The organism is Psychrobacter piscatorii, assembly GCF_043641605.1.
GTDB lineage: Bacteria > Pseudomonadota > Gammaproteobacteria > Pseudomonadales > Moraxellaceae > Psychrobacter > Psychrobacter piscatorii_C.
Genome location: NZ_JBHZRK010000014.1, coordinates 1 through 57,671, shown reverse-complemented (window position 1 = coordinate 57,671; position 57,671 = coordinate 1). Strand labels below are relative to the sequence as shown.

Below are 57,671 nucleotides of genomic sequence, written 5' to 3'. Positions count from 1 at the left end.
ATTGCTGAGCAAATCGAAGCAGGTGCCGTGGGGCTAAAGTTACATGAAGATTGGGGTACAACGCCGCAAGCTATTGATAACTGCTTGAGCGTCGCTGACGACTATGATGTGCAAGTCGCTATTCATACCGATACTTTGAATGAAAGTGGCTATCTTGAGAGCACACTAGGCGCATTTAAAAACCGCTGTATTCATACTTTCCATACGGAAGGCGCGGGCGGTGGTCATGCACCCGATATTCTAAAGGCTATTGGCGAGTCTCACGTATTGCCATCCTCGACTAACCCCACGCGCCCATACACCGTCAATACTATTGATGAGCATCTCGATATGCTGATGGTTTGTCATCATCTGAGTCCTGCTATTGCTGAAGATGTGGCCTTTGCTGAAAGCCGTATTCGTCAAGAAACCATCGCCGCAGAAGACATCTTGCATGATTTGGGTGCTATCTCGATGATGAGTAGTGACTCACAAGCGATGGGGCGAGTGGGTGAGGTGGTCATTCGTACTTGGCAAACCGCGCACAAAATGAAAGTTCAACGTGGCCATCTAGCGCCAGATGCAACGGCCATCATTGAAGATGAGCAACAGTACATTACTTTGACAGACTATGACCAAAGCGCGGACAACGACAACTTCCGTATCAAGCGCTATATCGCAAAATATACAATAAACCCTGCGATTACTCACGGTATTAGCGATATGGTCGGCTCAATCGAAGTGGGTAAATGGGCAGATATGGTGCTATGGTCGCCCAAATTTTTTGGGGTAAAACCTGAGTGCATTATCAAAGGTGGACTCATCGCTGCGGTACCGATGGGCGATATTAATGCCTCTATTCCTACTCCTCAGCCTGTGCATTATCGTCCTATGTTCGCGTCTTATCCAAAATCGGTTGCCCAAACCAGCATTACCTTTATGTCGCAAGCAGCTATCGATAAGCAAGTAGATAACCAGCTTGGGTTGACCAAAGTCATTCAGCCAGTACACGGTATTCGTAAAATTCGTAAAAGCGATATGCGCTTTAATAGCTACTGCCCAGATATGGACATCAATCCTGAGACCTATGAAGTACGCGCTGATGGTAAAACACTCACCTGTGAGCCAGCCGATGTACTACCCATGGCACAGCGTTACTTCTTATTTTAGAGCTTATGATGCACGTTTATAGGTTCTCTAGGACAGTGAGCCATAAACCATGTATGCCAATGGTTAGTTGGTTTCTTGAATGATATCGTATCTTTATTCCCAATACTTTTACCATCAATACTATTGACCAATAGTTTGAGCAGCAACAGACAGAGAATAATAATGAAAATATTTAATACCCGTCTAAGTACGCTTAGCGATACCCAAAAAGCGCAATTGGCAGAACAGTATCAAGCCGACGATTACCTGCTATTAGACTTTGATACTCGTCAGCATTCTCGCTTTAGAGCCATCACTGTTTCAGGTGAGGCGGTCGGTATTGACCTGCCGCGTACGGGCGTCTTAAAAGGAGATGACGTGCTTATCAATGCAGCTGATGAGTTGATGCAAGTCATCGCCAAGCCGCAAGCGGTGACTAAGGTGACTGCTGACGATGATTTTCTACTAATGAAAGGCGCTTATCATTTGGGCAATCGTCATGTGCCATTGATGTTTGACCACAGTTTTGCTCAGGGTGAGGCAGGCTATGCGCTGTATTTTGAAAACGATCATGTACTTGCACAAATGTTAGAAAATCTTGGTTTACATATCGAGTCTACCTCAGTGCCATTTGAGCCTGAGACGGGCGCTTATCAAACGGGCCAAGGGCATTCGCATGGCCACTCTCACTCCCATGCACATTCGCATAGTGATTCTCATAGTCATAAGGAGAGTCATGACCATAGCCACAGTCACGGACATCAACATAGCCATAGTCATCATGATGCGCTTGTAGGTCGTTCGAATGATGGTTAATACCAGTGCTCAGCCTACTCAATCTGCCCAACTTGGGCAGCTGTTGATGCTGGCATCGAGCAATTTGCCGATTGGTAGCTATACCTATTCGCAAGGCGTAGAGTCAGCGATTGAGTCAGGGGTTGTCTCTGATGAAGCCAGTACCCTTACATTTATGCAGGACTATCTAGCGTTTGCAGTGGTTGGCTACGAGCTGCCCGTATTAGGACTAATAATGTGCGCGCTTAGCCAAGGTCATGAAGCGCTAGCGGCAAATCTAGCACACGACTATCATGCCGGCCTAGAGAGTAAAGAGTTTGTACTGGAGTCGCAGCAGCTAGCACAGGCGATGGTGTCTTGGCTCAACGAAGTCCTGAGTCTTGGTATACCTTCTGAGATACCTAATGACGGTTACTTACCGCTATTCGCTCACATTGCTCAGCATTGGCAGCTACCATTAGCGCAGTCGATGACTACCTATGGATTTGCTCAATTAGAAAATATGGTGCTCGCTGCTGTTAAGACTGTACCGCTAGGGCAAATGGCAGGTCAGCGTATTTTATGGCAATTGCAAAGCGATTTGGGTGCGCAGGTCGATGCTCTAAGCGATGATGTACAGCAAGCCTTTAATGATTTAATCATGTCATCAGCCGCTACTGACGCTTTAAATGTGAATAAAGAGCAGGGCTGTCAGACGTTGTGCCAAGACCTTTACGAGCGTCTTAGCATCTCTAACAACTTACCCAATTTGGCTATTCTTTCGAGTATGCATGAGGAGCAATACAGCCGGTTGTTCCGCTCATAATTTTACCTTTATTTCTATTTATACTTATTAATATACAAATTGTTTTAGGAAATCAATATGTCTCTAACTCCGCTCAAATCAAAAAATTCTCACGCTGAATCAGACGTACAGACTGATAGTAATAGCCAGAAACCGTCTTCTGCCTTATCGTGTTTACGCCTTGGTATTGGTGGTCCAGTTGGTAGTGGTAAGACGGCCTTAACCTTAAGACTATGCCAAAACCTGCGTGATACGGTCAATATGGCGGTGGTGACCAATGACATCTATACCAAAGAAGATTCAGAGTTTTTAACCCGCAATGATGCCATGCCTGCTGAGCGTATCCGCGGCGTAGAGACAGGCGGCTGTCCGCATACGGCTATCCGCGAAGATGCTTCTATTAATCTGACTGCGATTGCTGAGTTGCAAGCAACTTTTGAAGGTTTAGAGTTGATTATCATTGAGTCAGGTGGCGACAATCTAGCCGCGACATTTAGCCCAGAGTTGTCTGATTTGACTTTGTACGTCATTGATGTCTCTGCAGGCGATAAGATACCTCGTAAAGGTGGCCCTGGTATCACCAAGTCTGATTTGTTGATTATCAATAAGACCGACCTTGCACCAATGGTTGGTGCTTCGCTTGAAGTGATGGAACGCGATGCCAAAAAAATGCGTGGCGACAAGCCCTTTGTATTTAGCAATATGAAAACGGGTGATGGGCTAAATGAGATTATCGCCTTTATTAAAGAACATGGCATGCTGGCTTAGCTAGTCGCCCACACCGACAATTAGAATAGTAATAATAAGGAAAAATCGCATGATAAAGACTTTAAAAAACTCTCACTTTTCACCAGCGCTCTCAGCTCGTCATATCGTGTCTGGTTCGGCTGTGATGATGACATCGCTAATGCTACCATCATTGGCACAAGCACACTCAGGACATATTCACTCGGCTACTATGCAAGCGCCGTCATTTTTGGGCACATTGCAAGCAGGACTGATGCATCCAGTGACTGGTCTTGATCATCTGTTTTTGGCAGTCGGTATGGGCATGTTGTTTTATGGTCTACAAAAGCAGCGCTTAGGTATGATGTCATTGACGGCAGGGTTATCGTTAGGTGCAATATTGGGCACTATTGGTGTGCTGATTGGCGGTGTTGGGTTTGCTGCATCATCTGGATTAATTGAAGTCGTTATATCATTATCGGTGGTCGTATTGGCACTGATTTTGATGAGTGATAAGAGTCGACAAGAAGCATTTTCAGCGCGTACTCAACCAACGCACACGCCAAGTATTCAGCAGCTATCATTGTTTGGTTTTGGTGGTTTAGCAGTCTTTCATGGGTTGGCACATGCGCTGGAAGTACCAGCAAATGCTGGCGTGAGTGGTCAGCTAGGATTTTATGCAGGGATGCTAGTGACGATGCTGGCGCTATATGCCATTGGTACGTTGGTCAGCCAGCAGCTACAGCAGCGCCTAGGTGATAACTTATGGTTACAGCGCGGGCTCGTCGTACTTGGACTGGGTGCAGTGTTTGTTCCTGCTCTCGTCTAGTGAGCTCTTTATAGCATGGCTTTGGCGATAATCTTAGTTGATAGGCTTTGAGTAACGACCATGCTAGCAATTGGTTAGGCAAAAAGCTATCAAGCTTCCATAAAAAATACGGCCCCGATCGATGATCGGAGCCGTATTTTTTGGCGCTTAGAACAAGAGTGCGGCCTAAGTGTTATGGTTTAACACCACACAGCGCTCAGTCTAAATTACATGCCTTGCTGCTGTTGTTGCTGCGCCGCTAGCAAGTCTTGGTAGCTGACTTCTTTGTCAGTCACTTTGCCTTGGCTGATCAAGTAGTCAACCACTTGGTCTTCTAGTACAACAGACTCAATGTTAGCGCGCTGCTGCTTGTCATTGGTGTAGTACTCGATGACCTCGCTTGGATCTTCGTAGTTTTCAGCGGCTTCTTTGATAAAGGTTTCAACACGCTCTTGATCTACTTCTAAGCCTTTAGTGTCGATAACACGGGCAACGATGATGCCAAGACGGGCAGCACGTAGCGCTTGCTCTTCAAATAGCTCATTTGGCAGCATGTCTTTATCGAAGCTATCAGCATTCGCGCCGAACTGCTGAGAAAAACGTTGCATCATCATATTGCGTTGACGCTCGATTTCTTGCTCTAGCATTGCGTTTGGTACGTCAAACTCGTTCTTTTCTAGCAATGCATCAAAAGTCGCTTGCTTAACTTGGCTACGCGCAGCGTTTTTGATTTCGCGTTCCATGTTTTTGCGTACGTCTTCTTTCAACTTCTCAACGCCGCCTTCTTTTACTCCGAATAGCTCAAGGAACTCTTCGTTGATTTCAGGTAGCTTAGATTTTTCAACCAATTTTACGTTGATTTTGAACTGAGCTTCTTTACCAGCTAAGTTCTCAGCTTGGTAATCTTCTGGGAAAGTGACGTCGATGACTTTTTCTTCGCCAGCTTTCATGCCTTTGATACCCGCTTCGAAACCTGGAATCATCTGGTTGCTACCGATAACCAATTTGAAGTCTTCAGCAGAGCCGCCTTCAAATTTTTCGCCGTCGATAGAGCCTTCAAAATCAAAAGTCACTTGGTTGTCTTTCGCCGCCATGCCTTTTTTCTCAACGAATTCTTCACGTTGCTTTTGTAGGTTTTCGATCATGGTGTCAACGTCTTCTTCACTCACTTGTGCAGTGTGACGCTCAACTTCGATCTCGTCGATACCTTGTACGTCTACTTCTGGGAAGATTTCAACAGTGGCTTGATATACCAAGAAATCGTCTTCAAGTTTTACGTCGTCGATGTTAGGCATGCCAACAGCGCGGATGTCTTCAGATTTGATCGCTTCAAAAACCGTATCACGGATCACATCGTTGATAACTTCTTGTTGAATGCCAGCACCGTACTGAGAGCGGATGTGTGACATAGGGACGTTACCTTTACGGAAACCGTCAATCTTGGCAGTTTTCGCCACTTGACGAATACGGCCTTCAACTTTGTTTTGAATTTTTTCAACAGGAACTTTAACCGTTAGCTGAGTTTCTTTATTAGATAGCTTGTTGGTTGTGACTTGTAAATCTGTAGCCATGTTAATTACACCTTTAAGATTAAATAGTACGTTTGATTGAGTAGTACTTAGGGTTAAATAGTAATAGACAAACCGTGCCTCAAATTACGGGCATGTACGACGGCTGCCGTTGGAATAAATAGGGGATAGTGATAATGCTGCAACTTCAAAATCAGCACCAGTAGCAATCGCCGCTGATACCAAAAGGCAAATTTGCCCAAGTTGTTAGTGCTATCAAATATCAATCATAAACCGTTAATGCACCGCATAATAACGCTTTTTGGTGAATTATACAGCCAAATAACGGATTTCAACAAAATTTTAAAAGTAGAACAGTATAATCTATCTGCTTATTAAAGTAAAAATTATCTCTTTGACGGCAGGGTTTCTGAGGTTTTTTGCTATTACAAGCGCACTTATTTTACAAGAGAACCTATAAAGGCAACTGCGCCAATAACTGCTGAATTGCCTGACCACGATGACTGATGCTGTTTTTATCAGCAGCGCTTAGACTAGCCGCACTGGCTTGCAAATCAGGTAACCAAAATAATGGATCATAGCCAAAACCGCCGTCACCATGTAGCGTATCCAAGATTTCGCCATGCCATAATCCTTGGGCGACAATCGGTAGCGGGTCATCGGCATGACGTACCATCGCCAATACGCAAACGAACATGCCTTTAATTGTAGCGTTAGAAGAGTCGGCCTGCTGGTCACGAATAGGCTGCAAGTCAGCAATGAGCTTGGCGTTGTTTTTACCATCGTTGCCGTGTTCGCCCGCATAGCGCGCCGAGTAGATGCCAGGTGCGTTACCTAATATAGGTACACAGAGTCCTGAATCATCAGCAATCGCAGGCAGTCCGCTGATACGGCTGGCATGGCGCGCTTTGATAATGGCGTTTTCGACAAAGCTCAACCCATCTTCTATGGCATCGTCGATATCGAGCTGACCTTGTGGGATGATCGTTACATCCAAATTCGCTTCGGCAAATAGCCGTTTAAACTCAGCCAATTTGCCTTTATTGTTGCTGGCGAGCACCCACTGGTTATCAGAAGTCGATTGGGTAGCGAGTTGTACGGTATCGGTAGTGCTCATAGGGTCGTTCCGTTATATAAAAAATATGAATGAATTAGCCGAGCTTTAACTTTTGGTATTTCTATAAGTGCTATATAGATCGACCTCGACAACGATGTTAGTACTGATGGCATAGGGTTTGACGAGGTAAAAGGTCATCGTTGAATAAATAACCAGTGACGATGCAGAATATACGAGCTATAACATTTGGTAACTGATATTATTGGTTGCTGTTGCTATAATAGATACCAAGCTACAGTGAAATATATCTTATAGCTTGTGAATATTAAGTTAATAAAGGTCTATGCAGTCAAACATTTGACTCGTGGACTAAGAATAACAGCTAGGTTAATTTTGGATTCATAATAATACGTGATACTGTGTTACGCAATAACGTGTATTAAGCGATAACATTCACTTCAAACAATAAACTCAGCCAATTTAGCTCGATACTAAGTGTTTCTATTCATAAGGCGTATCTACTTTTAGATTTGCCTAAGTTTAGAGAGACAGCAGTATGAGTGGCCAAATAAGCAAGGATAAAATAATTATGTCAAACATCACATTGCCAGATCTCCCATATGCAAAAGACGCGCTAGAGCCACATATCAGTGCCGAGACGCTAGAGTATCATCATGACAAGCATCATGCCGCTTATGTAAACAAGCTAAAAGATATGCTGCCAGGTTCTGGTCTAGAAGACAAAACATTGCCAGAAATCATCGTAGCGACTGCTAAAGATGACAGCAAGCAAGGTATGTTCAACCAAGCAGCCCAAGTATGGAACCACACGTTCTACTGGAACTGCATGACGCCAACGAACGGCGGTGGCGAACCTACTGGCGATCTAAAAGCAAAAATCGAAGAAGACTTCGGTAGCTATGATAAGTTCCGTGAAGAGTTCAAAAATGCAGCATTGACTCAGTTCGGTTCAGGTTGGGCATGGCTAGTCGCTGATAAAGTCGGTGGCAAACTATCAATCGCCAAAACTGCTAACGCTGATACCCCACTTGCACACGACCAAGTCGCTGTATTGACTTGTGATGTATGGGAACACGCGTACTATGTAGATTACCGTAACCGTCGTCCTGACTATGTTGACACGTTCCTAGACAAGCTAGTGAACTGGGACTACGCAAACGCAAAATATAAAGGTCAAGATGCTGGCGTTGAAGCGTAATATTCAACTAAGTATTTGATTTGAAAAAAGGACGCCGCGAGGTGTCCTTTTTTTTGGTGTATATTTTAATAAAAACTGATAGGACAATAAAAATACCACGGTAAGATAGCGATGCCTTATATTTACTCTTCTGACTTTGATAAAGCATGACCTAGACAAATAACAAGACCATAATAACGAGATCATAATAATGGCAACTGTACAAACACCGCGCCTAAGCCTGCGCCCCTTTACCGCCGCCGATGCAGCCGACCTACTCGAGTATCTGTCCAGCCCCATACCCAGCTGTTTTGCAGGCGATAAAGTCACCTCGATAGAGGCAGCCGTAGCAAAAATCGCCAAACGACAAAAAGACGAGGGCGACTATCTTGCCGTGTGTCTGAATGAGACGGGCAAAGTGATTGGCGAGATATTCTATGTCAAAGAAGAGCCAGACACTTATTCTGTCGGTTGGAACTTTAATGCGCAGTTTCATGGCAAAGGCTACGCCAGAGAGAGTGCACAGGCATTTATTAATTATTTATTTGACAAAGCCGATGCCAGACGGGTCTATGCTTATGTCGAAGTAGACAATAGCGCCTCACAAAAGCTGTGCGAGCGGTTGGGTATGCGTAAAGAAGGGCACTTTGTGGAGTTTATCTCGTTTATCAAAAATGCAGACGGCACGCCAAAGTATGAAGATACCTTGCAATATGCCATCTTAAAAAAGGAATGGCGGGCAAAGCGTGACGCTGCAAGCTAATTGGTATCGGCAAAAATGACCCCACCAGCGCTATAATACGCACTATCAACCATGAGAATAAAACGAGGGCACGGTGAATAAAGCACGCATCGCAGTACTTGCCATATTGACACTCTTGGTCATCAATTTGTGCTTTGTGATATTTAGCAACTTGGTCGGGATGCAGGCGTTTCCTGATTATTCACCCATGGTAATGACATTATTTAATGTGTTTTTGATTACCCTTGGACTGCTCAGCGTATGGCAGCTGTTTACAGGGATTGACGGTCATGCGATGCGCGGCAAGATACTGTTATTGCTCGCGGTGGAGTTTTTTTTGGTGTATGTGGCAGGCATTACTAATATCTTCCCGCGCTCGGTCGCGCCGATGGGGCAGATGCTATTTACGGCAGAAATATTTGGCGCGGTGCTGGCGGTGCTGCTGTTTGCGAGTGCGAGCTGGTATATGAAGGCGATGTCTGTGCCTGAATCTGTGTGATGGGTGTGGGGTGATGTGAAAAAAGGACACGGTGGGTGTCCTTTTTTGGTTAGATACTATTTTTGGTCTCTAGTCCTAATATGTGCTTGCGTATCTAACGGAATTAAATCTGCATATAGATCTTCTAACTCTTTTGGTTTAGTAATCAGCTCATCTGCAATAAAGTTCAAAATACTAAATAACTTCTCGGCTACTTCTGCATTATCATCTAAGTTTATCTGCCCAGGATGTACTGCGTTATTTCCTACTACTCTTAGTAAGTCTAAAGCTTGCTGTATCTTAGGGCTTAATCCTTCCGTTACTAAGTCCTTTATATCATCATTAATTTTCTTCCCACTCTTACCTATTTGTTTTAAAAGCATTTGAAGAGCTAAGCGCAAAAGAGCGGTAGAACCTTTTGGTGAATCCACTAAGATAGTTGAAGCTTCAATATAAAGAGCTTTTATACTTTCATCTAAGTCTTCATTAGGTGGTGGAACTGTAGTTTTCTTAGGATAGACAATTTCCCCATTCACCCACAAAGTAAAATTGTTACATGAGGCGCAAGTTGCCACTGAGAAGCCATTAGGTATGAAATTATAAAATTTCGACTGGAAGATATTACCCACCTTCCTTAGGAAATTACTAATTTCTTTTTGGGTGTAATCACTCACAGCTGATCTATAGTCCAAGTAAATGTCGTTAAGAATTTCTCTGGAAATATTAGATGCATTGTGAGCTAAAAACCATTGCTGTGTGGCAAAAGTATTACAATGTGGACATTTGAATTTTTTACTTCCATGTTCTGGTAACATTTACTACTCCATAGGCTGTCTATATAAGACAATATATTAAAGGAAAATCAATATTAAAACTTACAACACCTCAAACCCAAACTGACCCAGCGCCTCACGCAAAGTCGCAATATTATAATAACCATGAGAATTAATTATATTTTAAACATTCAATATATGGCGTTACCGATGACCACTCTATTCAGCTAAAATCCAGCCACTATCCCCATCTACCATCGACTCATTAAACACCCGTGCAAAGCCTTCCTGAATCAGCTCAAAACGTGACGGTGTAGGCTCGTTGTCTACTTTGATGACAGGTGCGTCTATCGGCGTGATGGCTTGCCATTGCGTACTTTGATTGGCTTTATCGGCTAACACAAAACTAAAGAAAGCCGTATCACCTGCCATCATACGCAAATCATCAACGACCAGTTGTTCGGTTGCATCGCTAGTAGTAGAAGTGGCGGGTAGCATTTGGGCGCGATACCCTGTCCAGTTACCAGAGAACCAATCAAGACGCTGGGCGTAGGGTCGGCTTTGCGCTGGCAGGTTTGCCCGTAGCGTCTGCGCGTTGTCGTACTGCATCAAGTAGCGATACTCAGGTAAGCGGCTATCTAAGACACTCCCTCTGAGTTCAATCAGTCTATGCTCATTATCTTCGGCAACGGTACGCCACATGAGTATCGTCGGCAGGACAGGCATGGTTTTGAGTTTTATGATAGCAATGCCAGCGGTAGCTAAAGTTTGCTTAGCTTGCGACTGTGCATAGTACTTCAGTCCTAAGCCGAGCAGTAAATAACTACTACTGAGCAGCAGCATCCAAACGGCAATGCGTTGACAATTCATCAGCAATCCTGCCTTGAATACCGTAAGTTTGCACCCTTTGATAAGTCCCACAATCAGGGCGACGAGGAGCGGTAAGGTATAGAGTGGATCAATGATAAAGATGGAGGCAATACTGATTGGGGTTATCTGCAACGGGTCTTGTAGCGGCCAAAATAGCTGCGTGCCGTAGACAGTAAAGCTGTCCAAGATAGGATGGGTAGTCAACACCAACGTCATGGCGAGTGCTAAGCGCCGCGTTGAATAGGGTAGCGGCATATCGCGCCAGTGATGATAGCGACTGATTAGCCAAGCGCCACCGATACCCACTGCGGTCAGGACAAATAATGAATGACTAAAGCTGCGATGGTAGGTCATGTCACTGATGGGATCGGGGTAGCTGATAAGCACATCTAAATCAGGTAGCGTGCCTAGTATCGCCCCGTATAGGTAGGCTTTGCGACCCTGATATTTACCAAGTATCGCCCCTTGGACGCTCGCACCTAAGACGATTTGACTGAGTGAATCCATATGCGCTCTTGTCAATTTAAGGGTTTAGGTTAATTACAATACGTCAAAGTTGTGCGCCGTCAACGCTTCTCTAAGCATCGCAATATTATAATATGCATGCGCGTTGACGGTATTTTGAAAAAAGATATAAAGCGTATCAAAATGCTGACGCTGATTGGCAATCGCTTTCGCCCAGTCCTGCATCTCCACCTCACTATAACGGTAATCATGACGATCAGCCGCGCTCATCGCGTCCCACCAGTTCAGGTTATTGCCATGCATACGCAAATAACCAGTACGTTCAGTAAATATCAGCCGTGATGGTGGTAGCCCGCCGACTTTTGGATAATCGACACTACACCAAATCAGTCCTTGCTGTACAAAACTATCGACCACTTGCGGGGTGTGCCAGCCGTTATGACGAAACTCAATGGCGAGTGGATAGTCTTGAAACCAACTGACGAGATTGGCCAGATAGAGACGATGCTCGCGAGTACGGTCAAAGCCGTGCGGAAATTGGAGCAATAACGGTGCTAAGGCGTCGGCGTCCACCAGCGGGGATAGGGCATTTAAAAATGCTTCGGCGTGTTCAGGCGTGCATTTACGGACATGAGTAAAGTCTTGATGTAGCTTGACGGCGAATTTGAGCTGGCTGTCTGTTTGTACATACGCCTTATCAATCATCCCCGCAAAGGCTTTTTGACCAATGGGTGCGTAGAATGTGCTGTTTATTTCAACTGCACCATATTGCTTGGCATATTCACGTAGGAAGTCGGTCTTTTTGGTGCCTTGTGGGTACAGCGTACCGAGCAAATCGGTATCGCTATAGCCACCAGTACCAAGATAAATACGCGGGGTAGGGGAACTGTCCATGTTGACCACTCACTGCCGTTTGAGGTGATAAAATTTGCTACGATATCTTTTATTATCGCTTATTCGAACAGCTACTTTTTACGCGACCACAGCCATTCAATCAATGCCAGTAGCGCGTCATTATTTTTGCCAATATTATCTTGATTGCTACTAAGCTCACGACTGATAGCCGCGCGTCCGTCATTGAAGAGCGACTGCGCATATTTAGTTGCGTCATCGACACCCATCAGTTTTACATAGGTAGATTTATCTAATTTTTCGTCGCTACCTGCAGGTTTACCAAGCGTATCTGTCGTCATCGTGACGTCCAGTACGTCATCTTGAACTTGAAAGGCAAGACCGATATGTTGGGCGCACTCTTCCAACGCCATGCGCTGTGGGGCCGTTGCGCCTGCACAGATGCCGCCCATGAGCATCGCCGCTTCAATCAACGCCCCTGTTTTATCACGGTGGATGGCTTCTAAATCGTTTTGCACAATATCAGTACTGGCCTCGGCATTCAGATCCAGCATTTGACCAGACACCATGCGTCGTGCGCGAGGGGCAAATATGGCCAATAACTGGCTTGCAATATCTGCATCGAATGGCGCAAAGGTTGGCATCTCTGCGGCCAATACTTCAAACGCGAGCGTCTGCAACACATCCCCTGCCAGCAGCGCAGTCGCTTCATCAAAGGCAATATGAGCAGTCGGCTGACCACGGCGCAGTTCGTCATCATCCATACAAGGCAGATCATCATGCACCAAGGAATAAGTATGCAGTAGCTCTACGGCCAATGCAGCGCGGCGTGACATATCATAGTCCGAGTCATTTTCTAGCAATGAGTCTAGATCAGTATTGAGCGTGTCGATGTCGTCATTGCGCTCGTCTGTACGTTCACTATTACCGCTATTAATACTGGCAAAAGCGCTGGCAACCATCAATGGGCGCACCAATTTACCTTGTCCAGTCATGACATAACGACAGGCATCTACCAGTGGGCTTGGCAGCTTGGCATAAGCAAACAATACCTCGATATCTTGCGCCAGTTGCGCGCGCACAGCACCATGAAATTGCTCAGTGCTTTGAAAAGAAACAGCGTTAAAAGGGGTAAAGCCAGAAGAGATAGCGCTAGAAGTAAGGGAAACCGTCATAATCCAACCATTTATCAGGGATACAATGAAAACTTATTAGGGACAAGGTAAAAACGGTATTAGTGTAGCATGATAGGTCATATTGCTTATGTGAGACACCGTATCAATCGTTTGTTTTTTGCATTTTATGGCTGTCATCTGTTCAAAAATGAAGCAGTACAATCGTAACCTTACAACACGTCTTGGTTACGTATCGCTGATGTCACTTGCTGGTTGAATATGCTTTGATAAAAGCGCAAGCTAAGTAAGTCATATTGATTGGGCTACACCAACGGTTTATCATCCTTGAGGTGGTGGACCATGAATAAAAGCAAGACCGAAGACATTCAAAACAGCAACTCAGTATACAAGCATTCACTAAAACACTTTGCGCATAAGGTAAATGCCTACAGGTGATTTAAGAGTGACTTGCGAGTATGGCATTAGCTTGTGACAGTTAGGGGCATAATCCCCTACACTAATTGACGTGAAAATGGTCTGATGTTGACTGTAATGGGTTTTTACTCAGCGTATTCAGTCATCAATTGTCAGTGTCAGACCATGTCTCAGTCAGTATTTTAATAGCAGTATTTGCAACATATAAATAAAGCGCCGTGTGATGGGGTACAAGAGACGTCAAAATAAGTATCACATCATGAGCGCTGGATAATAAAGACATCTTCACTCGTGCGCCCTCTATGTGTTTGTCTTTACGACATCACAGGCGCACAGTGCTATTACCCATTTTACTAACAGTAACTGGCTATTTATTTTAATTCAAAACGTAGCTTTCGTTATATAGAAAGGAGTTTCAAATGGTATACCAAGGAAATCGCATCACGGTGACAATGCTAGAGGATGGCATCGCCAACATGCACTACAACGCCGAAAATGAGAGCGTGAACAAATTTGATGCCGAAACCAACAAACAGTTTGGTGAAGCCGTTACTGCTTTAGAAAAAGCGGACGACGTCAAAGGTCTTATCGTCACTTCAGGCAAAGGCGTGTTTATCGCTGGTGCTGATATCACAGAGTTTGTGGCTTCTTTCAAAAAATCAGAAAGCGAGATCAAAGATTGGGTCGTTCATGTCAATGACGCTTTCAATCGTTTTGAAGATTTGCCATTCCCAAAAGTTGCGGCAATTAATGGCGCGGCAATGGGCGGCGGCTGTGAAATGACTTTGGTATGTGAATACCGCGTCATGAGTGACAAAGCGATCATCGGTCTGCCAGAAACTCAGCTAGGTATCTTCCCAGGTTTTGGTGGTACGGTTCGTAGTACACGTATCATTGGTATCGATAATGCGCTTGAGCTTATCGCTACTGGCACACCAAAAAAACCACTTGATGCGCTAAAACTCGGCTTGGTTGATGCAACCGTACCGGCTGACGACTTACAAGATGCAGCCATTGATCTGGTTAAAAAATGTATCTCAGGTGAGCTTGATTGGCAAGCAAAACGTGAAGAAAAACTGGCTCCTGTTAAGCTAAACCAGCTTGAGCAAGCTATGGCGTTCAACAGTGCCAAAGGTGCTATTTTCGCTAAAGCCAATCCTAAGCAGTACCCAGCACCAGCCCTCGCTATCGAAGCGATCGAAAAACACGTCAATCTATCGCGTGACGAAGCGATTGAAGTTGAAGCCGCCGGTTTTGCAAAAGCTGCTAAAACCCCGCAAGCAGAGAGCTTGGTTGGTCTTTTCTTAAACGATCAGCTGGTCAAAAAACTGGCCAAAAAACACAGCAAGCTTGCACACGATATTAATGAAGCGGCTGTATTAGGCGCTGGTATCATGGGTGGCGGTATTGCGTATCAGGCAGCCAGCAAAGGCTTGCCAATTATCATGAAAGACATCAAATCTGAGCAATTAGATCTTGGTATGGGCGAAGCCAGCAAACTGCTTGGTAAAATGGTTGAGCGTAAGAAGATGACCCCAGCGAAAATGGGTGAAACCTTAAGCCGTATCCGTCCTACTTTGAACTATGGTGACTTTAGCGAGACTGATATCGTTATCGAAGCCGTCGTAGAAAATCCAAACGTGAAGCGTGCGGTTCTAAAAGAAGTAGAAGGCTTAGTAAAAGACGACTGTATCCTAGCGTCAAACACGTCGACTATCTCTATTACCTATCTTGCTGAGGCGCTTGAGCGTCCAGAAAACTTCGTCGGTATGCATTTCTTTAACCCAGTACATCGCATGCCACTGGTCGAAGTTATCCGCGGCGAAAAATCTTCTGAAGAAGCCATCGCGACTACCGTTGCTCTAGCCTCTAAAATGGGCAAAGTGCCAGTTGTGGTTAACGATTGCCCAGGTTTCTTGGTCAACCGTGTATTGTTCCCATACTTTGGCGCGTTTGATTTATTGCTCAAGCAAGGTGCTGACTTTGCTCATGTTGATAAAGTCATGGAAAAATTCGGCTGGCCTATGGGTCCTGCATACCTAATCGACGTGGTCGGTTTAGATACCGGTGTACATGGCGCAGAAGTCATGGCGGATGGTTTCCCAGATCGCATGAAACCAGACTATAAAGGTGCCATTCAGCATCTGTATGAGAACGAGCGTCTTGGTCAGAAAAACGGCGTAGGTTTCTACAAGTATGAAACTGACAAGCGCGGTAAGCCAAAGAAAGTTGCTGACGAAGCCACTTATGAGTTATTAAAAACCACGACTGACAGTGACAAGCAAGAATTCGACGATCAAGCGATCATTGACCGCACTATGCTGGCTTTCTGCAACGAAACCGTTCGCTGCCTAGAAGACAACATCGTAAGCACGCCAAGCGAGGCCGACATGGCGATGATTATGGGCGTCGGTTTCCCGCCGTTCCGCGGTGGCCCTTGCCGTTATGTCGACCAAATGGGTCTAGATAACTACTTGGCACTATGTGAAAAGTACGCTCATCTTGGCAAAGCTTATGAAGCCCCGCAAAAGATTCGCGATATGGCAGCCGCAGGCGAGACTTTTTACTCAGTTGAGTAATGAACATACCGTATTAGGATAAGTGTGGTACGTCTGCCAGAACAAAGATAGCAATGGATTTATCACTATTTTTTCATGACAGATGTGCTGTTTTCGCTGATTCACGACAGCGTGCTAAATGATACTTAACGTCAACGCATATTGCACATGATGCACAGCGTAAGACCAATAAATCATAACGCTGACGTGAACGGTCTACACTGACAATAAAAATTGAAAAGGAAGATAGTATGACAACTTTAAGTCCAAATGATGTGGTCATCGTGGATGGCGTACGCTCGGCAATGGGCAAAACCAAAAACGGTATGTTCCGTCATGTACGTGCGGACACCATATCCGCTGAATTGGTACGCGCGCTAGTAGAACGTAACGACTTTGATACCAATGACATCGAAGATATTATCTGGGGCTGTGTTAACCAGACCCTAGAGCAAGGCATGAACATCGGTCGTAACATTGGCCTCTTGGCGGGTATTCCAAAAACTGCTGGTGGTCAAACAGTTAACCGTCTGTGCGGCTCATCTATGCAGGCACTACATACCGCAGCTGCACAAATCATGACCAACCAAGGTGATGTGTTTATCATTGGCGGTGTTGAGCACATGGGTCACGTCGGCATGATGCATGGTATTGATCTAAACCCTGCTGCTTCTAAGCACTATGCAAAAGCCTCAAATATGATGGGCTTGACCGCTGAGATGCTAGGCCGTATGAATGGCATTACGCGTGAAGAGCAAGATGCTTTTGGTCTTGAGTCGCATCGCCGTGCATGGGCAGCGACCACTGAGGGTCGTTTTGACAATGAAATCATCGGTATCGAAGGTCATGATGCTGATGGTCGCTTACAACTATGTACTGTAGATGAAGTCATCCGTCCAGACGCGACCATGGAGCAAATGCAAAAACTACGTCCAGCGTTTGATCCAAAAGGCGGTACCGTCACAGCGGCAACGTCATCTGCACTATCTGACGGTGCATCAGCGATGCTAGTGATGAGCGCGCAGAAAGCAAAAGATTTAGGTCTCAAGCCGCGTGCCCGTATCCGTAGTATGGCAGTTGCTGGTTGTGACGCAGCCATCATGGGCTATGGTCCTGTCCCTGCTACCAACAAAGCACTGAAACGTGCTGGCATGAGTATCGGTGACATGCAAACCATCGAGCTAAACGAAGCCTTTGCCGCGCAAGGTTTGTCAGTCCTAAAAGCACTGAACTTGACCGACAAGCAAGACATCGTCAACATCAACGGTGGCGCGATTGCTCTGGGTCATCCACTCGGCTGTTCAGGTGCTCGTATTACAGTAACCTTGCTCAACGCAATGGAGCAGTCAGATACCGAAATCGGTCTAGCAACGATGTGTATCGGTCTTGGCCAAGGGATCGCCACTATTATTGAGCGTGTTTAATTTTAAAATCGGTAGCCAGTTTGTAACATTTGTTGATTAAAAACGCTCTAATAATGACCCCTAGCCGTGATGGCTGGGGGTTTTTTGTGAATATAATGAGCGAGTTAATGCTTGGCGTAGTCAAGAGCATACACGTACTGATGAAAATTATCTCCATTGACGCATTCAAGAAACTGTGCCTAAATAAGGGTGAGCTGAGCTAAGACTATTATTGATGAAAATTCTAATGATGGTCATTTTAAAATAGCTTTTAATAATAAATATCAGCCGTACAAGGAGTGTACTATGTCTACGATGATTACTGATCGTACTTACCGAATTGCTCGTGAAAACACCCAAGCGATGATTATCGATGTACAAGAACGCCTCACGCCACATATCTATGATCACGAAAATATCGTCAAAAAAACAGTGACCATAATCAAAGGACTGCAAGCGCTTGGTATCCCCATCATGCTCAACGAGCAGTATAAAAAAGGATTGGGCGATAGCTTGCCAGAGCTTCGTGATGTGCTAGAGGGCGACAATGCCAAGAGCTTTGAAAAAGTCACATTTAGCGCCTGCGATAACAATGACACATGGCATCATTTAGCGCAGCAAAACCGTAGTACGGTTTTGCTTATCGGAGTTGAGGCGCACGTCTGTGTGTTACAGACCGCGCTTGATTTGCTAGACAATGGGATGCAACCGGTCATTATTGGCGATGCTGTTGGCTCGCGTTTTCCATACGACAAAAAACAAGCCATTCGCCGTATTCGCCGTGCAGGTGGGATAATCTCGACAGTAGAAACCATTTTGTTTGAGTTATGCCGTAGCAGTGAAGACCCTGCCTTCAAAACCATTCTTAATCTGATTAAGTAGATGGTTGTATAATAGGATGACTGAGTCATTTGACCCAATGACTTATAAAAGTTATAAAAGATAGCGCTTGATAACATCAGCGCTATTTTGTTGTTAGCCACACCGTAATGTGTAAAATTCTTAAAAAATCAGAGAGAAATATGTCCTCAAACACACCTGTGTCATTGACCGATCAAAAATCTGCTGCAACTATCGACATAGAGGATGTCACTCATTTCTTACTAGAGCTAGATGCGCTCAAACGCGTAAATCGCCGTAGTTACGTGACTGATACCGATCGCAGAGAAAACTCTGCCGAACACTCTTGGCATTTGGCCATGGCATGCTGGTCGATTGCTGATCTATTTGAGCTAGATGTCAATCATGAAAAACTGCTAAAGATGGCACTGGTACATGATTTGGGTGAGATCGACGCTGGTGATACGTTTTTGTTCGCAAATAGTCGTAGCGAGGCACATATTGAGGAACGTGTTGGCATCGCCCGATTGCAAGCAGAGCGTGGTAACGGCATCGAGGCTTTGAGTGAGGTTTGGGAGGAGCAAGAAACGGGTAGTAGTAAAGAGACTCAACTGCTCAGAGTGGTTGATCGCTTATTGCCATTTTTACTTAATCTCAATACCGAGGGAAAAACGTGGATTGAGTCTCAGGTGACGCGCTCACAAGTGGCAGCGGCGCTTGCTTTTATCAAACACAGCTTTCCTCCTATTCATGATTGGCTCTCACACAATATTGACTATGCGACCGAGCAAGGATGGTTGATCGACGCGTAAATCTATAAAAACGCTAGGCATAAAAAAGCCCAGTTGAGCATTGTGATCTATGCTTCACTGGGCTGATATTCTTGAGCACTTTTACACAGTCATGCTACTCAGCGCTTGCCATTCCCAATAGTTGACCCATTTGTACCACGCTATTGGCATTCATGCTATCTAGCCAATCGGCTTTTGCTGCTTTTGGCAACACTAAGATAGCCGTTGAGCCTAAATAAAAACGACCAAGCTCTTCGCCTGCCGCAAACTGCATATCGTGATCCGCTTCCTGTATATCATCCGTGCGAGCAATCTTACCTGTCGCGACAGTCTCAATACCAGCGACAATCATAGCGCCTACCATGACAACGGCCGCTTTGCCATATTTGGTATCAAACATGCAGACCAAACGCTCATTACGCGCAAACAAGTCCGGCACATTAGCTGCCGTGGTATTGTTGACCGAAAACAGCGTACCAGGGACGTAGCGAGTTTTGGTCAGCGTACCAGTAAATGGCATATGAACACGGTGATAGTTGCTAGGTGCTAGATAGATTGTCGCAAAGCTACCATCGGCAAAATAACTGCCATCTTCGCTATCAGCGAGCAATTGGCCAACGTCATAATGACGACCTTTGGCTTGTAGCATCTTATGATCTTTAATTTGTCCAAGCTGAGAGATGATACCGTCCGCAGGACTTACGATGCCGTTTGCAGTGGTATCGATGGTGCGAGCATCTTCTTTTAGCTCACGGGTAAAAAAGTCATTGAAACTCTCATAAGCGTTGAGGCTCTGGCGCTCATACTCATCTAGGCTGATATTATAAGCTTTGGCAAAACCACGGATAAAGGTACGTTTGACATAAGGATGACGACTGGCGGCCAAACGTCCAGCGACTTTACTGAGCTTTTGCTGCGGCACAAGCTGTTGTAAGGTGGTAAATACATTCATAATAAGGCTACCAAAATAGGATGTGATGTCATTATTGCATAGGCAAGTTAATAGTCATATTTTATCATGGACAGCGTATTATTGTCTGACCATAAACTGTAAGCCATTTATAAATAAAGAAGGTCGTAAATGAAAGCACTGATACAACGAGTGAGCCGTGCCAGCGTCACTATTAATGAGCATTGTGTTGGCAAAATTGGTCATGGGATATTGGCCTATATTGGCTTGGGTCATGATGATGATTTCGCCGCCGCCCAGCGGATGATTGACAAAATATTGACCTATCGCATTTTTGAAAATGATGACGACCCTGCCAAATTTGGTAAACTGGATAAAAACGTTCAGCAAGTCGGCGGCGGATTGTTATTAGTGTCACAATTTACGCTAATGGCAAAAACGGATAAAGGTCGCCGCCCTGACTTTGGTGGCGCGATGGCACCTGATGCGGCACAAGCGCTGTTTGAGCAACTCATCGACTATGCCAAAACCCAGTATTCAAATGTAGCCACTGGTCAGTTTGGCGCTGATATGCAAGTTGAAAGCGTCAATGATGGACCACTCAATTTTCTATTGGAGATCTGACACCAGAGTGTCATCAGGCTGTCATAATTAATCCGTTTAATAGATAGAGACTGGTGAGTATTTATCGCCTTTTTATATGCCAGATTTTGTCCGCTAACACCGAGAATGTCCTATGTATAATGAGAAAATTTTGATTGTTGAAGATGAACCTGCGATTCGTGAAATGGTTGTGATGACGCTAGAAATGGCTGGGTTTGATAGCCTACAAGCGGCTGACGTATCAGAAGCGCATCAGCAAGTGGTCGATCATAGACCGTCATTAATATTATTAGATTGGATGTTGCCCGGAGACAAGAGCGGTGTGGATTTTTGTCGTATGCTCAAAAGCGATGAGATGCTCTCTGAGATACCCGTCATTATGCTAACGGCCAAAAGTGAAGAAGACAGCAAGGTTCACGGCCTCGATGCAGGTGCAGATGATTACATGACCAAGCCTTTTTCGACGCGCGAGCTGATTTCCAGAATCAAAGCGGTCTTGCGCCGTAGTAGTGCGATGAGTAGCGACAAGCCTATCGAAATTGGTCAGTTGAGTCTCGATACCAAAAGCCAGCGCGTGACAGCCGCAGGAAAAGTCATCGAGGTCGGCCCAACAGAATATCGCTTGTTAGCATTTTTTATGAGTCATCCAGAGCGCGCCTACACAAGAACGCAGCTGCTCGATCAGGTTTGGGGCGGTAACGTTTATATCGAAGATCGAACCATTGATGTACATATCAAGCGTCTACGTAAACTATTGCGCCCTTATGATTGTGATACATTGATACAAACGGTGCGCGGTACAGGCTATCGGTTCTCTAGTCTCATTGAGCCGAGCTAATCTTGTATAAGTTGATTTTTTATAACTTGATCTTGTACGAACAATGCCACCATAACAATAAATAAAATAGCAGATAGTGGTAAGGATAAGAAATGAACAAGATAGCGCCAGCAAAAAAGAAAAAAGACCATAACTATAATAATGACCAGCAAGATGCGCCAGCACAAATCGCTAGCCAAAATGCGGCGGAGCAACTGGAGAAAATCAGAAGTGCGCTGCGAGCATTGCGAGATGCGGTCATTTTACTGAACGAAGATGATGGGTTAGAGTGGTGGAATCAGGCAGCGCAGGATCTCTTATCACTGCAGCCAGCTGACAAAGGACAAAGTGTTTTTGACTTTATCACCGTGCCTGAGTTCCGCCAGTACTATCAAAATACTACCCTGCCGAACGATGGTGTCCATATAGAATCGTGGCGCGATCCCAGTCGTTATCTAAAGTGTGAGCTCACGCCTTTTGGTGATGAGAAGCTATTGTTTATTTATGATGTGACCCGCGTACAGCATTTAGAGCAAATGCGCCAAGACTTCGTGGCGAATGTCTCGCACGAGCTACGCACACCACTGACAGTGATGATGGGCTATTTGGAGAACTTCTCTGACCAGCCAGATATGCCGCCGCAGTGGCGTCGCGGTTTTGAGCTGATGACCCAGCAAACAGCCCGTATGAATCGAATCGTAAATGACTTATTACTGCTCTCCAAGATTGAAATCGAAGAGACACATGAGTTTAACGATGTCGATATGACCAAACTCCTCACCAATATCTATGATGATGCGCAGGCATATAACCAAGCGTACAAGCACACCATTCATTTGCACATAGATACCTATGACGGGTTATATGGGTCGGAGGTGTACTTGATCAGCGCCTTGTCCAACCTAGTCATCAATGCGATTAAATATACGCCAAAAGGCGGTAATATTACCATCAGCTGGACGCAGACATCGGATGGGTGCCGATTTGCCGTTGAGGACGATGGGCTTGGTATCGCACCAGAGCATATTGCGCGTTTGACAGAGCGCTTTTATCGTATTGATAAAGGGCGTAGTCGTGCCACAGGTGGTACAGGATTAGGTTTGGCTATCGTGAAGCACGTTTTGCATCAGCACGAGGCGCAGTTACAGATTGACTCAGTAGAGGGAGAGGGGTCGACATTTAGCGTGGTGTTTCCAGCCGCGTATGTGAGGTCGGCTGCGACAAATTAGTACAGGCCTTGCCCCATATTGTTTAGACTCACCATGCGCATTTATTTAGCATGAGTAATTTAGTATACTTACTCTTTTTGCAAAAGCGGGTAAGGGTTGACAGCACTGCCATTGATATAAATACCGTAATGCACATGTGGCGGTGTCCCTTTTGCATTACAGCTATCACCCACATAACCGATAATATCGCCTTGATTGACCCAATCATTGGGCGCAATATCGGCATAGTCTTCTAAATGCGCGTAATAATGACCAGCACCGCCAGGCCCCACCACGACGACCACGCGCCCACCCAAGTTATTCTCACCAACCTTACTCACAATTCCCTGCGTGGTCGATTGTATCGGCGTGCCACGTTCTGCAAAGATATCGATGCCTTCATGTGAGCGCCCTTGACTGCGTGCCGCACCCCAAGTGTCTGTCAGGTTTTTCTCTGGCAGTGGACTGGGGAGACTGTTTTCTGTGGGCAGCTCTTGCTGCAATAGACTCAGCTGTTGCCACTTGGCGACCACAAATGATTGGGTCTGCTCGCTAATGCTGGGTAGCAGCTTATCAAAGACAAATAAGAATCCTATCAATACAACCGCTTTAATCAGTACGCCGAGTACACGACTGACAAAAGAAGGCCTCGGTGGTTGGCTTTTTCCATCTGCTAGCATTGATGTCTCTTATCTGTTTTATATTGTATGAGCTAATATTATAAAAGCCCTATCGGTTAAGGTATGTATAGCATTGTTATCTATGGCTTTTATCCCCATAAATACAGGTGTGGTTAAATATAAGCACAACAAATATAACTTTATCTACTTAACGCTTCGGTTGAGCGATGATGGTGCTATGAATGGTTAACTTTTTATGAATGATGCTTTGAACACCGCTGACATTACAGATACGGCTACTACTGTTGAAACGGCCCTTGTCATCGATACTGAAACCGATCAAGGCCGTGATCCGAGGCCGATTCAAGTGGCGACTATCAACGTGGCAACTGGATTTGAGTGGATGAAGTACTTCAATAGCGGCCGCTCTATATCACCTGTCGTCATCAAGGTGCATGGCATTACTGATGCTGATGTGGCTGGTCTTGAGCGTTTTGAGTTGGATCAGTTTGAGCAACCAGAGTATTTGATTGGTCATAATGTACGTTTTGATTGGCGAGTGATTGGCAGTCCTTCTGCTAAGCTGATTTGTACCGTGAGACTCGCGCGTGCTGCCTTTCCAGAGTGGCATGCTTATGGTCAGTCTAAGTGTATCGAGCAATTATTGGGTAAGGGTGAGGCGAGTGCAATGACGATTGCCGCTCATGATGCGCTAGGGGATGCACGGATGTGTTATCTACTTTATCAAGCCTGCTGCGAGCGTTTAGAGATTGCGCCGACCGACTTTGTAGCGGCACATGCTATCTCAAATAAAGCGACGCCTGTGAGCAAGATGCCATTTGGCAAGCATAAGGGTAAGCCAATCAAAGAAGTGCCTATCAACTATGTCAAATGGATGATAGGCAATATTCATAATATGCAGCCGTCACTGTATTCTGCCCTAAAGAAGCGTATAGAAGCAGAAAAAACAAACAATGCTAAGGAATAAAAGCGCATTTACCGACTTTGTGTATTGATACGAATAAATGATATCAGTCGCTATGGCTTCTTATACTGATGGACGAACAACGCTATTCACCTTTACTAAACCAATCTACTGCTATTTGCCAAAGTTCTGGCGCTTTAGCATTGGTTTTACTGCTAAAGTAGCGCATGTGACCGATATGATTTAATCCGAAATCTTCAGGATTTAAAAACCGCTTTTCGACTGGCATGTTCGTAAATACGCGTATCATGTCATCCATGTTTTCGCTATTGGCAATATCATCATCGCTAAAGCCAAGCCACAATGCTGGCATGCTGAGCGCATTGTAAAAATGGGTGTGTATACTTTTACCAAAAGCAGTTTTGATATAGCCTGCGCCATTACACCATTCACGCCATTGACGAGCCACCCCGCGCGGTAGCGGCTCGCCCATGCCAATCTTGTCTGAAGGCGTATAGCCTAGTGTTAAATTGGTGAATGGGATAAACGCATCCATAAATCCCATGGCTTTGAGCTTATAAGGCATACCCATGTTTTTGATACGGCCTGAAGAGCATGCGACATTGAATACGGAAGTAATCGCCTGATAGTTTGGCATCAAACCGATAAGCTGCCCGCCTGCGCTATGACCAACAAGGTGATAAGACGCCTCAGGAAACTCATCTTGCAGCGCATCAAGTACGGCAGGCATATCGTGGCGACCCCAACTTATCAGTGAAGCATCACATTTTGCCAGATTGGTCGAAAGCGACTCACCAATCCCTTCATTATCAAAAGTCAGTACGCCAAAGCCGCTCTCTGCTAAATATAGGGCAAAACTATGGTAAAAATGGCGCTTAATTCCAGTGGCGGGCGCGATCATGATCGCTGTTGTCGTTCCCTCTTTAGGGCGATAGACAGTGGCTGCCAATGCTTGATTGCGATCGGTCATGATACTCAACGAGTACGTGTTGATATTGGTTGCACCATCAGCAATATTAGGACTAATCAAAGGATTGTTAATAATACTTTCTGCATGCTCTGCGGCAGAAGCAGCGTTGTGATTATCCATCGTGATACCTTCATGTTTTTTATGAATAGATAGTGATTATTAAACTGCGATGAGTCACCAATTCCCATCTTCAAAATGTAGTTGTTGCGTAGTGATAAATCGTTGTGACTATGTGGTAGCATTGCTTATGTTAAGATAAATACTAGCGAGACAGGTACTCAAATATGACTTTCAAGTTTTGTATAACTTGGTTGAACTCATTCTATAAATGATGTGCATAACACTATAAATGAAACGTGTGGTATTTGACCTTTACTAATAACAAACACTCAATAAAAAATGATCGATAAATTAAGGAAACTATATGCAAATGAAAATCAACGATGATACTTATGATGTAATTACGAGCAAAGACATCACCAATATAGAAAAAGCCGTGGATAAATCAACACTGACCATGCCGCTAGTGGCCGTATATTGCGGTTCACGCTTGGGCAACAATGATGTGTATGAGCAGGCAGCACGCGAGCTTGGCAGTGCGTTGGCAGATAATGGAATGGGACTGGTATATGGCGGTGCTAGCATTGGTCTCATGGGTGCAGTCGCAGATGAGGTCATCAAAGGCGGCGCTGAAGCCGTGGGCGTCATTCCAACCTTTATGCTCAAGCACGAAATCGCTCATGAGCAGCTGACTCGCTTGCATTTGACCGATACCATGCATACGCGTAAGACAGTCATGGCAGAGTACGCCGATGCTTTTATCACGCTACCGGGCGGGCTGGGCACACTAGAAGAAATTATGGAAATCGCCACATGGCGTCAGCTGTATCAACATGAAAAGCCAATGATTATTCTCAACATCAATGGTTTTTATGACCGTATGATTGAGCATCTAAAATACACTGCTGATCAAGGGTTTATGAAGCAGCAAGATTTAGATCGTTTGGTGGTGTGCAATACCATTAACGAGGCAATCGAGATGCTACAGACCGTTGTGACTATCAATGATAATGTAGACACAGAAAAAATGGCTGGTAGCAACAGCTAAGCTTTGTAAAATCGAGCAATTAAAAGCACTCACATAAAAACGGAGCAGGTAACCAAATATCGGTTGTCTGCTCCTTTTTCTATGGCTAGTGTGATGGCTATCAAAATTTAGAAATAAACCATTTTACTATACACCAGCGGGTGAGAGATCATCCAGTGCTGCTTCACGAATGCTATGATTGACATCTGCCATCGCTATTGGGAATCCACGCTGCTCAGCAAGCACACGTGCAACCTTATCAACAGCCAGACCGTCGTTGTGTGTCAAGTACGACCATTCGTGTGCGTAGCGGCTACGATTCATTGGCGTATCGTTTTGTATCAATCCCAGCGTCGTTAGCTCAGTGACTATCTGATCAGCGGCGATCAAGGTTGAAGATGCTTTGACGTTTTCTGCACGAGCGTAACGTATATTAGAATACAAGCTTACGTCAGCCACTCGCAACGTATCATCTTCTCCAGGAATTTGCTGCCCACCATATAGCGCATTGCCAACAGTGCGTGCACTATTGAATGTCGGTACAAACTCAGCCACGTATTCAATCGCCTGCTGGCTACGTGCTTGTAGCGGCGCTTTATCCCAGCCATCCTCGATATAGTGTACGTACTGCTGTGGTAGTTTGGGCTGAGCGCTGTCTGTGCTAGATGCGACCAGACCGTCATCAAATAAAGTAATGGCTTTACTCATGCCATGTATCTGAAAATACCCACCCGGATAGGGGGTCAACTGTGCCATGCCTTCGGGCGTACCTCGTTGACCATAGACGATAATCTCTGGAATCTGCCCGCCTGCATCGCCCCAATGGGTGACATAAGAGGATTTAAACTCGACCATGCGTGTGACTTCAACACCGACCATGTCATCGATGACACCAGTGCGAAAACCGCAAGCATTGACCAAATAATCGACTTCGATAGATTCAACTTGAGATTCGTTTGCTTGCTGATAGTCAATGCGCCATTTGGTGACATGGTGATCAGCGTTGGTACAGTTTTCACAATCCACAGGGATGACTTTTTGCACTGCGGTGTCAGTAAAGACATGGGCATGGTCATATTCTTCAAGCGCCAACTGCGCAGAAGCCGCCAAGCGAAAGATATTCCAGCCGTACTCTTGTACGACAATCAGTGGAAATTTAACTTTATTTAGGTCTAAGTATTTGGCCACTGGTATCATCCACTCATCAACCGTACTTGGTACCGCAACTTGCTCACGCTCAGACAGCTCAAGCAACTGCTCATGGCTATAAAGCTGATAGTAATCTTCAGGCTCGCCCAATACTTTATTGTTGGCATCCTGCTCGATGAGCTCTTGATAAGCTTCTGTCAAAATATCCAAACGCGGTAGCAAGTCTTCAGGCAGTCCTTCATCGCGTGTCGGCACCGCAAATACAGTAGGACGAACATCGATGGTATAAGGATAGAGACGTAATATATCAATACATTGCTTGAGGAGCGCCACACAATCTTCATCAGGTATCTCGCGGTACAAGTTGCCGCCAGCATGCAAGTGACACATTGGTGGGCCATCAATGAGTGATTTTTTCTTCTCAAACAAGTAAGTCTCAAGCCCTAGTGCGGCAAGGCGAATAGCAATCGTTGACCCTGCGGTACCGCCGCCCAAAATACCGACGCGTTTAGTAGGACGTTTGATTGGCGAGTTTTGATGATCTCCATAAGACAGCACCTTAGAAGAATCATCTTGTGTGACAGAATGAGCGTGATTTTTATTAGAAGACTGAGTCATTGTCGTCATTGTATCCTTAGTAGCATTTGCATCAGGCCATGCTCGGTGTAATCGTTAAATGTCTTGTAATTATTGATATGCGTGCGAAGGCCGCTAAGTTCAATATTTATTTATAAGCCACAATAGAGGTGTTTTCCATTGTGTAGTAATACTTCATTTCTATAAGTTCATTTTACGAAGAACTACAGACAATATGATGGCAAATACGTAAGTAGATGCATGAGTTTTGTCAACGAGGTAAGGTGGTCTTGGTCAGTTCTTAATAGACAGTTTTAAGTGCAACATCTGGAGAAGGGCAATAAGGTCAGTTTTCTGTAGCCAAAAAGGCTTGTGTTTAATCGTTTTGTAAAATTCAGCCACTTTTGTAAGTTTGTATATTGATGGCCATCATCGCTAAAAACTGTGTGCTATATTTATTTCGCTCAAGTGAGGTTAAAGCTCTGTTTTTATCACTTTCACATCAAAAAATAAAAACGGCTTATAAAATTTATTATTAAAATTATCAAAATGACAAGGAAGTTGCTATGAAAAATATCATGATGTTATCTGCACTAACTGGCGTATTAGCATTGACGGGTTGTACAACGTTGAAAAGCGTCGTTGGAAATGACATGTCAGGCACGCACGAAGTCCAAGCGACCAATAAAAACACTGCCCCTGTCGCTAGCAAAAATGGTGTGTTGGTTGATGCAACCAATTACATGACGCTTTATACTTATGACAAAGATTCAATGAATAAGTCAGATTGCGGCGCAGCATGTCAAGTTGTATGGCCAATCTTCCAAGCACCAAGCAATGCTAAAGCTTCTGGCCAGTTTGCGGCGTTCAAGCGTGAAGATGGTAAGTATCAATGGGCAATGAATGGTAAGCCATTATACTTCTATGCCAATGATACAAAAATGGGCGACAAAGATGGTGATGACAAATTTGACGTTTGGCATGTTATCCCAACCAAATAGTATCTTATAACAATATTGTTGGACAAAAAAAGCAGCCTTTTTATAGAGGCTGCTTTTTTATTTATTCAGACTTGTAGTATTGTTTGTATTTCAACGCATACTTATATGAAAGCTCAAAGGATGCTCAGAATTAATCATAAATCCTATAAACCTAAAGCCATATTGTAAATACAGCGTCTGCTACAACATATTCACTAAGGGTTCTGCTTGACCCACTTCTAACACTTCTTCAGTAGATTCTTTTCTGTATAACGGAAAGAAATCAGAGCGCAAGTCACTGTCACTGAACCAGATACCCGCTACTAAATTTGCATATTTTTCCGTATTGACGATAAGCCTGTAAGTCTTAAATAGCAGCTCTTGTGAGCTAAATCCTTTTTTGTACTCATACAAAGAATCTAAGTTTGATCCGACCCCGCCGCCAAGGTGTAGCACTTTATAGTTGTTGTTTCGACCCCAGTCTCGAGCGACATGAGTAATAAGTTTTGATGGTTGCATATGAATATATTCATTGAGCGTACCTCCAAGATGAAACTGCATAATGCCGGATTCTTTACATATCGTGTATATAGAGGAGCCGATCGCTTTATTATCTTGATAAGCGGTTATCAGTAGTATCCTTTCTTGAAGATGCTTAAGCAAATTGAAAAAATAATCATCATCAAAAAAGTAATAGTCGCTCGCTTTGACGTGTCGCATCGTTTCTTTATATATGCTCGAAAACATCATAGTATTTTGTTTGGTTAAATATTCCGTTTTTGTCACGACATCCATTTTTAGGGCTTTTTTTATCCCTCTGCGATGACGATTCTGAGTTTCATTCCAATGATCTTCTTCAGATTTTCTCAAATCAGACATCAAAGTCAACCCATGAGTCAGCGCCTTGCCGACGGTAGGAATCCACCCTTTATTAATGATTGGGTGTAGCCGCATGAATAGAGAAACGCAGCCTTTTTTAAAAAGAAACGCCTTGATCTCATCGAGTATGAGGTCTACTTCGGCATCAGTTAACGTTTTATCCATCAAAGGGCCACCATAACCATAAGTCGAAGTGGCGTCCCAATATATTGAGTCGATGTCTCTAATTATGAGAGGTAATAATACCTCTTTATTTTTATAGTGAGCAATGACACCTTGGGGTTTGCCTTTATCGACAATCGCTGAGGCGTGAATCCAACCAGATAAGTGATATATGTCAAAATGATGTTCCGATACTTTCTTATCCCAATTATTATCTATCGCTATGAAATCCACTTTTACTGTATTCACGTTGCTACTCCCTCAGTATCTCGTTATATATTCGTAAATCCGTATATACGAATATATCAATAAAGTTCAAGGGTCACAAGCATGAAGCAGTCTTTTGTGTAATTTAATGAATATATTAAAGAATAATAAGACAAGATTTTAACACTAAAAAAAGCAGCCCTGTTATGGAGGCTGCTTTTTTGTTGTTGCTAATAAAGGTGACTAATAGCGAATGACGTCTATTTTGACTTTTTCTCTACTAGTTCGCCGTCTATCTGAATAGGTACATTGGTGGTAACACCTTGCGAGTACGCATCCATGCCATAAGCTGTACGATCGATATTACCTGTAGCGCGGAAACCAATCACAGGCTCTTTAGTAAGAGGGCTGTTATCGATTTTCTTGAGCGTTAGGTTAAGTGTTAATGGTTTGGTTTGACCGAGTAACGTAAAGTCGCCAGTGACTTTTGCTTGTTGTGGATTGATAAAATTAACCTGAGTGGATTTAAAGCTCATGGTAGGGTACTTCTCAACATTGAAAAACTCGTCGGTTTTTAGATGCTTGTCACGGGCTGCCCAAGCAGTATCAATACTGTCTGTATCAATGACAAAGTTAAGCTGTGTTTGGTTTGGATTTTTTAGGTCAAACTGCACGGTACCGTCGACATCACTAAAGTGACCCATAACCGTAGAAAATCCCATATGCTCAACAGAGAAACCGACACGAGTATGTGAATTATCTAGTTGCCACTGAGTTGGTAGAGCAGCGCTTGCTAAAGTCGTAACAGCAAGTGCTGAGCTGATTAATAGTGCCTTAGTAGTGGTTTTGATGGTAGTGTTTATCATTGAATAGTCCTTATTTAGTATTAGGGAAGTCGTGCTTACCGATGAACAAAGAGTGCGATATTTTTTGTAGAAAACTGACTAGCCATATAGCCTAAAAATGCATAGATAAATGACAGAGCAAGCTAAATCTCGTTAGATTAACTACAGATATCTGTATAATTGATTAATTTAACTAACCAAAATATTGTACTGGGTTAACTCATACATCTCAACACTATTTCCCTCTTAGTGACAACTTATCACATATATCTATCATAACTGTGGCTTGCGTTGGGTGACAAAAAACGTTAAAATCGCTGTTTAATTTTCCCGCTGGGGAAAGGCTAAGTGAGCAGAAGAGTGGTGCTTTGTGCTGGAATAAGCCAGTGACGCAGTTGCCATACTTATAATGTCCTTAGTGCCTCAGTTACGTATGTTTTCGTTTGTTTGAGACATCGCTCATGATGTTGAGGCAAATTGCCATACATACATCGGACCTAGAGATTTTATTATGCGTAAAGATATCCATCCTGATTACCAAGAAGTTTTATTCCATGACACGAACGCTGACGTGTTCTTTTTGACTCGTTCAACGGCTAAGACTAAAGCGACTCGCGAATACGAAGGTAAAGAATACCCATACTACCCACTTGATATCTCAAGTGCGTCGCATCCATTCTATACTGGTGAGCAACGTAAAACCTCTACCGAAGGCCGTGTTGCAAGCTTTAACAAGCGCTTTGGTGCATTTGGTGGCCGTAGCAAGAAAGCTGCTGACGCTGCTGAATAATTTATATCTATGGTGTAAATGTATTTTGCTAAGCAATAAAAAACCGCTGATGATTCAGCGGTTTTTTTGTGTCGATAAATCAATACTTGCGTGTTTTTAGCAATCCGTCTGAGCGGCGGATGAGTCTAACAGTTGGGTCATGTTCTCTACGATTTGCTGTGCCCAATAACCATACATTAGGCTACTCGGATGAAAGCCATCACTGGCGAACATCACGGCAATATCAATAGGCTGACCATTGCCATGCTCTGATATCATGCGCGCAAAGTCAGTTGCCATATAGTTGACACCATCATGAGCAGCACAGACTTGTTGCAATATCTCATCTAATATCGAGGCTTTTGCCCCAACAAAATTATTGAGCGGGGAAGGAATTGCAGGCATTTGCGCCATCGGCGGTAAGCTTAAAAAGATCAGTTCGCGTACGCCAAATTTACGCTGTGCAATATCAATGATATCTTCAATTTGCTGCTGCCATTGATGCACAGAAACGTTGGAGGTCGTATCGTTGACCCCAACGCTCAGCAACATCACATCGATAGGTTGGTCAGGAGTAGGGAGGACATATAATCTGCGCAAAATATCAAAGCTAGTATGACCAGTTGTCGCTTGTAATGACCAATTGAGCTGTGCAAAGTTCGATCGAATAACGGTATTCTGTTCCAGTATCGGAGTCAGCTTACCAACCAGTGCCTCTTGCTGAGTTTGGCTACCCACACCTGCTGCTGCCGAATCACCGACGACCATCAAATTGAGTGTCTCTTGGCTTTTAGATGACAGTCCATCATCTGCTTTTGATAGCTTAACCATACCATGTCTTTCGCCGTTTGGTTCCGGCAAACGCACGGTATCACGCTTGATTTTTCGACCTTGATAGAGGTAGACAGGGGCAAGTAAGACGTCTCTTGCGACCGATGTCAGCTTATTAGTGTCTACCATCCTGCACGTTCCCTGATAGTCGTAAGACTGTCTTCAATTAACAATTTACCATCGACGTAGACATCACGTAATAGATTGTCAGTTGGGTCGCTCATCTCATTTTCTTTTATGGTTGTCAGCTGGCCGCTATCGGATTTTACCAGTGCCAATCGTCCTTTTTTCGAGCGTTTTGAGCGGCTGGTGACAGGATCTTTATAAATATCCTTCCATGCGCCATCGATAGAGATAGCGCTAGATTTCATTGCCCAGCTCATGGTGTCACGGTTGACTTGTTGCAATAGACCACCGCCCATACCAAATGTCACGTTTTCTATGCTAAAGCCTGCTTTGATTATCACGTCAATAATTTTGCTTAAGCTTTGTGAGCTGATGCCATCGCCTTGGATGATTCGCACGTAATCCGGTAGAACTTTATAGCCTTTGCTGTTTACCGTAGTGCCAAACTTCACTGCCAAGCGCTCTAGCGCTTCACGAACGACTTTAGTCGGCTCGCCACTGTCTGGTCGAATGACCAAAGTGCCGCCCATGTTTTTGACGTCATCTTTTAAGGCGTCGCCCCAGATATTGTCGATCGCATTCCATAGGTCGTAGCTGTCAGACACAACTGAAAAAGCTTTATCTTCGCCGCCGAACTGCTCAATCATATTGCGAAAAGCAGCGGTCTCGCCATCACGTCCCCATGCCGTCATCGTACTGTGTTCAGCCGCTGGGATGGAAAACGCAGGCATGTCATCGCCCATCTGATACCAGCGACTGGCCGCAATGAGTGCTGTCATTGAATCAGTACCAGCAAAGTTGACCAAATGGGCCAAGCTACCAAGGGCAACCGTCTCCTGACTCGACGCACCGCGCGCGCCAAAGTCATGTAAGCGAAAAGGCAGCGACTCTGTATTGTCTGCTGACTTTTCTAGCGCTTGACGGATAATCTCTTTGCAATAGCGAGAGACACTAGCGACCGTTGATGGATACCAAATCGCGCGTAATAGCGCTGTTTCGATATAACTTGGTAGCCAATAGAACTCAGGATCAGTGTTGATAACTTGGCAGACCACATTAGATACTGGCACGATGCTGCCTTCAGGCACAGCTTGGATACGCAATGGCAAGTAGCCGTTGTGTTTTTCAATCAAGTGCTCCCAACCAGCACGATTAAAGGTCAAGCCATGCGCTTTAACCACTTTTTCGGCTTCGTCGATATCTTGATACGTGATAGGGGTGCTTAAGTACTCTTTTATAAAGGCTTGTAAGCCGAAGAACACCACATCGTAGTCGCCTTTGCGCGCTTCAATGTAGCTGGACAGATACTCACTGCCACTTGGGTATTGCACCCAATGTGAGGTTTTATAGCTGTCACTATTTAAGATTAAATTGTTTAGATTACTGGTGTACATCACAGAACTCCTCTGCTTTGAGATGCCGCAGCTGCGTTGAAAGAACAGTGGCGGCGGTTGAGTGCCGTCTATCGGCACTGGTATAGAAAGTTAAAAAATACATTGTGTAGATATCAATGAGGGCTGATTTGGCCATGACCTGCTCATCCGTCCAATAACGAAAAACTACAACCCAACCATTTTGGTAATAATTGCATAATGGTCTTCAAACATCATTTTGGCATCAAGCTCTGCCAATGGCAGCCAAAATGCTTTGGTCGCATCATCGCCGCCTTTTACTTTTGGCAACCCTTTTGGGTCGTTTTTTAGCTGAAAATAAAACGCTTGGGTAATAGTACGCCCACGTGCTGAACGATACGGATCGTCAAAGGTATGCTGACTGTGGCAGGAGCCGCGCAGTACGGGCTCAGGGACTTTGAGGCGCGTCTCTTCACGCAGCTCGCGAATACAAGCATCAAATAGTGTCTCTTTTGGATTTAAAAAACCACCCGGTAATGCCCACAATCCGCGTCCTGGCATACTACGGCGCTCGACTAGTAAGATGTGCCCCGACTGTACAATCAACGCATCAGCCGTCATAAAGGTCGGCGGATAGGGGGCAGATTGCCACTGTCTTTTGTATTTATCGATAAAGTCTGCTTCTTCGTGCAGTTGATGATAATCGTCCGTTTTTTTGAATTCATCGAGGACGCTGCGTGTTGACTCAGGCGTACGCTCAGGTGTTGGCGTAGCGCCCATCAGATAGCTGTCGCGAATAGGCGTGGCTGATAGATTATGATAATTGGGTACTGACACCGATGCCCAGTTAGGGAACAGCGATAAATAATATGATGAGCTGTCTTTTGAGTGACCAATCAAGCCAATATCTGTTTGCAAGTCACCCGTGACCGATTTGACGCCCGCCTGCACATACTGTAGCCAGCGTGTGTCATTGTAGAGCGCATCGTCTAGACCGACGCAATGGATACGAGCGGCGTCTTCTGCTGAGTAAGCGCCCTTAATCATCGCCGCGCGTTCAGCGACGCTAAACGGATTACGTAAGCTGCGCGGTAGATTGGCGGAGCCGATCAGCATAATCACTTCATCAGAGCGTTTGAGCGCTTCGTCAATGACTGCCTTGTGTCCACAATGAAATGGCTGGAAACGCCCGATAAAAACCAAATAACGGTAGTGTGTACTGTTTTTCTTATCGGGGTTTTGCTTATCTGAAGCTTGCTCTGATAATTCACTCATAGACGCCAATTTCCTACAACTTATTTTTATTGATAAAAAATTAATGACGCTAATACTGACACAGCCTGTGACTTTTTGACAAGTAGAAAGATGTTTAGGGGTGTATCCTTAGTAGGCATTATTTGTACTTAGTCTGCTTGATAAATAATGCAGCTGTCTTTATATAGAGGTTAGTTTATCGATAATTATGCCAACCTTATTTAATCCACCGCTGAGGGACGTCATTAAAAAAACCAATGACAACCATTTGCAGCGGTCACGGTTCAATTCACAGTAGCGCGGTCGGAATTACTACTTGATTCAGGTATAATGACTGATATAGACGGATTAAATTTCACGACCATTGCTGTCGGTGCATTACAATAATAAACCTCAAGCACTGATGGCTTGCAAACTGATATAAGCCGTAAAAATTTTGAAAAATTCAAATTCACGACACAATAGCCATAATAGATATTGCGCTTGTGTCACAACGCATAGGAAACATTATGAGTGAGCAAAATCAAGCCGCTGACTATGAGTCAGCATTAGATACTGAGCAAGTTGAAGCAAAAAGCAATATCACCATCACTGAGTCTGCTCAAGGCTATTTGGCAGACTTGTTAGCCAAGCAAGACACTGATGGTATTGGTGTGCGTATCTTCGTTGAGCATCCAGGCACGCCGCGCGCAGAGTGCTGCATGGCCTATAACCAGCCGGGCGAAGAAGACAGCGCTGATTTACGTTTTACTTATGATGACTTTTCGGCCTTTATCGAAGCGGCATCAGTTCCTTATCTAGAAGATGCGGTCATCGATTACAATAAAGATCGTTTTGGTGGTCAGCTGACTTTCCGCGCGCCAAACTCTAAAGTACCCAAAGTGGGTGCTGATGCCAGTGTCGAAGAGCGTATTAACTATGTCTTACAGTCAGAGATTAACCCTGGCTTGGCCGCGCATGGCGGTGACGTACAGTTGCTTGAGCTGATTGATGAAGAAGGTATTGGCCTGACTGCTGTCTTAAAATTTGGCGGTGGTTGCCAAGGCTGTTCAGCCGTCGATATGACACTGCGTCAAGGCGTTGAAGTACAGCTTAAGCAGCAAATACCAGAGCTGACGCAAGTGGTTGATGATACCGATCATACTCGCACAGAGAATGCTTATTATAAATAAATGCAAAAAACAGATAAAAGTAAAATAGCAGTTATAAAAACGCTTATGCATGTTTGTCATTAAGCGATCAGTATTTTGCTATTCTTTTAATAAAAAAGCTGAGTTATGATGAACTCAGCTTTTTTTATTGCTATGATTTAGCAGACAGGTTTTTGAGATGGCTTTTAAGCACGAACTCTTGAATCAGTAATTTTTGATCAATACATTTGATCCATACAAAGGAATGTACGATGAGTGATGAACAAGCAGCCCAAGAAATAAAGAACCACCAGCGTCTTGAGACCTTGGCGATTCATGCTGGTTATAGTGTTGAACCAACGACCAAAGCAGTCGCCGTACCTATCTACCATACCAGCTCCTATGCGTTTGATAACACTCAGCATGGTGCTGATCTGTTTGATCTAAAGGTCGCGGGCAATATCTATACGCGTATTATGAATCCGACCAATGCGGTGCTAGAAGAGCGCGTTGCCGCGCTTGAAGGCGGTATCGGAGCACTTGCGGTCGCCTCTGGTATGGCTGCTATCACTTATGCGATCCAGACCATTTGTGAAGCAGGTGATAATATTGTCGCCGTATCAACGCTATATGGTGGTACTTACAATTTGTTTGCGCATGCATTGCCGCGTCAAGGAATTGAGGTGCGTTTCTTTGATCACAAAAACCCAGAAGCGATTCGTGATTTAATCGATGACAAGACCAAAATGGTATTTGCTGAGAGTATCGGTAACCCACTAGGCAATATCGTAGATATTCAGGCGCTCAGTAATATCGCTCACGAATATGGCGTACCCGTAGTAATTGACAATACCGTGGCCACACCTGCGCTATGCCGTCCGTTTGAGTTTGGTGCGGACATTGTGGTGCATTCATTGACCAAGTATATGAGCGGCACGGGGACGTCGATTGGCGGTGCGATTGTTGATAGCGGTACGTTTGCTTGGGGCGATTATCCTGAGCGTTTCCCATTACTGAACACGCCAGATGCCAGTTATCATGGGGTGAACTTTGTCAAAGACGTGGGCGCGCCTGCCTTCATCGCCCGTGCTCGCGTCGCACCGCTACGCAATACGGGTGCGGCGCTTAGTCCGCTTAATGCGTTTAGTATTCTACAAGGGGTGCAGACGCTGAGCCTACGGATGGAGCGTCATGTACAAAACGCACAAGCCGTTGCAGAATACTTGCGTGACCATGATAAGGTCGCTTGGGTAAAATATGCAGGCCTGTCTGACCATCCTGAGCATGAGCTTGCCAAAAAATATATGAAAGGTACACCTTCTGCTATTTTGACCTTTGGGGTAAAAGGCGGTCTGGAAGCAGGGTCACGCTTTATCGATGCGCTACAATTGATTACGCGCTTGGTGAATATCGGTGATGCCAAGTCACTGGCCTGTCATCCTGCCTCGACAACGCATCGTCAGTTAAATGGGCAAGAGCTTGAGCAAGCTGGCGTTAGTGAAGATATGGTACGTTTATCTATTGGTATCGAGCATATTGAAGATATCAAAGCCGATCTTGCGCAAGCATTAGCTACTGCTTAATATAAAAGCATGCTCATTTAGGAAAATTATTTGAGTGATTATAATCCATAAACAAAAAAGCCCATATCAACTCGATATGGGCTTTTTATTTGCGTCAAATATAAGTATTCAGCATTTAAGCAGATAGGACACGCTGAGCGATATCTCGGTAATCCTGCGAGGCAAGACGTGGTCCAAACTGTTGGATGACTTGTGACGATATTTCGCTGGCAAGACGTCCACACTCTGGCAAGCTATAATGCTGCGATAGCGCATATAAGAAGGCACCCGCGTAGTTATCACCTGCACCATTGGTATCGATGACACTGGTTACTGCTGGCGTTGCCACGTCGTAAACTTCAATCTCCGACTCGTCATCAGGCTTGTGGGCAATGACCGCGCCGTTGGCACCATCAGTGACGACCGCTGTTTGGCAATGCTCAAGCAGGGCACGGGCAGCGGCTTTGACTTGTTTTTTATCGGTGAATAGCTTTGCTTCTTCGCTATTACAGAATATCACAGCGACTTTATTGCCGAGCATATTAAGTAGGCCGTCTTTGGCAAATTTTACTACAGCAGGATCCGCAAAACTCACGGCGATTTTTGCATTATGAATACCGGCTTGCTGACGCAGTTGCGTCATTGCTGGTTGGATGCTTTCAGACATGGCCAAATAGCCTTCTAAATATAGCCAGTCTGCTTGCGTCAACGCGTCAAAATCAACATTGTCAGCTGCGATTTCGCTTGAGGTGCCAAGATAGGTCTGCATGGTACGCTCGCCATCTTCGGTGATAGCGACCACGCAGGAGCCGGTCACACCGCCTTCATGGATAGATTTGTCTGAGGTTGCGACGCCTGCTTCGTGCAAGTCTCTGAGGTAAAACGCCCCTTGATCGTCATCACCGACGCGGCAAGCATAAAACGGCTTACCGCCAAGGCTAGCAAAGGTAAACATCGTATTGGCTGCTGAGCCACCGCCGGCTTGTTTTGATGGCTCAATCTCAGCCAACTTAAAGTAAGCCAGTAGTTGCTGCTGCTCCTCAAACTCTGCTAGTGTCATATTACCCTTGGTCAGATCGGTCTCTTCTAGCGCAGCATCTGATAGCACATATTCGTGATCAACCAACGCATTACCTATCGCCATTACATCGTACATTGTTTACCTCTCTTCAATTAATTTATAAACGGTTATCTTTCTTATTGTTAAAAACTAGTCAGCTTGTAACTCTAGTAAACGCTGATAAAGTGCATTCTTTTTTACACCAGTGATATCAGAGGCCAGTGCGGCTGCTTTTTTGACCGATAAGTCCTCTAGCAAACGCTGTAGCAATTTATCATGAGTACTGATGTCGTCAGTATCCTTTGCCACACCGGCGCCAGCGACGACCACGACGATCTCACCACGTTGCTGATTGTCATCTGCTTTGACAAACTCGACCAACTCGCCAAGGGTGCTTTTATGTACGGTTTCAAACGTTTTGGTCAATTCACGACAAAAAGTCACTGCACGGTCTGCGCCAAATATCGTCGCCATATCTTCTAGGCTAGCTACGATGCGATGCGGCGCTTCATAAAATATCAGGGTTTCGGTACGTGCGATCAAATCGTTCAGTTGTTTTTGACGGCCGTGAGTTTTGGCTGGCAAGAACCCAATAAAGCTAAATCGATCTGATGGCAACCCCGCCACTGACAATGCGCCAATGGCAGCAGAAGCCCCAACGATAGGTGATACGGTCACGCCTGCCTCGTGTGCGGCTTGTACCAATTGATAACCTGGGTCACTGACCAGTGGCGTACCAGCGTCACTAATCAAAGCAACCGAATGACCTTGCTCAATCATTTCAATGATTTTAGGCGTTTGAATAGCGCTATTGTGTTCATGATAGGCCCATAGCTTGTTATGGCCTTTTTGCTTCGTTGTGGTCTCATCATCTTCTACACTACTTGTGGCATGATGGGTCTCTGAGCTTTTTGCCTCATCCGTTTTGCTGCCTTTGGTATCAATACCAAAATGCGACAACAGCTTACCTGAAGTGCGAGTGTCTTCACAGGCAATGATTGCGACCTGCTTTAAGACATCAATCGCGTGTGGCGTCATGTCGGTCAAGTTGCCAATTGGCGTGGCAACGATATAGAGACAAGCTGGCATCGCAGTAGGGGTAGACATGAAAACCTCGGGTTATTAACAATAATAGTGCGCTATTATATCCAGTCGTTATCTATGATTTTTCAGTCAAATAGTGAGTGAATAAATCAATAGATTTGGAGAGCATAACGCGCAGAAGTGGCTAGTTTAGCATGTTGTGCTATGATAATTCTCAAATGTTAAGCAGACGAATTAACCTTATGGCGAATCACAAACCCTTGATCTTAACCTCACCGAAACAACGCCAAGGTAGTCAGTTTGAACAGCAGGCATGTGAGTATTTACAAGCACAAGGGTTGCGGTTGGTGGCGCAAAACTGGCAACAGCCAAAAATAGGCGAGCTAGATCTGGTCATGATGGAAGCAGGACCTGCATGGTCAACGCTAGTATTTATCGAAGTTCGTCAACGCAAGCGGTCGGTTTATGGCGATGCAGCACTCAGCGTGACGACAAGCAAGCAACGCAAAGTGATTAAAGCAGCGCAGTATTTTTTGCATCAGCATCCTGAGTACGCTCGTCATGACTGCCGCTTTGATGTCATTGCTTATAATACGGTGGGTAAGCTCAGCTCAAAAGAGAATCCGTTGAACGATGAGCCGGAATGGCTTAAAGGCGCCTTTGTAGCCAGTGCATGGTAGTAAATATATAACGTCAATACTGGTTGACTCGCGCGCCTGACTGAATCTAGCGCGCAATACTCGTTACCAAAAACCTAACCGCTGCTGGCCAAAATTAAGTAAAGTAGCTGTTAACGAAATTTGTCTTATCACTGCTAGATGAAAATTGACTCAATTCATTGAATTTATAACACCGTCACCACCATGCTCTAAGAGGTAAACAATGACACGGATGCATTTGCGCACTGCTATTTTTGGTTCATCACGCTGTATTACGACGAGCATTATGCTTGCTGCTTGTGTGGTCAGTACAGGCTGTGCCACCAACTATCTGACCAACAGTACAGAAGGAACTTACGGTGTGCCAATGACTGAGCGCACCATTCCGCAGCGTCTACTAGATCGTAGTATCGAGCATACTGCCAAAATCAACGTGTATGGGCTAAAAGAAGATTTGCAGCAGACCAGCCGTATGGGTATCGATAGCTTCAATAGCGAAGTGCTGCTCACAGGGGAAGTACCGTCTGAAGCGCTCAAAGCAGAAGTAGAAAAGGTCGTCAGCTCTATGCCAGATGTGCGCCGCGTCTACAACGAGATGGAAGTGAGTGCCTCAAAAGGCTATAGCTCAACTGTTCATGATGGTTATATCACCTCAAAACTATTGGCAAAAATAGCCGCCAGCGATGGCGTCAAAACCTCACAAATCAAAGCAGTCACCAACAATGGCGTGGTCTATATTATGGGTCGCATGACACCCACCCAACAAAGCAACCTGATTGATGTTGCGAACAGCACTGTTGGGGTGACCGAGCTGGTACTGCTGACGACCGTTGTCGATGATAGAGGTGTAAAGATAAACGATGATGATATTATGTATGAGAACAATCTAGCCAATCAGGCGGTCGCACCAACTGTCCAAGATACCGCTGTCAGTACCGCAACGCCGATAGTGATCACGGAAGAAGAGGACACTACGGCGCAACCATCATCAAGCCCATATATCGACCTTTATCAAAATCAGTAAAACTACTGAGTCTGCCAAGCTGAGTCTACTAAGCGATGACTGATGATAAATAAGAGCCTATATAATGGCTACTTAGCCATATGTGATACCAGTCACATCATATGATGCTAGTAGCCTTCTTTGATATTAATCACAATAAGCCTAAATAGATATAACAGTAAAAGCACGAGAAATCCTCAGCCAGTGAGTACTATATCAATAGTGAAAAGTAGTAGAAGCAGCATATTGGTCACTTATATTTTCAAGTGAAATTATATCTGTTTTCAAGTGAAAGTATATCCTTGACCAATTAACGAAACAGCATAGCTGCTATAACGCTACTCATTATTGATTAATAAATATAATAGGATACTGGCAATGAAGGATTCAAAAAACCGTATACAACAGAGTGAAGACATTAACAGATACAGCAAATCCTCTGGTAAAAAAGTACGCACGCTGAGATTCACAGGCGCTGCGGTGCTGGCATTAGGTAGTATTGCGCTCGCGACGCAAAGTGCACAGGCATTATCACCACTCGCTATCGTCAATGGTATTACTTCTAGTGGCGGTGTAGGGGTGAGTAAAGACATCTTATACGGTGATGAGCCTTTGCAAGATTTGGATATTTACTATCCAAAGCCCTTGGCACAGGCAATGAAAGCCCAAAGCGCTATCAATAGCAACTACCCTATGGTGGTATTTGTTCATGGCGGCTCATGGGAGAGTGGTAATAAAGAGCAGTATGCTTTTGTCGGTCAAAGCTTAGCGCAGGCAGGCTATGTCACCGCAGTGATTAATTATCGCAAAGCACCTGAGCACGTCTATCCCGATTATGTCGAAGATGCCGCGCAAGCGATTGCTTGGAGTATTGAGAATGCGACCAGCTTGCATGCTGATCCATCACGTGTCGCTGTCATGGGACACTCTGCTGGCGCGTTCAATGCCGTTGCCGCAGTATCAAACGAAGACTTTTTGGCGCCTTATGGTATCAAGCCAACAGACGTTGCAACCGTGATTGGTATTGCAGGGCCTTATAGCTACGACTTTCGTAAATTCGATAGTGCGACAGCCTTTGCTCCAGATGCGACGCCTGATCAAGTGATGCCCGATCGTCAGATTAAGGGTGCACAGCCACCGTACTTGTTATTAACAGCAGAAAAAGACAAAGTCGTACATCCGACAAACGCAATCAAAATGACAGAAGCGTTTAAAAAGGCAGGCGTCACCGTTGAGACTGGTGAGATTGAAGGCGCGAGCCACGCAACCAGCATTGGAGCAATGGCACCGCCGTTACGCTGGGTCAATGACGTACGCGCGCAAGTATTAACGTACTTGGATAAAACGCTTAAATAGCTTATCCGTGTCCGTATGAGTGGCTGAGAGTGCTTGATGTTTCATATTGTCTCAGTCCTCAAATACACTTGGGTAAGACAGTACTGTAAGATATGCAAACTCTTGTTATAATGTCATCACTTTAAATCTATACCCTATTCTAAACTTTAAGGCAGACTATTCTATGAGCATGAACGCTGACGATTTGATCGCATTTTTACAGACTCACTTCCCAGACGCTTTTATCCAAGCTGCAAATCAAGGTAATAAGTTTGATGTGCGCGTGGTTGATGCAAGCTTTGAAGGTAAACGAGCCGTTCAACGTCAGCAAGCCATCTATGCGCTAGTCAATGATAAGATTGCGAGTGGCGATATTCATGCCCTCAATATTCAAGCGCTAACGCCTGCTGAATGGGACGCTCAATCAAAAGGCTAATTAAATAGCTCTCTACACGACCAGACAATATAGAATTCGTCATACCAATAGATGAATTCTATCCATCTGGTTTTCATCATTTTTTATACTCATCGCTAGGTTGTCACCCTTATGGATCAATTTTTAATCACTGGTAGTAGTCGTATCGCAGGGGAAGTTACTATTTCAGGCGCCAAAAATGCCGCTTTGCCATTACTTGCCGCTATGATACTGGCCGAGACCCCAACGACATTGCACAATGTACCGTCGTTAAAAGACGTGCGTACATTGATTGAATTGATCGGTGGCATGGGAATTGATATCCAAAAGCAGGGCGATACGGTCACTTGCGATACAAAAAGCATCGATAATTTTTATGCGCCGTATGATTTGGTAAAAACCATGCGCGCGTCAATTTTGGTATTAGGTCCATTATTGGCACGTTTTGGCGAAGCTGAAGTGTCATTGCCAGGTGGTTGTGCGATTGGCTCACGTCCTGTTGATCAGCATCTAAAAGCGTTTGAAGCGATGGGTGCGGTGATCAGCGTAGAGAACGGTTATGTGAAAGCGCAAGCGCCTAAAGGTGGTAAGCTGATTGGTTGCCACTTCTCATTTGATATGGTGACAGTTGGCGGTACGGAAAACGTCATCATGGCAGCAGCATTGGCTAAAGGCACAACAGTTTTGGCTAACTGTGCATTAGAGCCAGAAGTAGTCGATTTAGCCAATATGCTGGTTGCGATGGGCGCCAAAATTAGCGGCATCGGTACTTCTACCATGACTATCGAAGGGGTAGAACGTCTACACGGTTGTGAGTATTCAGTGGTACCGGATCGTATTGAGACAGGCTCGTATCTTGCTGGTGCCTTGATGACTCAAGGTGATGTGCTGACCAAAAACACCACGGCGTCTTTATTGTATCCGGTACTTGAGAAGTTTGAAGCCATGGGTGCGGTGATTACGACAGGTGATGACTGGATTCGCGCGCAAATGAAAGGGCGTCCAAAGCCAGTAGATATCCGGACTCAGCCACATCCAGGTTTTCCAACAGATATGCAAGCTCAGTTGATGGCGATTTGCTGTCTGGCTGATGGGACCAGTACCATTATCGAAAATATTTTTGAAAACCGCTATATGCATGTGCCTGAGCTTAATCGCTTGGGTGCATCTATTCAAGTGGATGGTCATACTGCGGTGATCAGAGGCGTCGAGAACTTTACGGCGGCACCTGTTATGGCAACAGATTTACGTGCTTCTATGTCACTCGTCATGGCTGCTGCAACGGCAGAAGGCGAGAGCTTGATTGACCGTATTTACCATATTGACCGTGGTTATGAGCATGTCGAAGAAAAGCTGCGTAGCCTTGGTGTTAATATCCAGCGTGTAAATACCAACGGCTAATACTGATAGGTCAACCGTAGTTTATACATGAATTACGTTATACATTAAAACTTCCCTTGAATAGGGAAACTAACTGCACATGGACATGATGTCATTATGACTGAGACAAGCAAACCTGCACCAGCCGACGGTCTATTAAACGAAGTAAACGATGCGTTTTCAGGTCTAACGTTGGCGTTATCAAAAGGCCGTATTTTAGAAGAAACGATGCCACTGCTACGTGCAGCGGGTGTCGATCTTTTAGAAGACCCTGAAGCCTCGCGCAAACTTATTTTTCCAACATCAAACCCAAATGTACGGGTATTAATCTTGCGTGCGAGCGACGTACCGACCTATGTCGAACACGGTGCGGCTGACTTTGGTGTAGCGGGGAAAGATGTTCTGCTTGAGCATGGCGCGAACCACGTGTATGAATTGCTTGATTTAAAAATCGCTCAATGCAAATTGATGACTGCTGGCGTAAAAGATGCACCACTGCCCAATCGTCGTCTGCGTATCGCGACCAAATATGTCAATGTAGCGCGCGCTTATTTTGCGAGTCAAGGTCAGCAAGTTGATGTTATCAAGCTTTATGGTTCAATGGAGCTTGCGCCATTGGTGGGCTTGGGTGATTTGATTGTCGATGTGGTTGATACGGGTAATACCCTACGCGCGAATGGGCTTGAAGCGCGCGATCATATTTGTGATGTGTCATCACGTCTTATCGTCAATCAAGTCAGCTATAAGCGCAAATTTGCGTTACTAGAACCCATTTTAGATAGCTTTAAAAACAGTATTGCCAATGCCTAGTAAACCGGTGTTAATCATTGGTAATATAAAGCATGGTGATACGAATTTTTAAACCAGTTTAGCAGGCTATGAGTGATATAGCGTGCTAAACTGGTTTTATTGTCTTAGCTTGCGAAAAAATAAAATCACCGTAAAATTTAGACAAGAAGACAGCGAGTAAGTCGCCATATTTGTGAATAATAAGCATACTTTAGTTATATTCACGCCGTTTATTTTCAGCAGTATTTTATGCTCAGATATAGGATTAGGTCATGCGCCAGTTAAGTACCCAAGATGCCGATTTTGACAATCAATTGACACAACTGCTTGCCTTTGAAACAGTCAACGATGCTAGATTATTGCATACCGTTGACGATATCATCGCACAAGTACGTGCGGATGGCGATAGCGTCGTATTGGCATTAACTCAGCAATTTGATCAGCACCCAGCGACAACGATGCAAGAGTTAGAGCTGTCTAAAGAAGCACTTGCCGATGCATTTGCCAATCTTGATGAAAATGTAAAGACGGCGTTGACCACAGCAGCTACTCGGGTACAGACCTTTCATGAGCGCCAAGTACAAGAAACGTGGCAATATGAAGATGAGCTGGGCAATCGCTTAGGTCAAAAAGTCACACCACTTGATCGCGTTGGCATTTATGTGCCGGGTGGCTTGGCATCTTATCCATCATCAGTACTGATGAATGCTATTCCTGCCAAAGTGGCTGGCGTCGCTGAAGTCATCATGGTCGTACCAGCGCCAAAAGGGGTGCTCAATCCTTTGGTATTAGCAGCAGCACATTTGGCTCAAGTTGACCGTGTCTTTACCATTGGCGGCGCGCAGGCGGTAGCAGCTTTAGCCTATGGTACTGAGGCTATTCCAGCTGTGGATAAAATCACAGGGCCGGGTAATAAGTATGTCGCGGCAGCCAAACGCGCAGTATTTGGACAAGTCGGCATTGATATGATTGCAGGCCCCTCAGAAGTGTTGGTATATGCAGAGGGTGAAGCGCAAGATCGAGCTGATTGGCTCGCGATGGATTTGTTGTCGCAAGCAGAGCACGACCGTATCGCTCAAGCCATCTTTGTGACGACCAGTGAAGAGCAGCTAAAAGAAGTTGCGTTAGAGATAGAAAGAGCACTCGCTGAGCTACCAAAAGCAGATATCGCACGTGATTCGCTACAAAACCGTGGCGCGCTTATTTTAGTGAAAGATCGTATCGAGGGTATGGCACTGATCAATCGTATTGCCCCTGAGCATTTGGAGTTATCCGTTGGTAACCCTGATGCATTGCTAGATGGTATTCGTCATGCGGGTGCTATCTTTATGGGTCGCCACACGCCTGAGGCCATTGGGGATTACTGTGCAGGTCCAAACCATGTGCTACCAACATCCGGTACTGCGCGCTTTTCTTCACCGTTAGGTGTCTATGACTTTCAGAAGAAATCATCAATTATTTATTGCAGTGAATCTGGCAGCAAGCCTTTGGCTGAAACGGCAGATATTTTAGCGCAACGTGAGGACCTAGAGGCCCATGCGCGCTCAGCCCGTTATCGTTATCAGTAAGATATTTTGAGCGTCTTCGTTTTTACTTTTGATAGATATTTTTAATAGTCTGTATGGCTAATTAGTAGGATAATTTATGAGTGAGTCAAAGATAGATACTAGACTTTGGTCATCTAAAGCACGCAACTTGTCACCTTATGTGCCGGGTGAGCAGCCACAGCACGACAATTTATGTAAACTGAACACCAATGAAAACCCGTTTCCGCCCTCACCAAAAGTAGCGGAGGCAATCGCTAAAGTACTCACCCAGCAAGCGCAAGAGCTGCGTTTATATCCGGCACCTGAGTCCAATGACCTGCGTGCTGCACTGGCACAAGCATATGACCTTGATGTCAGCCAAGTGTTTGTCGGTAATGGCTCAGATGAAGTATTGGCGCTTATATTCGCCAGTTTCTTCCTAAAAGAGCGTCCGCTTTTATCACCTGATATTGGCTATAGCTTTTATCCTGTCTATGCGCAGACTTTTGGCGTACATCTCGTCAAGATTCCACTAGAAGAAGATTTTAGTATCGATCCTGATGCTTATCGCCAGCCTTGTAGCGGTATCATCATTGCCAACCCAAATGCGCCAACAGGTTTGCTCTTATCACTTGCTGATATCCGTAAGCTAGCCAGCGAGCATTCTAACGCCGTGATTGTAATTGACGAGGCATATATTGATTTTGCTCAGGCTGATGCAGACAGCACAGACGCGCAAGTCTCAGCGGTCAGCTTAATCAATGAGTGTGACAACGTTATCGTGACGCAGACCTTTTCAAAATCACGGTCACTTGCTGGTTTACGTGTTGGGATGGCCTTTGGTAGTGCTTCGTTGATTGAAGCATTGACGCGTATGAAAAATAGTTTTAATAGCTATCCACTGGATAAGCTAGCGCAAGCTGGTGCGACGGCAAGTGTGCTAGATGTGGATTATTTTGAGCAAACTCGTCAACAGGTCATCGATTTGCGTACGTCATTGACCTTAGAGTTGACGGCGCTAGGCTATAAAGTATTGCCCTCGCATGCCAACTTTATCTTTGCCCGTCCAAAAGATGGTAATGCAAGTGCTGTGGCGAGTACCTTGCGCGATCAAGGGATTATCGTTCGCCATTTTGATAAGCCGCGCATTAATGAGTATTTGCGTATCACTGTTGGTACCTCAGATCAGCATGAGCGTTTGATTAATGCGCTAAAAGAGCTGCATACAGAGACTAGCATGACGGCTGATTAATGGTTTACCTGCTTGTGTAGTAGATGCTATCGATAAGTACTAAAAAAGCCTGCTAACGCAATGTTAAGTAGGCTTTTTTCTTTAGAGGCCAGCGCAAAATAGTATTTCAGTCGTTTATACTTTGTTCGCCAACACTGCCAGTAGATTACCTACCTTATCTAGGCACTCTTGATATTCAGCATCACAATCAGACGCGACTGTAATACCGCCACCAGCCCATAGATTGATCTGTCTTTCTTTATTAAAGTCATTGTGGGCCGAACCATTCGCTTGTAGCGTGCGAATCAACACATTCCATTGACCACTGCCATCAAAATTCATATAACCCATGGTGCCGCAATAAGCACCGCGCGGTGTGGATTCGAGTTCGGCAATGATTTCGACAGATCGTTTTTTCGGTGTGCCAGTGATAGAGCCAGCAGGCAAACTACCAAACAGGACAGCCAACGGGTGAGTGTCAGTTTTTAGCTCAGCAGTAATAGTGCTGACCATATGGTGCACGTTACTAAAGCTTTCAATCGCAAACAGTTGCGGTACTTTTACGCTACCGATCTTGGCATATTTACCCAAATCATTGCGTAGCAAATCAACAATCATGACATTTTCGGCACGGTCTTTTTCGCTATCGATCAGTTGTTGCTTATATGATTCATCTTGCTTGTCAGTGGAGCCACGAGGCATAGTACCTTTGATTGGCTTGGTCAGGATATGGTGTTTATTAGTAGCCTTATCTTTGGTAAAAGTAAAAAACAGCTCAGGGGAGCAGCTTAATAGCTCAAAACTGTGGTTAAAGGTATCAACGTGCTCAACGCTCGCACCATCAACGCTCAAATAGCTTGCGAAAGGTGCTTGCGTATTGTGATGCAGTGAAGGGAGATAGTCGATAAGTGCTGAAGTTGGTTGAGTCGCATCGCTTTTATATGGCAGATAGCCAGACCACTTTTGTGTCAGGTTAATTTGATAGCAATCGCCTTGCTGTAGATAGTCTTGCGTGCGATCAAATGCTTGTTGGTAGTCAGATTTGCTCCAGCGTGGAGTTAAGATTAAAGGAGTAATATTTGATGCATCTTCAAACTGTGCTTGATTTAGATATTTGTCGGATAGCTTTTTATCCAGTTCATCTAGATAGGATGTCAGAGCAACTATGAACTCATCTTTTGCCTTATTGCCAGCAGCTTCCTCAGAGCTACTATTGGTTTGAATGCTTTTTAGCTCCCAACCGGTATCAGTATCGGCAACAGGTGTTAGATAGATATCGTAATGCCCTAATGAGGCGCAAGGCTGATTTGCCAATTCGATTCTGTCTGCAGGACTTAACTCATAAGCAGCGATATCGTAACCGACAAAACCAACCAGACCATGATGATAACTGGAGTTTGTGCTTTTCGAATTTATGTTGTTTGATCTATTATTATCGGTATCATAAGCTTTGCTGTAAGCAATAAGCTCATTTTGCCATTCTAGATAACTCATATATGCTGTTGTGGTTGGTTTGCTATGAGTAGAGCAGTTATCACGGCAGTTTTTAACCACTCTATAAGTATTGACTGAATTTTTAAAAGGTTTTTGATCAGTAGCATAAACCGACCAGCTGACTTTAGGCAGTAAGCCAATTACTGGTCGTCCATCGTTATTTAACCAAGCCAATTGCCAATTTGCTGCATCATCTTGATTGAGTAAATGGCGTCTTAGCTGTGGCATTAATTCAGCCGCTGACAAATCACCAAAACGCCAGCTAGATTTACTAGCTGGCGATGGGTCAGAGTCTGTCTGCTCAGTTATCATTTGATTTGGTGCGACCATGGTTTAAGCGTCGAATTTTTTGATGATGAGCGTGGCATTAGTACCGCCAAAGCCAAAGCTATTGCTCATCAAGGTTTCAAGATTGGATTCGCGCATTTGGGTGACGATATCGAAACCTTCAGCTGCAGGATCTAGGTTGTCAACATTGATACTTGGGGCAATAAAGCCATCTTGTAGCATTAGTAGGCAGTAAATCAGCTCTTGCGCACCAACAGCGCCTAAGCTGTGCCCAGTCATCGATTTGGTTGAGCTGATAGCCGGTACTTTACTGACATCGTTATCAAAAACTTTGGCAATCGCTTTGAGTTCTGTGATATCGCCCAGCGGTGTGCTGGTACCATGGCTATTGATATAATCAACGCTTTCTAGACCAGCTTCAGCTAAGGCTTGTTGCATACAGCGTACAGCGCCTTCACCACTTGGGGCAACCATCTCGGCACCATCAGAGGTAGCACCGTAACCCACGATTTCAGCCAAGATATTGGCGCCACGTGCTTGAGCATGCTCTAAGCTTTCAACCACAACCATCGCGCCACCAGCAGCAATCACAAAACCGTCGCGATCTTTGTCATAAGCTCTTGAAGCGAGTGTTGGCGTGTCATTATATTGAGTACTCACTGCACCCATCGCATCAAACATACAAGATTGCGTCCAATGCTCAGCTTCACTACCACCAGCCAATATCACATCAGCTTTACCCAGTTGGATAAGCTCAGCGGCATGACCGATACAATGAGTCGAAGTCGCGCAAGCAGAGGCCAGCGAGTAGGAGACACCTTGGATTTTTAGACCAGTAGCTAGGGCTGCTGATACTGAGCTGCCCATGGTTTTAGGTACAGCCATCGCACCGACACCGCGTAGACCTTTTTCACGCATGGCATCTACAGCGTTCACGATGTTTTCTGTTGACGCACCGCCTGAGCTTGCGACGACACCCACGCGTGGATTGTTATTGATGGTGTCAAGTGACAGTCCTGAATGTTCAATGGCGTTTAGTGCACTGACATAAGCGTACAGACTGGCATCGCTAAAAAAGCGTTTGAGCTTACGATCGATACCACTAGTATCCAGTTCTGATTGATTAATACTACCGCTCACGTGTGATTTGAACTCGTGCTCAGCATAAGAATCATTAAACGTAATACCAGACTTTCCTTCTTTAAGAGCAGTAGTGACCGTGGCTAAATCATGTCCGATACAAGAGACAATCCCTGCTCCAGTGATAACGACGCGACGCATATTCTATTCCTTGTAAGTAACGATTTGCCGCTATTGACAGGCAATAATCGTTGTAAATCTATATATGAGGTTTAACGATGAATGAATTTGAGCATTATAGTGAAAAAATAGTCTATATAGATAACGATAGCATGGATTAAGGTAACTACAGCCTATTAAAGACGATATCAATTCAGTGTACAATTATGCTCTAACTTACGGCACATGATAACGTATCAAGCGTTGAAAATCTTTGGACAAGTGTAAAATAATGGCGAAATAGCCTCTATCGCTATAAGGTAATGAGAAATTGAGTGGCTATGAAGCACTTTCATCCAAGCAATCGCTTGTCTATTTATAAAAAACAATGTGGGTAACCTAAAGGCTATGGTTAAGTCAGACAAAAATTAAGTTATACTTTTAGATACAAAATTTGTGACAGTGATAACATTGTTCGCACTGACAAAGACTATAGCGATTGACTAAAATAATTGCTTAAGATTACTAATACTAGAATAAAACCAATCATCATATTAAGGACATCACGATGGCAAAGCGTAGTACTCTTTCAAAAAGTATCAATACTATTGGCTCTTTCACACGTAATAACTTAGAGCGCGTAGGCTCCATGATTGATAGCATGAATGCCAAAACAGGCAAGCCGCGTCAATATAAAGCGGTAGATCTAGGTGATGAGGATTATCAACAAGATTTATTTCGTGAGCAAACCTTAAAAGCTACGCAGCAACTGTTGGGCCCACGTTTTGCTACTTATGGCAAATATGCCAAAAAAGTCGTGCCAAACAGCTTTTTTCAATCGACAGTAGATAGCGCGTTTGCTCAAGTTGCGAAGCTTGCATCAAACTGGAGTCAATTAGACTTACCGAACGAGCATCGCTTTGCCAATATTGCCACTTTAGATGATGAAGAGCGTTATGCACTTGCAACCGATATTGCTAACCAAAACCGTGCACTTGCAGCAATGGGTGGCCTGACAGGTCTAGCAGGTCTACCAGGTTTACTGGCTGATACCTTATGGTTATTATTGGTATCTCTACGTACTGTCTACCAAATTGCAGCTATATACAATAAGCCGCTCACAGGTAAACAAGGTGTGAAGATGGCATACGAATTGCTCTCGAATGCAGACCTAAGCAAAATGCAAGAAAAACAAGCATTGCTAGCAGGGATGGGTATCGGTAAAGGTTTGCTTGATAATGCTCAGAGCCGCGGGTTGCATAGCGAGCTTAAGAACTTGGGTCTAAAAAATCAAAACGTAAACTACTATGCTGAGCAAATAGACAGTATTGCTAGCCAAGTAGGGATCGATTTGGACAAAATAAACCTATTATGGGTTCGCCGTTTCATTCCCGTTACAGCAGTAGCCATCGGCGCACATTACAACAGTCAGTTGATTGATGAAGTGATTGGCGTTGCTCAAGCGACTTTCGCGCCAGAGGCAAAATTGGCCAATCGCGCCATTACTGATGACAGTAGTAGCGAGGCTGAAGTAAAAAAAGCCAGCGATAACGATGCGCAGAAAGACACAGAAAAGACAGAAGAAAATAGCGATACAGAAGAAACCAGCAGCAAAAAAGACTCAGACAAGCAAACGTCTGATAAAAAAGCCAAGTAATAGAAATATTATTTGCTAGTTGGATTGTATATTAATAAGCACAATGGTATTTATCTTGGTCTGATTGAGTAGAGTGACTTGAAATCAGGATAAATACCACCACTTAGTTACTATCAAGTAGCATTTATATTCGAATATCTTTTCTTAATGATGCTTGAGCTTGCCTTGTTTACTTCATTTATGACGCTATTTTTCGGCGAAAAAATGATAAAGTGATACAATAAGAGGCTGAATGCATATCTATCAAATGTTGTAAAGCGAAACCATTCATAAGTGGTTGAAATAGCAGCAACAACTCTTTATAATACACTGTCCTAAAAATGGGTGCCCTGAAATCTGCAATTATTGCCAGATAGATGGTGCATTGGCCCATTTTTTTGTTTTATACCAAACGGGAGAAGGATGCCTTATGGCAACAACTAACCAATTGATTCGTAAAGGTCGCAAAACCATCAAGGAAAAGTCAAAAGTTCCTGCGTTGGAAGCGTGCCCACAGCGTCGCGGTGTATGTACTCGTGTATATACTACCACGCCAAAAAAACCTAACTCTGCCATGCGTAAAGTATGTCGTGTACGTTTGACTTCAGGCTATGAAGTATCAAGCTATATCGGCGGCGAAGGTCATAACCTACAAGAGCACAGTGTTGTTCTAATCCGTGGTGGTCGTGTAAAAGATCTACCAGGTGTACGTTATCACACTGTTCGCGGTGCATTAGATTGCGCAGGCGTTAAAGACCGTAAGCAAGGTCGCTCTAAGTACGGTGCTAAGAAGCCTAAAGTTTAATAACTAAACGTTATTAGATAAGCTTTTTGCACTACCCAATAACTGTGCATGGGTTTGGTGTCAGTAGTCATATTACTTCTATATAAGTGATTTGCTCTTAAAACATACCACCATGCAGTAAGGCTAACTGATAACTCACTGCTATATCCCAATGATAAGTAGTCGATGTTGTGAATGTTAGACACTCCTGAAGATAAGGAAATTTATTATGCCAAGACGTCGCGTCGTTGCTGCCCGTGAGATCCTACCGGATCCTAAATTTGGTAGCCAAACTGTTGCAAAATTCATCAACCATGTAATGAGTGATGGTAAAAAATCTACTGCTGAGCGTATCGTTTACGGTGCACTTGAGACAGTAAGTGAGAAGCGTAAAGTTGAAGATCCAGTATCTTTCTTCGAAGAAGTGCTTGAAAACGTACGCCCAATGGTAGAAGTAAAAGCTCGCCGCGTTGGCGGTGCAACCTATCAAGTACCAATGGAAGTACGCCCCTCCCGTCGTACTGCCTTGGCTATGCGTTGGTTAGCTGAAGCTGCTGCTAAGCGTTCTGAAAAATCAATGGCTTTGCGTTTAGCTGGCGAATTGAATGATGCTGCTGATGGCAAAGGCGCTGCTATGAAAAAGCGTGACGAAGTTCACCGCATGGCAGATGCTAACAAAGCATTCTCTCATTACCGTTTCTAAGCTACTTTTTAACAGTAGCTTGAGATTAGTGGCTCATACTCATTAATCTTACATTGTTGTTTATTCTATTGATTGCCGCCATCATCATTCGGTCATATATAAATGTTATTTATTAATGACTGGGGTGGCGGACATCTATCCAGATGTCTCTATTAACAAGTATGGCTTTCATCCTTTCATTAGAGAACATCCCAAATTTGATGCCACACTATTCTTAGTATTTGCTCTTTTTTTGTCCGTATTAGGCTCAATAATCAGTAAGTAATATTACGAAGCTGAACGCTTTGTCATAGAGTATGAGGTAGAGACACAATACATTATTATATACACGACTTTTCCTAGGAAAACACTATGGCTCGTAAAACTCCCCTAAAACGCTATCGCAATATTGGTATTTCAGCGCACATCGATGCTGGTAAAACGACCACTACTGAGCGTGTTTTATTCTATACCGGTGTTAGCCACAAAATTGGCGAAGTACATGATGGCGCAGCCACTATGGACTGGATGGAGCAAGAACAAGAGCGTGGTATTACTATTACCTCAGCAGCAACAACTTGTTTTTGGTCAGGTATGGCTAAACAGTTTGACGAACACCGTATCAACATCATCGATACCCCGGGTCACGTTGACTTCACAATCGAAGTTGAACGTTCTATGCGTGTACTTGATGGCGCTTGCATGGTTTACTGTGCAGTAGGCGGCGTTCAGCCACAGTCTGAGACCGTATGGCGTCAGGCGAACAAATACAAAGTACCACGTCTTGCATTTGTAAACAAAATGGACCGTGTTGGTGCTGACTTCTATCGTGTTATCGAACAGATCAAAACCCGTCTTGGCGGCAAGCCAGTACCATTGGTTATTCCAATTGGGAAAGAAGATGACTTCGAAGGCGTTGTTGATCTAGTGACCATGAAAGCTATCTATTGGGACGAAGCGTCTCAAGGTATGCAGTATGATGAGCGTGATATCCCAACTGAACTACAAGACAAAGCAGCAGAATACCGCGAATATCTTGTAGAAAGCGCTGCTGAAGCCAACGAAGAGTTGATGAACGAATATCTAGAAAACGGTGAATTGACTGTAGACCAGATCCACAGCGCTATTCGTCAGTTGACTATCGATAACGAAATCATCCCACTTCTTTGTGGTACTGCCTTTAAAAACAAAGGTGTACAAAAGATGCTAGATGCGGTTATCCAGTATCTACCAGCACCAATCGACGTACCTGCTATTAAAGGTATTCTTGATGACAAAGACGAAAGCGAAGGCAGCCGTGAAGCATCAGATGAAGCACCTTTCTCAGCACTAGCGTTCAAAATCATGAACGACAAGTTCGTTGGTAACTTAACCTTCGTACGTGTTTATTCTGGTGTGATGAAGCAGGGTAGCAGTGTTTATAACCCAGTTAAAATGAAGCGTGAGCGTGTTGGCCGTATCGTACAGATGATGGCAAACTCTCAAGAAGAGCTTGCAGAAATTCGTACTGGTGATATCGCAGCTTTAGTCGGCATGAAAGATGTGACTACTGGTGATACACTATGTGATGAAGACAATGTGATCACGCTTGAGCGTATGGAATTCCCAGATCCAGTTATCTCTCTAGCAGTTGAGCCAAAGACCAAAGCTGACCAAGAAAAAATGTCTATCGCTCTTGGCCGTTTGGCAAAAGAAGATCCATCGTTCCGTGTACACACTGACGAAGAGTCTGGTCAGACGATTATCAGTGGTATGGGTGAGCTACATCTAGAGATTCTTGTTGACCGTATGAAGCGTGAATTCAACGTTGAAGCAAACATCGGTGCGCCGCAGGTTGCTTATCGTGAGACGATTCGTAACACGGTTGAACAAGAAGGCAAATTTGTACGTCAGACTGGTGGTCGTGGTAAGTTTGGTCACGTTTGGCTACGTCTTGAGCCACTTGATCCAGCTGGCGACACTGAATATGAATTCGCTGAAGAAGTTGTTGGTGGTACGGTACCAAAAGAATTCCACGGTGCTGTTGATAAAGGTATCCAAGAGCGCATGAAAAATGGCGTACTTGCTGGTTACCCAGTCGTTGGCGTGAAAGCTACCTTGTATGATGGTTCTTACCATGACGTCGATTCTGATGAATTGTCGTTCAAAATGGCAGGTTCTATGGCCTTCAGAAAAGGTTTCTTAGCCGCTGACCCAGCACTACTTGAGCCAGTAATGAAAGTAGAAGTTGAAACACCTGAAGACTACATGGGCGATATCATGGGCGATCTTAACCGTCGTCGTGGTTTGGTACAGGGTATGGAAGATCTACCTGGCGGTACTAAACAGATTCGTGCTGAAGTACCATTAGCGGAAATGTTTGGTTATGCCACTCAAATGCGCTCTATGTCACAAGGCCGTGCAACTTACTCAATGGAATTCCAAAAGTACGCTGAAATTCCAAAATCAGTTGCTGCTGAAATCATCTCTAAGTTCAACTCTAAAGATGATGACGAGTAAATAAAACTTACTGAAGGTGACAATATAGAGTATCTCTGTGTATTGTCACTAAAGAATAGACCAATAACTTGTTAAAAGACTTGTTATTGGTCGCAATTTTCTTATAATATCTGCACATTAGTATGTGCGACCTTTTAACAATTATCTTAAGGTGACCAAGATTTTCTTAATTGTCATATTTATATGAATTAAGCCTTGGAACCAAAAAAAAGAGGAAATACCCATGGCAAAGGCCAAGTTTGAACGTAGCAAGCCACACGTCAACGTCGGTACCATC

At 44.5% G+C, this 57,671-nt stretch carries 52 protein-coding genes (1 of these 52 running past the window's edge); 33 read left to right on the top strand and 19 right to left on the bottom strand.

Going from position 1 to position 57,671, the window contains the following annotated elements:
- From ureC to ACHUET_RS12220, 5 genes are all read left to right on the top strand, one after another.
- Positions 1-1,149: the 3' portion of an urease subunit alpha gene (ureC, locus tag ACHUET_RS12240; protein WP_394213158.1), read on the top strand. The gene continues 1,041 nt to the left of window position 1, outside the view; 1,149 of the gene's 2,190 nt are visible here — the last part of the coding sequence; the start codon falls outside the window, past its left edge; it ends in the stop codon at positions 1,147-1,149.
- Between the two features lie 162 nt (positions 1,150-1,311).
- A complete protein-coding gene (ureE, locus tag ACHUET_RS12235; protein WP_394213156.1) occupies positions 1,312-1,944 on the top strand; it encodes an urease accessory protein UreE in 633 nt (210 codons plus the stop codon).
- Positions 1,934-2,728, top strand: coding sequence for an urease accessory protein UreF (locus ACHUET_RS12230; protein ID WP_394213155.1), 795 nt, complete (start codon positions 1,934-1,936; stop codon positions 2,726-2,728). The genes ureE and ACHUET_RS12230 overlap by 11 nt, the downstream gene beginning before the upstream one ends.
- 57 nt (positions 2,729-2,785) lie before the next feature.
- Positions 2,786-3,475, top strand: a complete 690-nt coding sequence (gene ureG, locus ACHUET_RS12225; RefSeq protein ID WP_394213153.1) for an urease accessory protein UreG — start codon at positions 2,786-2,788, stop codon at positions 3,473-3,475.
- Positions 3,476-3,524: 49 nt separating this feature from the next.
- Positions 3,525-4,262 carry a HupE/UreJ family protein gene (locus tag ACHUET_RS12220; protein WP_394213151.1) on the top strand — a complete coding sequence of 246 codons (738 nt, stop codon included), beginning with the start codon at positions 3,525-3,527 and terminating at the stop codon, positions 4,260-4,262.
- A 206-nt stretch (positions 4,263-4,468) separates the two neighbouring features.
- Here the strand turns inward: ACHUET_RS12220 and tig are convergent, their stop codons facing one another.
- The gene (tig, locus tag ACHUET_RS12215; protein WP_371532991.1) at positions 4,469-5,812 is read right to left on the bottom strand and encodes a trigger factor; all 1,344 of its coding nucleotides are present in this window, start codon (positions 5,810-5,812) and stop codon (positions 4,469-4,471) included.
- 412 nt (positions 5,813-6,224) lie between these two features.
- Positions 6,225-6,887 carry an RdgB/HAM1 family non-canonical purine NTP pyrophosphatase gene (gene rdgB / locus ACHUET_RS12210; RefSeq protein WP_394213150.1) on the bottom strand — a complete coding sequence of 221 codons (663 nt, stop codon included), beginning with the start codon at positions 6,885-6,887 and terminating at the stop codon, positions 6,225-6,227.
- Between the two features lie 529 nt (positions 6,888-7,416).
- On the opposite strand from rdgB, the gene ACHUET_RS12205 reads away from it, so the two are divergent.
- From ACHUET_RS12205 to ACHUET_RS12195, 3 genes are all read left to right on the top strand, one after another.
- The gene (locus ACHUET_RS12205; protein WP_114701857.1) at positions 7,417-8,046 is read left to right on the top strand and encodes a superoxide dismutase; all 630 of its coding nucleotides are present in this window, start codon (positions 7,417-7,419) and stop codon (positions 8,044-8,046) included.
- A 190-nt stretch (positions 8,047-8,236) separates the two neighbouring features.
- The gene (locus ACHUET_RS12200) at positions 8,237-8,788 is read left to right on the top strand and encodes a GNAT family N-acetyltransferase (protein ID WP_394213148.1); all 552 of its coding nucleotides are present in this window, start codon (positions 8,237-8,239) and stop codon (positions 8,786-8,788) included.
- 73 nt (positions 8,789-8,861) lie between these two features.
- Entirely contained in the window at positions 8,862-9,266 is a 405-nt protein-coding gene (locus tag ACHUET_RS12195) for a hypothetical protein (protein WP_394213146.1), read from the top strand.
- 56 nt (positions 9,267-9,322) lie between these two features.
- On the opposite strand, the gene ACHUET_RS12190 is transcribed toward ACHUET_RS12195, so the two are convergent.
- From ACHUET_RS12190 to ACHUET_RS12175, 4 genes are all read right to left on the bottom strand, one after another.
- Positions 9,323-10,060 carry a DUF4145 domain-containing protein gene (locus ACHUET_RS12190; RefSeq protein WP_394213144.1) on the bottom strand — a complete coding sequence of 246 codons (738 nt, stop codon included), beginning with the start codon at positions 10,058-10,060 and terminating at the stop codon, positions 9,323-9,325.
- 177 nt (positions 10,061-10,237) lie between these two features.
- On the bottom strand, positions 10,238-11,395 hold the full coding sequence (locus ACHUET_RS12185; RefSeq protein ID WP_394213142.1) for a metal-dependent hydrolase: 1,158 nt from the start codon (positions 11,393-11,395) through the stop codon (positions 10,238-10,240).
- A 33-nt stretch (positions 11,396-11,428) separates the two neighbouring features.
- The gene (locus tag ACHUET_RS12180; protein ID WP_394213141.1) at positions 11,429-12,247 is read right to left on the bottom strand and encodes a DUF72 domain-containing protein; all 819 of its coding nucleotides are present in this window, start codon (positions 12,245-12,247) and stop codon (positions 11,429-11,431) included.
- Between the two features lie 71 nt (positions 12,248-12,318).
- Complete coding sequence (locus ACHUET_RS12175; RefSeq protein WP_394213139.1) at positions 12,319-13,380, bottom strand: polyprenyl synthetase family protein; 1,062 nt, start codon at positions 13,378-13,380, stop codon at positions 12,319-12,321.
- Positions 13,381-14,174: 794 nt separating this feature from the next.
- Between ACHUET_RS12175 and fadB the strand changes: the two genes are divergently transcribed.
- The 4 genes from fadB to ACHUET_RS12155 all read left to right on the top strand — a co-directional run bounded on the left by fadB (position 14,175) and on the right by ACHUET_RS12155 (position 19,368).
- Entirely contained in the window at positions 14,175-16,334 is a 2,160-nt protein-coding gene (gene fadB, locus ACHUET_RS12170) for a fatty acid oxidation complex subunit alpha FadB (RefSeq protein WP_394213137.1), read from the top strand.
- Between the two features lie 230 nt (positions 16,335-16,564).
- The gene (fadA, locus tag ACHUET_RS12165; protein ID WP_394213135.1) at positions 16,565-17,737 is read left to right on the top strand and encodes an acetyl-CoA C-acyltransferase FadA; all 1,173 of its coding nucleotides are present in this window, start codon (positions 16,565-16,567) and stop codon (positions 17,735-17,737) included.
- A gap of 285 nt (positions 17,738-18,022) precedes the next feature.
- Complete coding sequence (locus ACHUET_RS12160) at positions 18,023-18,598, top strand: isochorismatase family protein (RefSeq protein WP_371532978.1); 576 nt, start codon at positions 18,023-18,025, stop codon at positions 18,596-18,598.
- Between the two features lie 140 nt (positions 18,599-18,738).
- Positions 18,739-19,368 (top strand): HD domain-containing protein, encoded by a 630-nt coding sequence (locus ACHUET_RS12155; RefSeq protein WP_394213133.1) that lies wholly within the window; start codon positions 18,739-18,741, stop codon positions 19,366-19,368.
- Positions 19,369-19,462: 94 nt separating this feature from the next.
- Here the strand turns inward: ACHUET_RS12155 and asd are convergent, their stop codons facing one another.
- Positions 19,463-20,299, bottom strand: a complete 837-nt coding sequence (gene asd / locus ACHUET_RS12150; RefSeq protein ID WP_394213131.1) for an archaetidylserine decarboxylase — start codon at positions 20,297-20,299, stop codon at positions 19,463-19,465.
- A gap of 129 nt (positions 20,300-20,428) precedes the next feature.
- Between asd and dtd the strand changes: the two genes are divergently transcribed.
- From dtd to phoR, 3 genes are all read left to right on the top strand, one after another.
- Positions 20,429-20,881, top strand: a complete 453-nt coding sequence (gene dtd / locus ACHUET_RS12145) for a D-aminoacyl-tRNA deacylase (protein WP_394213129.1) — start codon at positions 20,429-20,431, stop codon at positions 20,879-20,881.
- A gap of 112 nt (positions 20,882-20,993) precedes the next feature.
- Entirely contained in the window at positions 20,994-21,698 is a 705-nt protein-coding gene (gene phoB, locus ACHUET_RS12140) for a phosphate regulon transcriptional regulator PhoB (protein ID WP_058025125.1), read from the top strand.
- 92 nt (positions 21,699-21,790) lie between these two features.
- Entirely contained in the window at positions 21,791-22,906 is a 1,116-nt protein-coding gene (phoR, locus tag ACHUET_RS12135) for a phosphate regulon sensor histidine kinase PhoR (RefSeq protein WP_394213127.1), read from the top strand.
- Between the two features lie 68 nt (positions 22,907-22,974).
- On the opposite strand, the gene ACHUET_RS12130 is transcribed toward phoR, so the two are convergent.
- Positions 22,975-23,565 (bottom strand): M23 family metallopeptidase, encoded by a 591-nt coding sequence (locus ACHUET_RS12130; protein WP_394213125.1) that lies wholly within the window; start codon positions 23,563-23,565, stop codon positions 22,975-22,977.
- A 196-nt stretch (positions 23,566-23,761) separates the two neighbouring features.
- On the opposite strand from ACHUET_RS12130, the gene ACHUET_RS12125 reads away from it, so the two are divergent.
- Complete coding sequence (locus ACHUET_RS12125; RefSeq protein ID WP_394213123.1) at positions 23,762-24,493, top strand: putative quorum-sensing-regulated virulence factor; 732 nt, start codon at positions 23,762-23,764, stop codon at positions 24,491-24,493.
- Between the two features lie 82 nt (positions 24,494-24,575).
- Here ACHUET_RS12125 and ACHUET_RS12120 read toward each other — a convergent pair whose 3' ends face one another.
- On the bottom strand, positions 24,576-25,541 hold the full coding sequence (locus ACHUET_RS12120; RefSeq protein ID WP_394213122.1) for an alpha/beta hydrolase family protein: 966 nt from the start codon (positions 25,539-25,541) through the stop codon (positions 24,576-24,578).
- 304 nt (positions 25,542-25,845) lie between these two features.
- Here ACHUET_RS12120 and ACHUET_RS12115 point away from each other — a divergent pair, with 304 nt between their 5' ends.
- Positions 25,846-26,529, top strand: a complete 684-nt coding sequence (locus tag ACHUET_RS12115) for an LOG family protein (RefSeq protein WP_394213120.1) — start codon at positions 25,846-25,848, stop codon at positions 26,527-26,529.
- A gap of 126 nt (positions 26,530-26,655) precedes the next feature.
- On the opposite strand, the gene ACHUET_RS12110 is transcribed toward ACHUET_RS12115, so the two are convergent.
- Entirely contained in the window at positions 26,656-28,284 is a 1,629-nt protein-coding gene (locus ACHUET_RS12110) for an FAD-dependent oxidoreductase (RefSeq protein ID WP_394213118.1), read from the bottom strand.
- A 515-nt stretch (positions 28,285-28,799) separates the two neighbouring features.
- Here ACHUET_RS12110 and ACHUET_RS12105 point away from each other — a divergent pair.
- Positions 28,800-29,234 (top strand): COG4315 family predicted lipoprotein, encoded by a 435-nt coding sequence (locus ACHUET_RS12105; RefSeq protein WP_201599949.1) that lies wholly within the window; start codon positions 28,800-28,802, stop codon positions 29,232-29,234.
- A gap of 180 nt (positions 29,235-29,414) precedes the next feature.
- On the opposite strand, the gene ACHUET_RS12100 is transcribed toward ACHUET_RS12105, so the two are convergent.
- On the bottom strand, positions 29,415-30,503 hold the full coding sequence (locus ACHUET_RS12100) for a hypothetical protein (protein ID WP_394213117.1): 1,089 nt from the start codon (positions 30,501-30,503) through the stop codon (positions 29,415-29,417).
- Positions 30,504-30,721: 218 nt separating this feature from the next.
- On the bottom strand, positions 30,722-31,327 hold the full coding sequence (locus ACHUET_RS12095) for a YceI family protein (RefSeq protein WP_394213115.1): 606 nt from the start codon (positions 31,325-31,327) through the stop codon (positions 30,722-30,724).
- Between the two features lie 490 nt (positions 31,328-31,817).
- Here ACHUET_RS12095 and ACHUET_RS12090 point away from each other — a divergent pair, with 490 nt between their 5' ends.
- A complete protein-coding gene (locus ACHUET_RS12090; protein WP_075107333.1) occupies positions 31,818-32,096 on the top strand; it encodes a type B 50S ribosomal protein L31 in 279 nt (92 codons plus the stop codon).
- Between the two features lie 96 nt (positions 32,097-32,192).
- On the opposite strand, the gene ACHUET_RS12085 is transcribed toward ACHUET_RS12090, so the two are convergent.
- From ACHUET_RS12085 to ACHUET_RS12075, 3 genes are all read right to left on the bottom strand, one after another.
- Positions 32,193-33,035, bottom strand: coding sequence for an SGNH/GDSL hydrolase family protein (locus ACHUET_RS12085; protein ID WP_394213113.1), 843 nt, complete (start codon positions 33,033-33,035; stop codon positions 32,193-32,195).
- Complete coding sequence (locus ACHUET_RS12080) at positions 33,029-34,426, bottom strand: nicotinate phosphoribosyltransferase (RefSeq protein WP_394213111.1); 1,398 nt, start codon at positions 34,424-34,426, stop codon at positions 33,029-33,031. The genes ACHUET_RS12085 and ACHUET_RS12080 overlap by 7 nt, the downstream gene beginning before the upstream one ends.
- Before the next feature lie 165 nt (positions 34,427-34,591).
- Positions 34,592-35,659 (bottom strand): bifunctional nicotinamide-nucleotide adenylyltransferase/Nudix hydroxylase, encoded by a 1,068-nt coding sequence (locus tag ACHUET_RS12075; protein ID WP_394213109.1) that lies wholly within the window; start codon positions 35,657-35,659, stop codon positions 34,592-34,594.
- A gap of 488 nt (positions 35,660-36,147) precedes the next feature.
- On the opposite strand from ACHUET_RS12075, the gene nfuA reads away from it, so the two are divergent.
- Together nfuA and ACHUET_RS12065 are read left to right on the top strand one after the other, a co-directional pair.
- The gene (nfuA, locus tag ACHUET_RS12070; RefSeq protein ID WP_394213108.1) at positions 36,148-36,810 is read left to right on the top strand and encodes a Fe-S biogenesis protein NfuA; all 663 of its coding nucleotides are present in this window, start codon (positions 36,148-36,150) and stop codon (positions 36,808-36,810) included.
- A gap of 230 nt (positions 36,811-37,040) precedes the next feature.
- On the top strand, positions 37,041-38,351 hold the full coding sequence (locus ACHUET_RS12065; RefSeq protein ID WP_394213106.1) for an O-acetylhomoserine aminocarboxypropyltransferase/cysteine synthase family protein: 1,311 nt from the start codon (positions 37,041-37,043) through the stop codon (positions 38,349-38,351).
- A gap of 115 nt (positions 38,352-38,466) precedes the next feature.
- Here ACHUET_RS12065 and ACHUET_RS12060 read toward each other — a convergent pair whose 3' ends face one another.
- Together ACHUET_RS12060 and rsmI are read right to left on the bottom strand one after the other, a co-directional pair.
- Positions 38,467-39,486, bottom strand: a complete 1,020-nt coding sequence (locus ACHUET_RS12060; RefSeq protein ID WP_394213105.1) for an adenosine kinase — start codon at positions 39,484-39,486, stop codon at positions 38,467-38,469.
- A 54-nt stretch (positions 39,487-39,540) separates the two neighbouring features.
- The gene (gene rsmI / locus ACHUET_RS12055; protein WP_394213103.1) at positions 39,541-40,497 is read right to left on the bottom strand and encodes a 16S rRNA (cytidine(1402)-2'-O)-methyltransferase; all 957 of its coding nucleotides are present in this window, start codon (positions 40,495-40,497) and stop codon (positions 39,541-39,543) included.
- 131 nt (positions 40,498-40,628) lie between these two features.
- On the opposite strand from rsmI, the gene ACHUET_RS12050 reads away from it, so the two are divergent.
- The 8 genes from ACHUET_RS12050 (at position 40,629) to hisC (ending at position 48,793) form a co-directional block, all read left to right on the top strand.
- Complete coding sequence (locus ACHUET_RS12050; RefSeq protein WP_394213101.1) at positions 40,629-41,114, top strand: YraN family protein; 486 nt, start codon at positions 40,629-40,631, stop codon at positions 41,112-41,114.
- A 202-nt stretch (positions 41,115-41,316) separates the two neighbouring features.
- Positions 41,317-42,117, top strand: a complete 801-nt coding sequence (locus ACHUET_RS12045) for a BON domain-containing protein (RefSeq protein ID WP_394213099.1) — start codon at positions 41,317-41,319, stop codon at positions 42,115-42,117.
- Positions 42,118-42,474: 357 nt separating this feature from the next.
- A complete protein-coding gene (locus ACHUET_RS12040; protein WP_394213098.1) occupies positions 42,475-43,452 on the top strand; it encodes an alpha/beta hydrolase in 978 nt (325 codons plus the stop codon).
- Positions 43,453-43,621: 169 nt separating this feature from the next.
- Positions 43,622-43,867, top strand: a complete 246-nt coding sequence (locus ACHUET_RS12035; protein ID WP_178379289.1) for a BolA family protein — start codon at positions 43,622-43,624, stop codon at positions 43,865-43,867.
- A 111-nt stretch (positions 43,868-43,978) separates the two neighbouring features.
- Positions 43,979-45,247, top strand: coding sequence for a UDP-N-acetylglucosamine 1-carboxyvinyltransferase (murA, locus tag ACHUET_RS12030; RefSeq protein WP_238038995.1), 1,269 nt, complete (start codon positions 43,979-43,981; stop codon positions 45,245-45,247).
- 96 nt (positions 45,248-45,343) lie between these two features.
- Positions 45,344-46,036 (top strand): ATP phosphoribosyltransferase, encoded by a 693-nt coding sequence (gene hisG / locus ACHUET_RS12025; RefSeq protein WP_071002912.1) that lies wholly within the window; start codon positions 45,344-45,346, stop codon positions 46,034-46,036.
- Positions 46,037-46,287: 251 nt separating this feature from the next.
- Positions 46,288-47,583: a histidinol dehydrogenase gene (gene hisD / locus ACHUET_RS12020; RefSeq protein ID WP_394213096.1), complete on the top strand. Its 1,296-nt coding sequence runs from the start codon at positions 46,288-46,290 to the stop codon at positions 47,581-47,583.
- A gap of 76 nt (positions 47,584-47,659) precedes the next feature.
- Complete coding sequence (gene hisC / locus ACHUET_RS12015) at positions 47,660-48,793, top strand: histidinol-phosphate transaminase (RefSeq protein WP_394213094.1); 1,134 nt, start codon at positions 47,660-47,662, stop codon at positions 48,791-48,793.
- 114 nt (positions 48,794-48,907) lie between these two features.
- Here the strand turns inward: hisC and ACHUET_RS12010 are convergent, their stop codons facing one another.
- Entirely contained in the window at positions 48,908-50,596 is a 1,689-nt protein-coding gene (locus ACHUET_RS12010) for an anthranilate synthase component I family protein (protein ID WP_394213093.1), read from the bottom strand.
- 3 nt (positions 50,597-50,599) lie between these two features.
- Positions 50,600-51,835 carry a beta-ketoacyl-ACP synthase II gene (locus ACHUET_RS12005; RefSeq protein ID WP_371532953.1) on the bottom strand — a complete coding sequence of 412 codons (1,236 nt, stop codon included), beginning with the start codon at positions 51,833-51,835 and terminating at the stop codon, positions 50,600-50,602.
- Positions 51,836-52,361: 526 nt separating this feature from the next.
- Between ACHUET_RS12005 and ACHUET_RS12000 the strand changes: the two genes are divergently transcribed.
- The 4 genes from ACHUET_RS12000 (at position 52,362) to fusA (ending at position 57,394) form a co-directional block, all read left to right on the top strand.
- Positions 52,362-53,450: an EcsC family protein gene (locus ACHUET_RS12000; protein WP_394213091.1), complete on the top strand. Its 1,089-nt coding sequence runs from the start codon at positions 52,362-52,364 to the stop codon at positions 53,448-53,450.
- 409 nt (positions 53,451-53,859) lie between these two features.
- Entirely contained in the window at positions 53,860-54,234 is a 375-nt protein-coding gene (gene rpsL / locus ACHUET_RS11995; protein ID WP_011281154.1) for a 30S ribosomal protein S12, read from the top strand.
- A 208-nt stretch (positions 54,235-54,442) separates the two neighbouring features.
- Positions 54,443-54,916 (top strand): 30S ribosomal protein S7, encoded by a 474-nt coding sequence (gene rpsG / locus ACHUET_RS11990; RefSeq protein WP_057761735.1) that lies wholly within the window; start codon positions 54,443-54,445, stop codon positions 54,914-54,916.
- A 351-nt stretch (positions 54,917-55,267) separates the two neighbouring features.
- Entirely contained in the window at positions 55,268-57,394 is a 2,127-nt protein-coding gene (gene fusA / locus ACHUET_RS11985) for an elongation factor G (protein ID WP_201599905.1), read from the top strand.
- Positions 57,395-57,671: the final 277 nt, after the last annotated feature.

Coding starts and splice junctions, on each gene's coding strand:
- ureE (WP_394213156.1), top strand. CDS start 1,312: ATGAAAATATTTAATACCCGTCTAAGTACGCTTAGCGATACCCAAAAA.
- ACHUET_RS12230 (WP_394213155.1), top strand. CDS start 1,934: ATGATGGTTAATACCAGTGCTCAGCCTACTCAATCTGCCCAACTTGGG.
- ureG (WP_394213153.1), top strand. CDS start 2,786: ATGTCTCTAACTCCGCTCAAATCAAAAAATTCTCACGCTGAATCAGAC.
- ACHUET_RS12220 (WP_394213151.1), top strand. CDS start 3,525: ATGATAAAGACTTTAAAAAACTCTCACTTTTCACCAGCGCTCTCAGCT.
- tig (WP_371532991.1), bottom strand. CDS start 5,812: ATGGCTACAGATTTACAAGTCACAACCAACAAGCTATCTAATAAAGAA.
- rdgB (WP_394213150.1), bottom strand. CDS start 6,887: ATGAGCACTACCGATACCGTACAACTCGCTACCCAATCGACTTCTGAT.
- ACHUET_RS12205 (WP_114701857.1), top strand. CDS start 7,417: ATGTCAAACATCACATTGCCAGATCTCCCATATGCAAAAGACGCGCTA.
- ACHUET_RS12200 (WP_394213148.1), top strand. CDS start 8,237: ATGGCAACTGTACAAACACCGCGCCTAAGCCTGCGCCCCTTTACCGCC.
- ACHUET_RS12190 (WP_394213144.1), bottom strand. CDS start 10,060: ATGTTACCAGAACATGGAAGTAAAAAATTCAAATGTCCACATTGTAAT.
- ACHUET_RS12185 (WP_394213142.1), bottom strand. CDS start 11,395: ATGGATTCACTCAGTCAAATCGTCTTAGGTGCGAGCGTCCAAGGGGCG.
- ACHUET_RS12180 (WP_394213141.1), bottom strand. CDS start 12,247: ATGGACAGTTCCCCTACCCCGCGTATTTATCTTGGTACTGGTGGCTAT.
- ACHUET_RS12175 (WP_394213139.1), bottom strand. CDS start 13,380: ATGACGGTTTCCCTTACTTCTAGCGCTATCTCTTCTGGCTTTACCCCT.
- fadB (WP_394213137.1), top strand. CDS start 14,175: ATGGTATACCAAGGAAATCGCATCACGGTGACAATGCTAGAGGATGGC.
- fadA (WP_394213135.1), top strand. CDS start 16,565: ATGACAACTTTAAGTCCAAATGATGTGGTCATCGTGGATGGCGTACGC.
- ACHUET_RS12160 (WP_371532978.1), top strand. CDS start 18,023: ATGTCTACGATGATTACTGATCGTACTTACCGAATTGCTCGTGAAAAC.
- ACHUET_RS12155 (WP_394213133.1), top strand. CDS start 18,739: ATGTCCTCAAACACACCTGTGTCATTGACCGATCAAAAATCTGCTGCA.
- asd (WP_394213131.1), bottom strand. CDS start 20,299: ATGAATGTATTTACCACCTTACAACAGCTTGTGCCGCAGCAAAAGCTC.
- dtd (WP_394213129.1), top strand. CDS start 20,429: ATGAAAGCACTGATACAACGAGTGAGCCGTGCCAGCGTCACTATTAAT.
- phoB (WP_058025125.1), top strand. CDS start 20,994: ATGTATAATGAGAAAATTTTGATTGTTGAAGATGAACCTGCGATTCGT.
- phoR (WP_394213127.1), top strand. CDS start 21,791: ATGAACAAGATAGCGCCAGCAAAAAAGAAAAAAGACCATAACTATAAT.
- ACHUET_RS12130 (WP_394213125.1), bottom strand. CDS start 23,565: ATGCTAGCAGATGGAAAAAGCCAACCACCGAGGCCTTCTTTTGTCAGT.
- ACHUET_RS12125 (WP_394213123.1), top strand. CDS start 23,762: ATGAATGATGCTTTGAACACCGCTGACATTACAGATACGGCTACTACT.
- ACHUET_RS12120 (WP_394213122.1), bottom strand. CDS start 25,541: ATGGATAATCACAACGCTGCTTCTGCCGCAGAGCATGCAGAAAGTATT.
- ACHUET_RS12115 (WP_394213120.1), top strand. CDS start 25,846: ATGCAAATGAAAATCAACGATGATACTTATGATGTAATTACGAGCAAA.
- ACHUET_RS12110 (WP_394213118.1), bottom strand. CDS start 28,284: ATGACGACAATGACTCAGTCTTCTAATAAAAATCACGCTCATTCTGTC.
- ACHUET_RS12105 (WP_201599949.1), top strand. CDS start 28,800: ATGAAAAATATCATGATGTTATCTGCACTAACTGGCGTATTAGCATTG.
- ACHUET_RS12095 (WP_394213115.1), bottom strand. CDS start 31,327: ATGATAAACACTACCATCAAAACCACTACTAAGGCACTATTAATCAGC.
- ACHUET_RS12090 (WP_075107333.1), top strand. CDS start 31,818: ATGCGTAAAGATATCCATCCTGATTACCAAGAAGTTTTATTCCATGAC.
- ACHUET_RS12085 (WP_394213113.1), bottom strand. CDS start 33,035: ATGGTAGACACTAATAAGCTGACATCGGTCGCAAGAGACGTCTTACTT.
- ACHUET_RS12080 (WP_394213111.1), bottom strand. CDS start 34,426: ATGTACACCAGTAATCTAAACAATTTAATCTTAAATAGTGACAGCTAT.
- ACHUET_RS12075 (WP_394213109.1), bottom strand. CDS start 35,659: ATGAGTGAATTATCAGAGCAAGCTTCAGATAAGCAAAACCCCGATAAG.
- nfuA (WP_394213108.1), top strand. CDS start 36,148: ATGAGTGAGCAAAATCAAGCCGCTGACTATGAGTCAGCATTAGATACT.
- ACHUET_RS12065 (WP_394213106.1), top strand. CDS start 37,041: ATGAGTGATGAACAAGCAGCCCAAGAAATAAAGAACCACCAGCGTCTT.
- ACHUET_RS12060 (WP_394213105.1), bottom strand. CDS start 39,486: ATGTACGATGTAATGGCGATAGGTAATGCGTTGGTTGATCACGAATAT.
- rsmI (WP_394213103.1), bottom strand. CDS start 40,497: ATGTCTACCCCTACTGCGATGCCAGCTTGTCTCTATATCGTTGCCACG.
- ACHUET_RS12050 (WP_394213101.1), top strand. CDS start 40,629: ATGTTGTGCTATGATAATTCTCAAATGTTAAGCAGACGAATTAACCTT.
- ACHUET_RS12045 (WP_394213099.1), top strand. CDS start 41,317: ATGACACGGATGCATTTGCGCACTGCTATTTTTGGTTCATCACGCTGT.
- ACHUET_RS12040 (WP_394213098.1), top strand. CDS start 42,475: ATGAAGGATTCAAAAAACCGTATACAACAGAGTGAAGACATTAACAGA.
- ACHUET_RS12035 (WP_178379289.1), top strand. CDS start 43,622: ATGAACGCTGACGATTTGATCGCATTTTTACAGACTCACTTCCCAGAC.
- murA (WP_238038995.1), top strand. CDS start 43,979: ATGGATCAATTTTTAATCACTGGTAGTAGTCGTATCGCAGGGGAAGTT.
- hisG (WP_071002912.1), top strand. CDS start 45,344: ATGACTGAGACAAGCAAACCTGCACCAGCCGACGGTCTATTAAACGAA.
- hisD (WP_394213096.1), top strand. CDS start 46,288: ATGCGCCAGTTAAGTACCCAAGATGCCGATTTTGACAATCAATTGACA.
- hisC (WP_394213094.1), top strand. CDS start 47,660: ATGAGTGAGTCAAAGATAGATACTAGACTTTGGTCATCTAAAGCACGC.
- ACHUET_RS12010 (WP_394213093.1), bottom strand. CDS start 50,596: ATGGTCGCACCAAATCAAATGATAACTGAGCAGACAGACTCTGACCCA.
- ACHUET_RS12005 (WP_371532953.1), bottom strand. CDS start 51,835: ATGCGTCGCGTCGTTATCACTGGAGCAGGGATTGTCTCTTGTATCGGA.
- ACHUET_RS12000 (WP_394213091.1), top strand. CDS start 52,362: ATGGCAAAGCGTAGTACTCTTTCAAAAAGTATCAATACTATTGGCTCT.
- rpsL (WP_011281154.1), top strand. CDS start 53,860: ATGGCAACAACTAACCAATTGATTCGTAAAGGTCGCAAAACCATCAAG.
- rpsG (WP_057761735.1), top strand. CDS start 54,443: ATGCCAAGACGTCGCGTCGTTGCTGCCCGTGAGATCCTACCGGATCCT.
- fusA (WP_201599905.1), top strand. CDS start 55,268: ATGGCTCGTAAAACTCCCCTAAAACGCTATCGCAATATTGGTATTTCA.